Source organism: Bifidobacterium pullorum subsp. gallinarum (assembly GCF_000741215.1).
Lineage (GTDB): Bacteria > Actinomycetota > Actinomycetes > Actinomycetales > Bifidobacteriaceae > Bifidobacterium > Bifidobacterium pullorum_B.
The window spans coordinates 55,443-112,579 of the sequence record NZ_JGYX01000005.1 but is presented as its reverse complement, the minus strand read 5'-3'; the positions used below and the strand labels follow the sequence as shown (position 1 = coordinate 112,579).

The following is a 57,137-nucleotide window of genomic DNA, read 5'->3' as shown; positions in this document are numbered from 1 at the left end:
GCATTGTGCCGAGCCCCGGGGAGTTCTACGGCGCCCCGGATCATCTGCGGTTCTCCGCCACCGCCACCGATGGGGCGATCGCCGACGCCTGCCGACGGCTGGGCGCCTGACGTCGGTCCTACAATCCGATACTTGCCGCTCCTTTGCCGTAACGTTGCCGGATGGCGTCGAGGGCCTGCTCCGCGTCGCGTAGCCGTGCGGAACGCGTCTGCCCGCTCGACGCGGTATCCTGCTCCAGCAGATCGTCGATGGACATCTGAACGGGTGTGCTCTCCCGTTCCGCCAAGCCACTGGCACTGACTCCCGCCAATCGCACCTGCCGGGGCAGCGGCGTGTCCTCGCCGGCATCCGGCGGCAGCCCCAGCATCGCCTTCAGCAACGCCGTCGATTGCGGGTACAGCACGCCCGCCGTATCGGTCGGACGGTCCATCGTATGCGCTTTGGTCCGGTAACTCAGGTCGTTGAAACGGAGCTTGACCGTTACGGTTCTGGCCATGAGCCCGCGCTTGCGTAGCGTGGAGGCCACTTCGTCGCAACAGCGGCGCAGCAGGGTGTTCACGGTATGCATGTCGGTGGTGTCGGCGGCGAATGTGCGCTCCGAGCCGATTGATTTCTCCGGCGTGTATGGCGTGACCTCACGCTCATCGATGCCGTGGGACGCCAGCATCAGGCCGTGCGCCACCGTGGCCGAACCGGTCGCCTGGGCGAGCGTGGCCTCGGGCGTGGCCGCCAGATCGGCCACCGAATCGATGCCCCACGCGTTCAGCCGACGTTCCAGCGAGGGGCCGATGCCGGGGATGCCCCGCAGCGGCATGATCTGCACGAACTCGGCATGGCGGGCCTTCGGAATCAGCAGCATGCCGTCCGGCTTGGCGTTGGTGGAGGCCATCTTGGCCACCAGCTTGTTCGCGGCGATGCCCACCGAACAGGTCACATGGTAGCGGGCCGCCACCTGCCGGCGGACCCACGCGCCGATCGCGCTCGGCGACCCCCAGCGCAGCAGCGCACCGGAGACATCCATATAGCATTCATCCACCGACACCTGCTCGATGCGGTCGGTGATCTGGCTGAACACCTCGCTGAAGATGCGATGCGACATCATGCGGTAGTAGCGCATATCCACCGGCAGAAACACGCCGTCCGGGCAGAGCTGACGCGCGCGGGCGCTCGCCATCGCCGAATTGATGCCGTAGCGGCGGGCCTCGTAACTGGCGGCGGAGACCACGGAACGCGGGCCGGTGCCGATGATGACCGGCTTGCCTGCAAGCTCGGGGTGTCGGGCGATCTCCAGCGAGGCGTAGAACGCGTCCATGTCGATATGCAGCACCGTGCAGCCGGTCTCGTCATGACCCCAGTCGCGTTTCGCGGCCTCGACCCGTGGTGCTGTGCTCATAACTCCATCCTAGATGGGGACGGCGGGGTCTCTGGCAGCCCTGCTCGTTGTGACCGTTGTCATCCTCCATCCTAGAGGGGTTGGGGAAAGGCGGTAGATATCTACCGTTTGTTGCGTGGAGGCGACATTGCGACATATAGTGCGTCGAGTCCGTCCGGGGTGGTATAGTAGACTGCTGTTGCTCCATTGGAGCGGCATAATTCAAGATTGGAGTCATGCCTGAGTGGCCGATAGGGGCACCCTGCTAAGGTGTTAGTCGCTGATTGCGGCTCGAGGGTTCGAATCCCTCTGACTCCGCCATCGAGGGTTCCGGGATAATCCCGGAACCCTTTTTGTTTCCGCGAAAACGGCGGTATTTCAGCGTTTCCGAGCGTTTTCCGCGTATCCACGAACCCGCGCGACGATGCGTATGCAAGCGTTTTCCCGCATAGCTAATGGGGTACGTAATGGGGTACGGGCTTTCGGAGGCTTGGATGACGAAGACGCTGCAGACCGTCCTCGGCCACTCCAGCGCGAAGGTCACACTGGACGTCCCGTCCGTGCGGATCCGACGGCGACGCATAGACGCGGGGACGACCTCCCGCCCGTACGGCGTGTCCCCTTCCCCCACAAGGGGTTCGCATGCACCCGACGCTGGCGGCCGGACCCGCTGCGGTATGGGGGGGGGGTAGATTATTGGCAGAGTATGAGTAAGGGGGGCGTCGAAAACGGCGTCCCTATAGGGAGACGGGGCGATTGCATGGCGCACAGGATCCGGATTCGCGACATCAAGGGGGGTTCCCGTCACGGGAAGGGGATGCGGCGTCCGCTGAGGACGGCCATCGCCGTGATCGTCGCGACGGCGATGCTCACACCGACCATCGCGTCCGCGGCGCCGGTCGTCCCGGACGCCCCCTCACCCGTCCCCGGCGTGGAATCGTCATCCCCGTACGCGGATGACGGCGTCACCTACACGGCGGACGGTCGTCCGCTCTACGAGAGCGCGTCCGACACCATCTATATCTATAACGCCATCCAGACCGCCGTCGCGCGCCAGGAGGACGCGGCCGACCAGCCCGTTCTCACCGGCGACGGCGATGCGAAGACCTTTGGCACCGGTCAGCCCATCTACGACGAGGGCTCCGACGAGCCGCTCACCTACAGCCCCGAGCACACGTACGTGTACGTTGACGGCTGGGATGAGGGCCTCGAGGACGAGGGCGAGAACAACAACGTCGAGCTTCAGACGGGCGAGGGTGAAGGTAACGAGCCCGAGGCCCAGGAAGAGCCCGATGCCGAGAAGAACGTCGAGGCCGAGAAGGACGAGCAGGTCGAGAAGGACGAGCAGGTCGAGAAAAACGACGAGGCCGAGAAGAACGACGATTCCGCGACCGACCCCGCGACGACGGGGGAGTCGGGGTCTTCCGATGCCGGCGAGTCCACTGCCGCGCAGGACGCTGCCACCATCGCGGGCGCTGAGGTTCTTTCTGACGGCGAGGACGGAACGACCGGCAAGGTGCTGCTGGCAGACGAGCTCGATGGCCGCGACTACGTGGGTCAGACGGTCAAGAACATCAACGGCACGGATTACATCCTGATCGGCAACGAGCAGCAGCTGCGTGCGATCGGGTCGAATAAGCATGTGGTCGATAAGATCTGGTATCAAGCTAATGCTTTTGCAGAGTGGACCCTTGAATATGGAGGCGATGCAGATCTTGGTCCAAATGAGGATCTGCGAAATGAAGGTAATTTTCATCAACATGTTTTGGGCGTTGGGTATACAGGCTCTTCAGGTGCCGAAGGTGGACCCGATACGGGTGTGTCCCCCAACTCTGGGTTGACGTATTCCTCAGATGCCAATTACATCATCTTCCGTGACATCGAGCTGACGTACGACTGGACGCCGCTCATGTTCACGGGGACCATGTTCGGCTCGAAGAGTGCAACGGCAGCTACTGCAGGCAGCCTCTGGGGCTGTTTTGAGACCGAAGGCACGAACTCAGGCATCTCTGACATTTCCATAACGGATGGTGCCGACAGCCGTCCCAAGATTTCCAACGTGAAAATCAATCAGAACGACGCGATTTCAACCGACAAGCAATCGGGCGTGGGTTTCTTTGCCTCGCTGTACAGCGAGGCGGAAATCTCGAAGAATTCCCTCGGTAAGAGCCAAGGGAAAGTCCGAGTCAACGGAATCATCCTCGATGGGGTACGCGTTACAACTAGTACAACCGAGACCGTCGACACCGATACCCTCGTATCGATTGTTGCCGATATTTTGGGAGATCTCCTTGGCCTAGTCGGTGGCATAGTCGGCGGGATATTTGGCATATTGCTGCCGGGATTTGGAGATTTGAGTTTGGGGGACGCCCTCCACGACTTGTTCAACCTGCACAACAGCGATCCGTCGGTATTCGCGACGGGTGCGTTTGCTGGCAGGATCGTCGGTGACGTCGAGGTGGAGCACTGCACGGCCGTGGACGTGCTCGTCTCGAACGCCAATTCCATGACCGGTGGATTTGTGGGCTACATCGAGGGCCAGCCGCAGTATTCGATTCTTGGCGGCATTTCCACAATACTGATTAATACCCTCACCCAGATTCTCAATGCTATTCCCGGTTTGGGTTTGGGTGACCTCATCACCTTGCTGCTCGGTAACAATATCCTCGATCTGAAACGCTTGATTCCCATCGGATATTACCGTCCCGTCATCTCGGACTGCGATGTCGACACGTTCGTTGCCGTTGCGGAAGGGGAGACTCCCGTCATCGGTTCGGCGGAGACGAGCTTTGCGGGCGGCTTTGCCGGTGTTCAAATCGGCGCGATCATCGAGAGCTCGCGTGTGGAATCCGAGGGCGCGTTGCAGATCAATGCAAAGGAATATGCCGGCGGTTTTGTGGGCCTGATGCGCGACGGAGAGGTCCAGGGCCTGCTGGAAAACCTTGGCGTCCAGCTTGTCGATCTAACAAGGCCGCAAAGCCTGGCATATGAATCGACCGTTCATGTGGCGACGCTTTCGGTTGCCGCAAAGGATAATCATGCTGGCGGATTTACGGGAGCCACGGAGGCGAGCCATCTGGTGAACAGCTCGGTTCAGGCAAAGACATCGCTGAATGTAAAAGCTCCGCTGTACGCCGGCGGTCTTGTCGGAGAGGCCACCATGGGATGGATCACCAACCTCGGTGCCGATGAGGGCGATAAGAACCTGCTGGAAAGCCTTGCCGGCATCGTGACGGGGCTGGTTGGGCAGGACAACTCCGGACAACTGCTTGCGCTGATGGGTTTTGACCCGTCGACCATTTTGGGTGGATCCGTTATCGGCGGCAGCGTTACCGTTGCCTCCACGAGCGACTATGCCGGCGGTATGGTCGGTAAGGGCGAGGGCGTCACCATCGCCAGCTCTGCAGCAGACCAGGTCCAAAAGCTTGCGTTCTGGCAGACGGGCGAACGATATGCGGGGACGACGCCCGCTACGCGCGGAAATCTCGTGCTTGGCCTCTCGCAGGTTCAGTCGGGTGGGTCCTATGCGGGCGGCATCGCCGGTGCGATGGAGACCGCCTCCGTTGGCGGTCTGCTGAACGGCTTATTGGGCATCGGCAGCCTGAAGAATCTTGCCGGCGGCGGCTTTACCGCCTTCGAGGTATCCGACACGCGCGTGAACGACGCGTCGGCCATGCAAGAGCTTGTTGATGGCAAGGCCCCATGGATTGACTTGACGATTGCACCCAACGGGGCATATACGGTCACCGCTGAGGGCTATAGCGTCGGCGGTGCCATTGGCTGCGCTACCGGCGGCACGGTCGACAACGTCAGCGTCCACGGCTTGAGTTCGGTTAAAGCGGTGGGCGAAGTCGGAGGCTTTATCGGTCAGGCAGCAGCGGGCGATGTCCTGGGATCGGATGGCGTCAACCTGCTCAGGCTGGTCAGGCTGAGTGGTCTGTTGTCCGTTGCGACGAGCTCCCGTCTTACCGTCAACGGTTCGTCGATCGAGGGTGCCGGCGAGGGCTTTACCGTCCAGGCGACGGGGGAGGGCTCCGCATCTACGGACACGATAACGGCGGGCGGATTCTACGGTCGTGCGAGCAGTATGCTCACCACCGACTGCCACGTTAGGAACCTTGCTAGCGTGACCGCCCCCACGTCTAACGGCGCCGCCGGCGGATTTGTCGGTCTTTCCACGACGGGTGGCCTTGCGAGCGCGGCGTCGGATTCAGACGAAGGCTCCGGTCTCCTAGAGGAAATTTTGGGCCACGATGGTTTGCTGAGCATCACCGACTTGCTTGGTGCGGTGCCTTACATGGTGCCCACGTACAAGGTATCCGATGTGTCATTCTGCGAGGCGGGCGGCAGCGTGAGCGCCGACGTCGCGGGCGGCTTTGCCGGCAACTTCGAGAGCGGCAAGGTCAACGTGTTCGATGACAAGGATTCGCAGGAGCTCGTTCAGGCGGCCGCCGATGCTCCGTGGGCGGTGTACAACCTCGCATCGGTCATCGGTCGCACGTATGCTGGCGGCTATGCCGGCCGCATGATATCGGGTTCTCTGGCTGATGCCGGCGGCGGCCTGAGCCTGCTCGGCGATAGCCTGAAGGTTAATCTCACACAGCTGCTGAACGTTGTCTCCGCCTACGTACCCACGGTGCAGCAGGCGGGAGTTCGTTCCGCGGACGCGACGAAGGGGTTTGTCGTTTCTGCATCGGAACTGGATGATACCGATGCGTACTCCGGCTCGGCAGGCGGCTTTGCCGGCTATGCGAGCGGCGCCCAGATTTCCGAATGCGATGTCGACTGCCTGCGCTACACGGCCGTCACGGAGCCCGCCGATCTCGAGACGGCTGATGCGGACGAGGCACAGGTGTTTTTTGGCGTTCAGAGCTCCTATGCGGTGACCGCGCCGCGTTACGCGGGCGGCTATATGGGCTATCTGAACATCGGAAGCGCTGCCGGTGTCGGCTCCGGCCTCAAGGTGTTCAAGCTTGTTGAGCTAAGCGACCTTACGAGCGCGCTGAATGTTGTCGCCTCGACCATCGAGCATTCCGATGTGCGGGGAGCCGCAGGCGGTTTTGCCGTCCTCGCGAACGGTAGGGAGGCCGCCACAGGAGTAACCGGATATGCCGGCGGTTTTGCCGGCAAGATCTCCGGCGGCCGGATCCAGGATGCGAACTGCTACAACTTCTCCTACGTGATCGGGCAGACTGCGGCAGGCGGCTATGCAGGCGAAATCGAGCCCGGCTCGGTTGCCGATGTACTCGGCAGTGCGTCGCAGGGCGACGATGGTATTTTGACGGGCTTGCTTGGTGCCAAGGACTTGGCCACGCTCGTTCAGTCCTTCGTACCGGTCATCCGCAATAGCGAGACCACCTGTGTTCCCTGCGGCGGTGCGGTGCGAGCGCAGGCGCTGACCACCGAGGAGGGCGGTGCCGACGGCTCCGACACGAAAGTCACCGTTCAACGCGGTATGGCCGGAGGTTACGTGGGCCATAGCGTCGGCGGCCAGATTTGGGGAAACAGCTCGTCCTCGTGGAAAGACGAAGTCGACGATGGCGGCAACTACACCGGAGTAAAGCGCGAGGCCGCTGCGGTCCGCATCCGCTCCGTGTACGGCGCGGAATACGCGGGCGGATTCACCGGTCTTATGGAGTCTGGCGATACGGCGAGCGCCGGCGGGCTCAACCTGCTGTGGGGCCTCGTGACCGCCGACAATCTGCTGAGTGCCCTGTCGGTTGTCTATCCCACGGCGGAGAACACCGCGGTATACGGTCCGTTGCGCGGGCTGAACGCAGAGGAATGGAACTCCTGGGTCGACTACGTCGGCATCCACGGTGGCTACGGCTCGAGCCTTGCCGGAGCTGCGGGGAAGGTCGATCCCGATGCGACCGATGATGAGCTCGCCGCGAAGCTCTCCGAATACGTGTATGGCACCCATGTGGTCGCCGGTCGTCAGACGTACGAGAGCGTTGCCGCCGGAGGCGGTGCTGCTGGCGGATACGTGGGCTCCATGGTCACGGGAACCATCACCAACGGCAAGGCGTACGACACCAAGCTCGTGCGAGCTATGCGTGCGGCGGGCGGCTTTGCCGGTGCTGCCGAGGCGGGTGCCGCGGCGACGCTGGGGTCGGTTGGACTCCTGAATGGCGTTCTGGCAATCAATCTAAACGAGCTTCTCAGCGCGGCCCAGATCTTCGTGCCGGTAATCAAGAATTCCTCAGTCGAGGGCTACCGCCTCGGCATGACGGTAGAGTCATCTGGCTCCGGTTCCCAGTCGGACGATGCTACGAACGCCACCGGCAACGCCGGCGGGTATATCGGCTACGGTGCCGGTGCCCAGATTTGGGGAGATGGCAGCACGTCGTCGGAGGGCGCATCTGACGCTGAGGCGGCGCACGGGTGCAACGTCTCCGGTCTGCGCCGCGTGAGCGCGGCGGCATATGCCGGCGGCTTTGCCGGCAAGCTGACGGCTGGCGTGGCGGCCAAGCTGAACACGGATAACGCATCCGATGGTTTCCTTCAGCAAGTGCTCGATGCGCTCGTCGGATCGACCGGTCTTTCCGATTTGGTCAGCGTGCTCAAGCTCTCCATGTCCGTGGTTCGCGGCACCACGGTGACGGGCTTCGACGAAGCGTGGGGCTATACGGTCGAGTCTTATCGTGACGGCTCCTATCCCATCGCTGCGGGCGGCTATGCCGGTGCTGTCGAGGCGACGGTGCTCGGAAAGCTCGACAACGGTGCAGATAGCCTGGCGGCAAATCATGTTGAACGCCTTCGCGGTGTTGATGGCGGCTACTATGCAGGCGGTTTCGTCGGGTTGGCGGATGTCGGTGGCGTCGCTGATGTTGCTTCAGGCAGTACCGAAGGTAGCAACGTAAGCATTCTTGGTTTGGTTGGGCTCAACAACGTTGGTGTACTACAGGTATTCCAACCCTGCATCTACGGCGCGGGTGTTATCGGTGTTTCGGATGGCGTCACTGTCCGTGCTCATAACGCAGATAGCGGAAGCATGTTGAATAACAAGCGCTCGAGTGGCAATGCTGGCGGTTTCGCTGGCAGCGTTATGAGCGGTACGGTGCAGGACAGTAGCGTTACGAATCTCAATTCCGTAAGTGGCCCCAGCTATACGGGTGGCTTCATCGGCTATACCGGCAAGAGTGGCGTGCTCGATGCTGAAGAGGCGGACATCGCGAGCATTCTCGGTCTTTCTGCCGAAGTGATTAACCTGTTCAGCACGATTGTTAAAAACGATACGGTGACAGGCATTGCGGCTGGATATACTGTTTCATCCTCTCGTGACGCGCTGAGCGATGAAGAGGATAGCGCCAGCGACGTACAGCCTATCTCTGGCGGATTTATTGGTTTCGCCGATTTGGCCCATGTGATGGGCTGTTCTGCCATCAATCTGAAGCGTGTTGGCTCGGATGAGATTGCCGGCGGTTTTGCAGGTAAAACAACGTTTGACTATTTGGTAAAGCTGGAGACAAACTCTCCTCTTGTAGCGGGTCTGTTGGTAGCGGTGAATGCAATCGTCGAGGCTCTGCGCCTTGATGAACTGCAGAATCTCGATGTGATAAAGATTAATCTCGGTGGTGAAAAGTTCATCGAGGTCGGTGTTCTTGCCGAGGGGAACGTCGCAAAGATTTCCCTTTTTGGTCTTACCATACGCATCGCGCTGAGCAAGGAATCTGGGCCAAACAGAGAAGATGTTGTCACCATCACAATCGGAGACTCCTCAGTTGAGTTGACCTGCGATAAAGAAGGAAATATCAGCAAAGAGGATATCTCCAACCTAACGGTGAACTTGATCAAGGCGAATCGTGCGGAGATTACGGGGTCAACGGTGACCGGCATTGCCGACGGCTACGACGTCTTTGGCGGCGGTGCCTCGCAGGATGGCGAGGCCTCCCACGATGGCAGCGGCTATGCCGGCGGGTTCGTCGGCCATAACGACGAGGGCAAGCTGCAGGGTAACGAGATGGTGCTCGCAGATGTCGTCAAGGGCGCTGCAGACAAGACTGGTACGTTCACGGGCGTTACCAGCTACAGCTCCAATTGGTGGTTCAACGACGTCGCCGATGTCGAGACGGGCAACACCTATCACGTGTACCGCGATGCTGCCCTCGTTGGCGCGAGCGTCGAGAATATTACCGCCGACCTTACGGTAGGGAGTGCGGTGTCGGACAACACGTGGGCCCGATTTGACGTGACAAAACACGTGCCCAACGCCAATAGGAGCAACCTCGCCGATTGGCAGAACGCAACCGCTGCCAAGGAGGGAGCCGAGGCGCAAGCCTTGGGTGTCATGGCCTCTGCTTCCAAGGCCGTTCTTATGGCCGATGCCGAGGTAACCGACAATACCGGCGGACTCACTCCTGAGCCGGAGGATGGTCAGGATCCTTGCGAGGCCTCGATTGACCTGACTCTGCAGAAGATCTGGGACGACGGCATCTTTGGTCTCGTGCGCCCCAGCGAGGTTGAGTTCGTTTTGTATGCGACCTATACCGGCGACGATGGTGTGTTGCGCACGCGCTATTACGACCAGGATCTCGGCTACCTTGTTGATGAGAAGTCTCTCCAGGTCGATTCTGAGGGCAAGCCCATCAAGCCAACGGTGACGGTGACGAAAGAGGACGCTGAGTCGCTGTGGTCCTCAACGTGGCGAGAGGTAATAGAGAGCCTTCCTGTTGCCACGGAGGAGGGGCACTACTACACCTACTACGTTGACGAGGTCGACGTGGCTGGATACGAGACGTCTCAGGTGACCGCCGACCACGAAGAGCAGGTCTTTACTGTGACCAATAAGTTCACTGGGATGCCCTTGCTCCCCGGCACCGGAGGCATCGGAACGACGCTCATCGTCGCCGTCGGCCTCGCGACCCTGGTTCTTGGCGGCATCTGGCTCGACCAGCAGCGTCGACGCCGGAATCCGCCGCGCGCCTACGCCGGCGCTCATTTTGCGAATGCCGCGCCGAATACTCGACGCGTTTCGAAATAGGTAAGTAAGTTGCATCAGAAAGAAAGGATGAAAAGATGCACAAGGTAACTAGAAAGATGGCGGCACTGCTCGCAGCGCTCGTCCTGGCGGTGGGAGTCCTCTTCACCGCCACCCCCGCTATGGCGGCAGGGGACGGAACTCTGACGGTTACGACCACCGATGCAGCATTCAGCGGTAAGGGAGTGTCTGCATGGAGGATGTTTGACATCACCGTTCACGACAACGGCGATGATACGAAGTCGTATGGATATACGCTTTGCGATGAATGGAAGACCTTCTTCCTGGGTGACGAGGAGTCTTCCATTGATCCGATGGTCACCATTGAGGGCATCACTGAGGACAACGTTTCCCAGAAGGCTTATGAGTACGTCAATGGTCTGACCAACAATCAGGCTCAGACTAATCCTTCTGACCCGAATAACGCTGGTGAACTTGCGGACTTCGCAAAGCTCGCCGCTGCGTGGGCAAGGGGTGCCGGCGCGACGTCTGTTGCGAACGTGAAGCTTGCTGATCAGACTTTTTCGGCTGGCCTGGAGGGCAATAGCTATGTTGCGACATTTAGCGGCATTCCCTTCGGCTACTATGTCGTGAGCCCTGCCACCTCTGGTTCCACTGACGTGATCGATCCGTTCCGTGGCACTGATGCGATGCTGGTTGCGGTGGTCGACGGAACTGCGTCCCTGACTGTCAAGACCGAGTATCCCACCGTTGACAAGCAGGTCCAGAACGGCGCCGGAGATGAGGCTGACGATCATACCTCTGTGGAAATTGGTGACACGCTGACCTTCACGCTTACCGCAACGGTACCTGATGTGTCCGAGTACGAGGGTGAGAACGATTACTATCGCTTTGCTTTCGTGGATACCTTGGACGATGGTCTGACCTACACGAATAACGTTGTCGTGAAGATTGGTAATCAGACAATTACTGCTGATGACGCCAACTATAAGGTGACTGCTCCGGCAGGGAACGAGGGCGGCGAACTTCGCATCGATTTTGGTAAGACGATTGATGGAAAGAATTACCGCGATGCTCGCGCCCTGTTCAAGAATAATGCGGGCAAGACCATTACGGTGACCTACACTGCCAAGCTTAATGAAAACGCGGTTGTTAGCGAACCCGAGACGAACAGCGTTAAGGTCGAGTATTCCAACAATCCCGGTACCGACGAATTCGGCACGTCCGAGCCCAGTAAGACTTATCAGTATGATTTCGAGTTCATTCTGAACAAGGTCGATGAGGCCAATACTCCCGTAGAAAACGCAAGCTTTAAGCTCAAGGATGCCGAGGGCAACTATATCGAACTCGTTCTCGTGAGCGAAGGCGTTTATCGTAAAGCAACAGAAGACGATTCCACCAAGATTCAGGAGGTCACGACCGGATCTACTGGCAAGATTGAGTTCGAAGGACTTGCTGCTGGTACGTATTACCTCGAAGAGACCAAGACCCCGGAGGGGTATAACCCCATCGACGGTGATGTGAAGATCGTGATCGTGGACACCACTAACACCACGACTCTTCCCGTCGATCCTTCTTGGACTGTGAACGGTGATGCCAGTCATGAGATTAAGGTTGTTAACAAGAAGGGCACCCTCCTCCCCGGCACCGGCGGCATGGGCACCGTGATCTTCACGATCGTCGGCGTGGCCGTCATCGCCGGCGGAGCCATCTGGTACGTGAACCGTCGTCGCGCCACCTCCAACGGCGAGCACGTCGCGTAACGCCCCCTTTCCGGAGTCGTTGTGAGCAAGCGCGTACGCGACATACTGCCCATCCTGGTCATTCTCGCCGGTCTTCTCGTCCTGCTGTATCCCACGATCAGCAACTACCTGGTCGAGCAGAACGCAAGCCGCGCGGTCGCCTCCTATGACGCTACCGTCGTGGACATGAGCCAGGAGGACCGCGAGCGGATGCTCGCGGAGGCGCACGCCTACAACGACGCGCTTGCCGCCTCCTCGGGCGCCGGTACCCCGGCGTCCGAGGGCGGCGAGCCCGCTCAGGTGGGGGAGACCCTCGCCTACGAGGACCTTCTCAACCTGAACGGCGACGGCATGATGGGCTACATCATCATCCCCAAGATGAACGTGGAGCTCCCCATCTACCACGGCGTGGAAGAGAAGGTGCTCCAGGTGGGCGTGGGGCACATGGAGAGCTCGTCGCTGCCCGTGGGCGGAGAGTCCACGCACGCGGCGCTCTCGGGCCACCGCGGCTTGCCCTCCGCGAAGCTCTTCACCGACCTCGACCAGATGGAGGTCGGAGACCAGTTCTACATCAAGGTCCTGGGGGAGACCCTGGCCTACGAGGTCCACGAGATAGAGACGGTCCTGCCCACAGAGACCGAGTCCCTCGCCATCCAGCAGGGCCAGGACCTCGTGACCCTCATCACCTGCACGCCCTACGGCATCAACTCGCACCGCCTGCTGGTGCACGCGCACCGCATCCCGTACGAGCCGCAGATGGAGGAGGCCATCGAGCAGGTGGGCGGCTTCATCAACATTCCGCTGCCGTACCTGCTGCTCATCATCGCGCTGCTCATCCTGGCGTTGACCTTCTCCGTCGGGACCATCATGCGGCGGAGGGGAACCGTCCGCGGACAAGGAGGACGACCGCATCATGAACGTTCGTCATAACGAAGTCGCATCCCGCATCACGCGCGCGGCGCGCCCGGCGGCCCGCATCCTGGCCGCCGCTCTGGCCGCGCTCGCCATGCTGCTCGCCGTGACGGCGGGGCATGCGCTGGCGGCCGTCCCGTCCGGCACGCTGACCATCCGCGGGATCGCCGTCGACGCCGACGACAGGCCTGTCACCCTCGCCGGCGACACGTGGTCCATCGCCCGCGTCGCCGACGCCACGGCCATCGTCGCCGACCCGGCGGCGATCACGTACGCCACGACCCCGGCTTTCACGGACCCGTGCGACGGCGTGGACTGGACCACACTCACCAGCGGGGCATCGCGCGACCTGGCGTCCGTTCTCTCCGACTACGCGGCGGAACACGGTCTGTACGAACAATCCGCCACCGCGGACGCGTACGGTACGGCCCATTTCGGCGTACTGCCCGCCGGCCTGTATCTCCTGACGCGCACCGGCGTCGCGCAGGACGGCGAATCGTGCGCGACGATGCCGATGCTCGTCGGCGTGCCCGCCGTCGAGGCCGGGGGCATCGTCTACGACGTGACCGTCGACCCCAAATACGAATGCCCCGGCACGCCCACGCCGACGCCGGAACCGGAGGAGCCCGCGCCCGGCGGCGGCACGCCCGCCGGCCCGGGGGAGAGCGCCGGCGCGACGGACGACGGGAAGGACGACGCCGACGACGATCGCCGTCCGATGGCCGTCACCGGCTCCGCCATCCTCGGCGCCCTCATCCTGACCATCGGCCTGATGATGACCGGATGCATGATCGCCGCATCCCGCCGCCGACACGACGACGACACAAGATAAACGACCAGACCCGGATCCCAAGGTCCCCGCTCACCCCTCCACACGGGGGACTGGCGGGGACCTTTTCATACGGCCGTCCTGGCGGCTGGCGGACGGCCGGCTCGGCTGAAGCCTATTCCCTTCCGAATGCGATGACGTGTCGGAGCGTAACGCCGCGTCCCTAATAGGGGCGCGGACGGGGACGACGGAACGCGGGGGAGCGCGAAAACGTTGGAATACAGGGGTTTTCAGAGGGTCGAAGATGATGCCCTCTGACTCCGCCGTCAAGGGTTCCGGGAATATCCCGGGGCCCTTTGTCATATATACGGAAACGGTTCATGCCAATCGCGCATCCGTTTGCTTCGCGGTCGAGGTTGGCTGCTGTGTTGGTTGGCTCATGCGCTAAGCTGGCTGCATGATTGCCGCCGCCAGTGAATGCCGCGTATCGCTCCCGCCTGTTATCGAATACGATGCCGACCGCGCCGACCTGCCGCTCGTTGTGGTGCCCGTGAGCATCCCCTCGATGACCACGCTGCTGCGGGATCGGCTGGACGAGTTCGCCGGCCTGGCCCGCGTGCGCATCCACACCGATTGGACGGATGACGAGGATGTGCTCGCCGCCCGCATGTCGGACGCCACCGTGGTCATGTCTACGGGGTTCCGCGCTTCCGCGCGACTGTTGGAGCGGATTGCCGGGCGTGTACGGTGCATCACGTTCTGCGGCACCGGCGCCGTCAGCTTCATCGACCTGGAGGCCGCCCGCCGCCTCGGCATCACCATCTGCAACGCCGTGCATTATGGGGACAACGCGGTGGCCGAGCACGCCATCGCCCTCATGTTCGAACACACCCATCGCGTCGGCGAGCTCAACGCCCGCACCCATCAGGGCGGCTGGCCCGGCGCGGACATCACGGAACTGTCCGGCAGGACCCTCGGCATCATCGGCCTCGGCGGCATCGGACGCCGCGTGTCCCGACTCGCCCACGGAATCGGCCTGCGCCTGCTGGTCTGGGACCGCCACCCCGACGCCGCGGAACTCGCCGCCCTGAACGCCGAATCCGCCGCCACCATGGACGAGGTCTTCTCCCGCGCGGACATCGTCAGCCTGCACCTGGCCCTCAACGACGCCACGCGCGGCATCATCGGCCCAGCCCAGCTGGACCTGATGCGTCCCGGCGCACTGCTGGTCAACACGGCGCGCGCCGAACTGATCGAACCCGGCGCGATGCTGCGCCGTCTGAGTCGCGGGGACATCGCCGCCGCCATCGACGTCACCGCCCCGGAACCCCTGCCGGACGACGACCCGTTGCGCACGCTGCCGAACCTCATCATCACCCCGCATGTCGCCTGGCGGTCAGACCGCGCGCTGGCCGCGCTGGTCGAGCAGAACGTCCGCTCCGCGGTGGAATTCCTGAAGGGCGGGGCGTACAACGTCCTCGTCTGATTCCCGACGCCCCGCACCTAGGCGTCGCGCTCGCCAACGGCGTGCGGTGACCGGCATGCACGGGTAAGCTGGGGATACGGGCCGTTTGGTTGGCCCGGCTCATGAGCGGCATCGGGAGGGAAGAATGACGCAGGAACGATATGGCCGGCATGTGCGCAGGGATCCGCACGCCGCCGCACGATGGATCGCGCCGTTGGGTTTGTTGGTGGCCTGCCTGGCCTGCATCGCCGCATGGTTCGTGTTCGCCCAACCCCACGGCGCCGAACCGGCAGACCGAGGGCCGGCCACGGTGGCGCTGGAACGCGATTCGGCCGTGCCGACCCCGGTGGTCAAGCACCCCGGCAATTCCCCCGACTGCCCGGACGACGACTGCATCGCCATGCTGGTCAACGGCGATCTGCTCTTCCATCCCGAACTGTGGGTGAACTTCGAAGGCCCGGACACCACCGCCACCGACGGCACCGCCTTCAACTTCGACCCGCTGTTCGAGCCGATGCGCCGGTACATCGAGAAATCGGACATCGCCGTATGCGAGTTCGAAACCCCCATCGCCCAACGCGGCGGCCCCTACACCGGCTACCCGGTCTTCAACATCCCGCCCGAGGTCGCCGATTCCGCGGCCCGCGTCGGCTACACGGCCTGCACACACGCCACCAACCACTCCTGGGACCAGGGCGCCGAGGGCATCCAGCGGCTCACCTCCACGCTGGACAGCCTGGGCATCGCCCACACCGGCTCCTACAACACGGAGGCCGAATCCTACGAGCCGCTGCTCATCGAATCGCCCACCGGCGGCGGTACGCTCGGCCTGGTCGCCGGCACCGTGTCCCTCAACGGCTTCACCGCCGACTACGACTGGCGCGTCGACCGTCTGCGCGACTTCGGCGACCCGAACCATGACGCGGACATCCAGAAGGCCGTGGACAAGGCGAACAAAGCACGCGAACAGGGCGCCGACGTGGTGGCCATGGCCATGCACTCGGTGCAGGAGTACCTGACCGACGCGGACACCTGGCAGGTGGCCGAGGCCCACGCGCTCGCCGACACCGGCGCGTTCAACGTGATCTACGGCGCGGGCTGCCATTGCGCCCAGCCGATCGAGCAGTACAACGACACCTGGATCATCTACGGGCTGGGCAACGCGCTGACGGTGGACGCGCCGCCGGAGAACATCGTCAACAACCAGGGCGTCACCGCGCGCGTGCAGTTCGCCGGCAAGAAGGGCCGGCCGGGCACATGGCGCGTCAGCCGCATCGACTGGCTGCCGACCGCCAACAAGCGGCAGGGCGTATACCAGTGGTGCCCGTTGTCGCAGGACCATCCCGACGGCGCCTGCTGGTCGGAGGAGTACGACGCGCAGGTGCGACAACGGATCTGGGACGTGGTGTATTCCATGGGCGCGGACCAGACCGTGGTACGCGAATGGAGGATCACCGACGAGCTATGACCGAGATGTTCACCCTGCTCAACACCCCGGACGACCCCGCGCACGATGCGATGGTGGAGAAGAAATCGGAGTTCATCGGCGACGCCTGCCATGTGGATTCGCTGGATGAGGCGCTCGCGTTCGTGGAGACGATTCGCGAACGGCACCCCAAGTCGCGCCATGTGGCGTATGCGGCGATCTGCGGCGGGGCGGACGGCCGTCTGTCCGAGCGGATGAGCGACGACGGTGAGCCCTCCGGCACGGCGGGCAAGCCGATCCTCGATGTGCTGCGCGCGAACGGCCTGACCGACTGCGCGGTGGCGGTCACCCGGTATTTCGGCGGGATTCTGCTGGGATCCGGAGGGCTGATCCGCGCGTATTCGACCGGTGCGTCGCTGGCGGTCAAGGCGGCGAGACGGGCGCGCATCGTGCCGTGCCGGATGTACCGGGTGCGGTTGGAGTACGCGCAGATCGGGTCGTTCCAGCGGATCGTGTCGGCGGTCGACGGCGAACAGACCGGACAGGAGTTCACCGATCGGGTGACGGTGGAGGTGTCGGTGCCGATGGAACAGGCGGAGACGTTCGAGACCCGGTTGCGGGAGACGTTCAACGCGGCGGTGGTGCCGGAGACGATGGACGCGGTCAACCGCGCCGTGCCGCTGGCGGAGTAGATATCCGGTAGATATGTACCGTCGTTCGAAGTCCCGGCTAAGCTGGAGGGCATGACAGAGGCACCACAGACCCAGCAGCCGAAATTCGAGGCGTTGACGACCGTGTACGAACGGTTGCGGCATTCCACCGATGCGGCGGAATTGAGCGAGTTCGCCCGTCGTCCGTTGCCGGATAAATCCGATCAGGCTGGCTACTCGCGTGCGACGGCGTTGCTGGAGGCCGTGGCGGGCAATCCGCATACGCCGTTGGAGGACCGCATCGCCTTGGCCCAGACCATGCCGTTCCCGAACATCCTCGTGAAGCTGGCCCAGGATGAGTCGGTCGAGGTGCGTAAGGCCGTGGCCGCGAATGAACAGGACAAGAACTGGCTGGTCGGTCGGCTGACCAAGGACGAGTCCGCGGAGGTCCGGGAGATCGCGCTGCGCAACGCGCGTACATCGTGGAAGATGCGGCTTGAGGGGGCGCAGGATCCGCGGACCAGTCCCGAGACCCTGGCGTTCCTGGCGGGATTCGGCGTGAGCCGGGAGCCGGGAGGGCCCGCGGTGCTCACGTCGATGATCCGCCGCGCGGTGGCGCTGAACCCCAATACGCCGGACGAGGTGGTCTCGGCATTGGCGCAGGATGCGTCCGAGGAGGTGCGCAAGGCGGCCTCACGCCGGCTGTCGCAAGGCTGAAAACGTTGGTATTCTCGGCATGTCCGCCGCGTGGCGCGGTTTACGGCGTTTTACACTGGGACTATGACTGACCAGAGAGAACAAGAGGAACGTCTGTCCCGACCGCTGATTCGACTGGCAAAGATGCTGGGAATCGGAACAAGCTATGTCGGTCAGAGCAACGATTATCACGAGATCGAAGACGATGTGCTGATTGACGTGCTGGCGGCATTGGGGGTGGACGCTTCCAGTGATGAGGCCATCGAGCGGTCCATCAACGCCATTGTGCATGAGCGGTACGGCCGCCTGGTGGCGCCCACGGTGCTGCACACCGCCGGCACGACTGACCACATCCGGGTCAATACGAGCATCATGTCCGTGCCGACGGCCGGCATCACGCTGGAGAACGGCGAACCATACGAAGGCACGTTGACCGTGGTGGGCGACGGCAGCCAGCAGGCGCATATCATCGACGGCAGGTTCATCGCCTCCGCGCTGGTGGAGATCCCCGACGATGTGCCGGTCGGCTACCACACGCTGCATGTGTCGGTGGACGGCCGCACCCAGGACGCCACGCTGATCAGCGCCCCCAGCCGCGTGGAGCTGCCCGAATCGCTGAAGAGCGGCCAGCTGTGGGGCTGGATGGCCCAGCTGTATTCGATCCGTTCCGCGGGCTCGTGGGGTGTGGGCGACTTCGAGGACCTGAAGACGCTGCTGGTGGACGCCAAGCAGCGCACCGGTGCCGATTTCGTACTGATCAACCCGATGCACGCGGCCGAACCGGTCTCCCCGCTGACCCCGTCGCCGTACCTGCCGGTGTCCCGCAGGTTCGTGAACTTCACCTATATCCGCCCCGAGTCCATCGAGGAGTACCGCACCGCGGACGAATCGGTCAAGGCTCAGATCAACGATCTGCACGACGGCGTGGCCGCGTTGAACGGCGACCCGCAGATCATCGACCGGGACACGATGTGGCGCGCCAAGATGCACGCCCTGTGGATCCTGTTCAAGGTCGGACGCAACGAGGCCCGGCAGGCCGAGTTCGAGGCGTTCAAACAGTCCTGCGGCGAGGAACTGGAAGCCTACGCCACATGGTGCCTGTGCTATGACAAGTGGGGCGCGCCGAGCGCGGACCCGAACAACTGGGAGCGTTCGCTGACCAAGGACTCCCCGCAGATCGCGGACTTGCGCAACCAGTTCCCGGATACGCTCGATTTCTACCGTTGGATGGAGTGGGTCGCCACCCAGCAGTTCCGCAGCGCCCAGGAAGCAGCCAAGGAAGCTGGCATGCAGATCGGCGTCATGGCCGATATGGCCGTGGGCGTCCATCCGCTCGGCTGCGATGTCTGGTGGAATCCGGAGCGTTTCGCCAAGGGGGCGACCGTCGGCGCGCCGCCGGACTTCTTCAACCAGCAGGGGCAGAACTGGAGCCAGCCGCCGCTGAGCCCGATCGACCTGGAGAACAACGGCTACCGCACCTACCGCGACATCGTGCACGGCATGTTCGCCCAGTCCGGCGCCGTACGGATCGACCACATCCTCGGTCTGTTCCGCCTGTGGTGGATCCCGGAGGGCAAGTCCGCCACGGAGGGCGCCTACGTCTACTACGATTCGGACATCATGCTGGGCATCCTGGCCATCGAGGCCTCCCGTGTCGGCGGCGTGGTGGTCGGCGAGGACCTTGGCGTGGTGCCGGAGTACGTGGCCGATTCGCTGGCCGAACACGGGCTGTTGGGCTGCGCCGTCGAATGGTTCGAGCAGACCGACGGCGTGTTCCATGAGCCCAGGACCTGGCGCCCGTACGCGCTGGCGTCGGTGAACACCCACGACCTGCCGCCGTGCGCCGGATATCTGGATTACGAGCATGTGCGCATCCGCGAACGGCTCAACCTGCTGACCTGCTCCGCGCAGGAGTTCCAGGCGAGCGCCGTCAAGGAGCACAACGCCATGCTGATGATGCTGGTGGATAACGGCTACCTGGACCCGAAGCTGCTGGAGGACGAGCACGCCAACGAACAGCAGATCGTGGAATCGCTGTACCGTGCGCTCAAGGCCGCGCCGTCCAAGCTGCTGGCCGCCTCGCTGACCGACGCGGTCGGCGAGCATCGCGCGCAGAACCAGCCGGGCACCAACAACGAGTATCCGAACTGGCGTGTGCCGCTGGCTGATGCACAGGGGAATGTGGTCCCGCTGGAGACGCTGTTCGACAACGCCCGTCTGCAGTCCCTGACCGCCATCATGCAGTCCTGAGCCCGGCGGTCTCGAACCGTACGCGTCAAGCCCCTCCGTAAGGAGGGGCTTGCGCCGTTTACGGATCGGAACCGGTCGGCAACACGGCGGTTCCGCAAAGTCAAGGGCGCTGATATACTAGTCGATTGTTGTGTTTCCCTACGGGGTCCTTCAAAGCGCTTTCCCACTCGCCATCGAGGACTTTCAGGGAGCCCACGGATAATGAGGCCGACGGCAGGCGCGACTGCTTCACGCGACTGGCTGAGGCCCGGAACACAATATATAGAAAAGGTACATCGTGAAAACTTTCACACCGAAGCCAGCTGATCTGACTCATGACTGGTACATCGTGGACGCCACCGACGTGGTGCTCGGCCGTCTCGCCACCCATGTGGCGACCCTCCTGCGCGGCAAGAACAAGCCGACGTTCGCTCCGCATGCCGATTCCGGCAACCATGTGATCGTCATCAACGCTTCCAAGATCGCGCTGACCGGCAACAAGATGGGCAAGGAACTCTATTCTCACTCCGGTCGTCCCGGCGGTCTGCGTCGTGACAGCTACGCCGAGCTGATGCAGAATAAGCCCGAGCGCATCATCATGGCCGCGGTGAAGGGCATGATGCCGAAGAACCGTCTTTCCAAGGTGCAGCTGGATCGTTTGCACATCTTCGCCGGCGAGGAGCATCCTCACACGCCGCAGAAGCCGCAGACCTTCGAGATCACCCAGGTCTCGCAGCAGGGCAAGTGAACCGAAGGGAGATAGAACATCATGGCTGAGAACAACAACTCCGCGGTTCTTGAGACCGAAGAGCTCACCTCCTACACCACCGAGACCAACTCCGGCGCTGGCACCGGCACCTCCACCATCGCCCCGGGCTACGGCACGGGTCGTCGCAAGGAGGCCGTCGCCCGCGTGCGTCTCGTCCCCGGCACCGGCAAGTGGACCATCAACGGCCGCACCCTGGAGGAGTACTTCCCCTCCAAGCTGCTGCAGCGTGAGGTCAACTCCCCGATCGTGCTGCTGAAGCTCGAAGGCAAGTTCGACTGCATCGTCCTCGTCGACGGTGGCGGCACCACCGGCCAGGCCGGCGCCATCCGCCTCGGCGTGGCCCGTGCGCTCAACGCCATCGATCGTGATGCGAATCGCGCCGCCCTGAAGAAGGCCGGCTTCCTGACCCGCGACGCCCGCGTCGTGGAGCGCAAGAAGGCTGGTCTGCACAAGGCTCGTCGCGCTCCGCAGTTCTCGAAGCGCTAAGCCTTACCGGCTATACGAAGCAGGGGGCCAATCCTCACGGGTTGGACCCCTGCTTCGTATTCACGGACTGTGATACAAGTCGGTGCGTTACCAGTCGATCTGTTGGATCAGGCTGATGCTTAGCGCGGGCACGCGCCACACGTTGTCTTCGGGCGTGGGCGGTACAGTTGCGGCCGCGGCGCCCGCAGTCTTGCGCACGCGAACCGTCTTGCGCTTCGGCTCGTCGCCGCTGGTCACCGCCGAACTCCACAGGCACTTCCACATGCTGTCCGCGGGCAGGTGGAAATCCATCGCCTTATCGATACCGTTGATCACGATCAGCACATCCACTTCCTCGTTGGACGTCAGCCGCATCGTGAAGCTGCGGATCGAGGTGTCGAACCAGTCGCCCTCCATCGGCGTGGTGCCGTCCGGCAGGAACCACTGCACCCGGCTGGACGGTTTGAGCAGTCCGAGCTGGGTCAGCCGTGTGAAGAAGTCCTCGTGGTGGAACAGCTCCAGCGATTTGCGGATGGCGATGAGCTCCGACACCGCATCGATGCGCCGGCGTTCGGGGGAATCGCTGTTCTTGCGCATCCAATCCCAGTTCAGCCAGGTGATGGCGTTGTCCTGGCAGTAGGCGTTGTTGTTGCCCTCCTGCGTGTTGCGGAACTCGTCACCGGCCAGCAGCATCGGCGTGCCGAGCGAGAGCAGCAGCATGCCGAACATGTTCATGGCCGCCCGCTCGCGCTTGGCCTCCACCCTGGCGTCCACGCTCGGGCCCTCCACGCCGAAGTTCGCCGAATGGTTCGTGTTCGAGCCGTCGATGTTGTTCTCCCCGTTGGCCTCGTTGTGCTTGACTGCGTACCGGGTCAGATCGGTGAGCGTGAACCCGTCGTGGCAGGACACGAAGTTGATCGATGCTGTCGCGCCGCGACCGGGGTCGGTGGCGAACAGGTCGGCCGAGCCGCATAGTCGCGTGGCGATCTCCTGCATGCCGATGCTGCCGGACTTGGTGCCGGCGGCCACGTCGGAGAGCCAGAACGTGCGCGTCGTATCGCGGAAGCGATCGTTCCACTCGCCGAACGGAAGTCCGAACTGGCCGGTGCGCCAGCCCTGATTGCCCAGATCCCACGGCTCCATGATGATCTTGAGGTTGCCGAGCAGCAGGTCGCTGCGCAGCGCGTACAGGAACGGGTGGTGTTTGGTGAATTCGCCGTCCAGACGCGCCAGCGAGGCGGCTAGGTCGAATCGGAAGCCGTCGATGCCGATACGCTTGGCCCAGTACCGCAGCGAGTCGATGGCGAACGCTACCACCGGCGTATTCGTGAAGTCCAGCGTGTTGCCGCAGCCGGTCGTATCCTCCAGCCGACCGGGATTGCCCTTCTGCTGGCGGTAGTAGGTGAGCGTGTCCAGTCCGCGCCAACAGACGGTCGGTCCCTCCACACCGCCCTCGCAGGTGTGGTTGTACACCACGTCCATGATGACCTCGAAGCCCGCCTCGTGCAGGGCGCGCACCATGTCGATGACCTCCTTGCGCACGGCCGCCGCACCCTTGCGTTGCGCGTTGCGGGTGGCGTAGGAGGGCTCCGGCGCGAAATAGCTCAGCGTGGAGTATCCCCAGTAGTTGGTGCCGCCGCGCTCCTGCAGGAACAGTTCGTCCTGCTTGGCCTGGATCGGCAGCAGCTCGATGGAGGTCACGCCCAGCCGTTGGAGATAGGAGAGCGTGGTGGGGTGCGCCAGACCGGCGTAGGTGCCGCGCAGCTCCGCCGGCAGCCACGGGGCGTCGGCGGTGAACCCCTTGACGTGCAGCTCGTAGATCACGGTTTTGCTCCACGGGACGTGCGGGTGGTCGGGCTCGCCCTCGTGCTTGGACTCGTCGCGGTCGTCGATCGCCACCGACATCGGCACCTTGCCTAGTGAGTCGATGGTGCTCATCGCACCCCACGCCGATCCCTTGACCTTGCCGTCCACAATGTCGCACTGGTAGGAGAACGCCGCCGGGTCCAGCTCCATGCGCCCGTCGATGCCTTTGCCGTGCGGGTCGATGAGGAACTTGTACGGGTTGAACCGCACGCCGTGCTTGGGGTCCCAGGTGCCGTCCACGCGGAAGCCGTAGCGCATGCCATCCCAGGCCTTGGGCAGGTGCACGTACCACAGGCCGTAGTTCGGGCCGCTCATGCGGAACAGCGTCTCGCGCAGATTCAGGGATTCGATGATGCGTGTGGACACGGGGTAGTTGCGGATCTGCGCCACGAACGGCGTGCTCGGGTCGTCCACCAGGCGGATCGCCTCATTGAAGAAAGCCGTGGGGCGTCCCAGTGGTTCGATGACGCTCATCCATACCTGATCGGCGTTCTCGGATCGGACCACAACGTCGGCTCCACCATCGTCGGTGAAGTAGAATCCCGGACGCGTGGCATAGCGGTGCAGTGTCGGGTTCTTCATACGACCATTGTACGGAGTGCCGCCCGGGGTTGCCGATGCCGGAGGATGAACTGGCGTTTCCGCTGCATCGACTGTTCTCCGGGGTGCCGTGGTCCGGCTGCGGCCGGCGCATGCCGTCTGTTCCACTTGATGAGGCCCCAGTGAACTGGTAGCGATAACATGAAACGAAAGAAACAACAGAGAACATTCAATGAGCGTTTCAGCGGGAAAGCGAACAAAAAGCTACCGTAATCGAACGTTTCCGGTCAGTCTTCAATCATGACACGCTCAATTCGAACCACCCGGCAAAAAGTAGGGTTTATCGGCTAGATTGTGATGCAGGTCACAGATTTTCGTGACGGTTCCGCCTTGACGTTCGAGGCGGGAGAGAGACACCTTTGCATCTATCAAGATCGAGGAGGACCGAAGTGGCAGAAGCAAAGAAGAATGCGGCACCGGCCAAGCCGACCCCCGAGGAGAAGCTCGCGGCGGCTGAGGCCGAGGTCGACGCCCTGGTCAAGAAGGGTCTCAAGGCCCTTGAGGAGTTCGAGAAGCTCGACCAGAAGCAGATCGACCACATCGTCGCCAAGGCGTCCATCGCGGCGCTGAACAAGCATCTCGTGCTGGCCAAGATGGCCGTCGAGGAGACCGGCCGTGGCCTGGTGGAGGACAAGGCCACCAAGAACATCTTCGCCTGCGAGCATGTGACCAACTACCTGGCTGGCCAGCGCACCGTCGGCATCATCCGCGAGGACGACGTCATGGGCATCGACGAGGTCGCCGAGCCGGTCGGCGTCGTCGCCGGCGTGACCCCGGTCACCAACCCGACCTCCACCGCGATCTTCAAGTCGCTGATCGCGCTGAAGACCCGCTGCCCGATCGTCTTCGGCTTCCACCCGTTCGCCCAGAAGTGCTCCGCTGAAGCCGCCCGCATCGTGCGTGACGCCGCCATCGAGGCCGGCGCCCCGGAGAACTGCATTCAGTGGATCGAGCACCCGTCCATCGAGGCCACCGGCGCGCTGATGAAGCACCCCGGCATCGCCACGATCCTGGCCACCGGCGGCCCGGGCATGGTCACCGCCGCGTACTCCTCCGGCAAGCCCGCCCTCGGCGTGGGCGCCGGCAACGCCCCGGCCTATGTGGACAAGGACGTGGACATCGTCCGCGCCGCCAACGACCTGGTGCTCTCCAAGCACTTCGACTACGGCATGATCTGCGCCACCGAGCAGGCCATCATCGCCGACAAGGACGTGTACGACCCGCTGGTCCAGGAGCTCAAGCGCCGCAAGGCCTACTTCGTCACCGACGAGGAGAAGGCCAAGCTCGAGCAGTACATGTTCGGCTGCACCGCCTACTCGGGCCAGACCCCGAAGCTCAACAGCGTGGTTCCGGGCAAGTCCCCGCACTTCATCGCGAACGCCGCCGGCTTCTCGATCCCCGAGGACACCACCATCATCTGCGCCGAGTGCAAGGAAGTCGGCGAGAACGAGCCGCTGACCATGGAGAAGCTGTGCCCGGTCCAGGCCGTGCTCAAGTCCCCGGACAAGGAAACCGGCTTCAAGATGTGCGAGCAGATGCTCGTGCACGGCGCCGGCCACACCGCCGTCATCCACACCAACAACCAGGATCTCGTGCGTGAGTACGGCGTGCGCATGCATGCCTGCCGCGTGATCTGGAACTCCCCGAGCTCGCTCGGCGGCGTCGGCGACATCTACAACGCCATCGCCCCGTCGCTGACCCTGGGCTGCGGCTCCTACGGCGGCAACTCCGTCTCCGGCAACGTCCAGGCCGTGAACCTCATCAACATCAAGCGCATCGCTCGGAGGAACAACAACATGCAGTGGTTCAAGATCCCGGCCAAGACCTACTTCGAGCCGAACGCGATCAAGTACCTGCGTGACATGTACGGCATCGAGAAGGCCGTCATCGTCTGCGACAAGGTCATGGAGCAGCTGGGCATCGTGGACAAGGTCATCGACCAGCTGCGCGCCCGTTCCAACCGCGTCACCTTCCGCATCATCGACTACGTCGAGCCGGAGCCTTCGGTCGAGACCGTCGAGAAGGGCGCCGGGATGATGCGCGAGGAGTTCGAGCCCGACACCATCATCGCGGTCGGCGGCGGTTCCCCGATGGATGCGGCCAAGATCATGTGGCTGCTGTACGAGCACCCGGAAATCTCCTTCTCCGACGTGCGTGAGAAGTTCTTCGATATCCGCAAGCGCGCCTTCAAGATCCCGCCGCTGGGCAAGAAGGCTAAGCTCGTGTGCATCCCGACCTCGTCCGGCACCGGCTCCGAAGTCACGCCGTTCGCCGTGATCACCGATCACAAGACCGGCTACAAGTACCCGATCACCGATTACGCGCTGACCCCGTCGGTCGCCATCGTGGATCCGGTCCTGGCCCGCACCCAGCCGCGCAAGCTGGCCTGCGACGCCGGCTTCGACGCCCTGACCCACTCCTTCGAGGCCTACGCCTCCGTGTACGCCAACGACTTCACCGACGGCATGGCGCTGCACGCGGCCAAGCTGATCTGGGACAACCTGGCTACCTCGGTCAACGCCGAGCCCGGCGAGGAGAAGATCAAGGCCCAGGAGAAGATGCACAACGCCGCCACCATGGCCGGCATGGCCTTCGGCTCCGCCTTCCTCGGCATGTGCCACGCCATGGCCCACACCATCGGCGCGCTGTGCCACGTGGCCCACGGCCGCACCAACTCCATCCTGCTGCCGTATGTGATCCGCTACAACGGCCAGATCCCGCTGGAGCCCACCAGCTGGCCGAAGTACAACAAGTACATCGCGCCGGAGCGCTATCAGGAGATCGCCAAGAACCTTGGCATCAACCCGGGCAACACCCCGGCCGAGGGCGTCGAGAACCTGGCCCGCGCCGTGGAGGATTACCGCGACAACAAGCTGCAGATGAACAAGTCCTTCCAGGACTGCGGCGTTGATGAGGACTACTACTGGTCCATCATCGACGAGATCGGCATGCGCGCCTACGAGGACCAGTGCGCCCCCGCGAACCCGCGCATCCCGATGATCGAGGACATGAAGGACATCGCCATCGCCGCCTACTACGGCGTCTCCCAGGCCGAGGGCCATCGCCTGCGCGTCGAGCGTCAGGGCGAGGCCGCGACCGAAGAGGCTTCGGAGCGCGCCTGAGCGTAACCGCCGATCATTGATCGGCTGATATGTGGGCCCCGGACGGATACCAGTTATCCGTCCGGGGCCATGTATATGTGCGCAGTGTCCCCACACTCGTCGTACTTGTTGCTTGCACCAACCCTGATGGTTCTTCCGGTGCAGCCCCGTGGTGCTTGCACCGTTTGGACTAGAACGTTAAGGCCATCGAAATCCATGGCGCGCAGAACGGCGCGTACGCGCATACTGCCACACTGAGCACCATCTCCAGCATCCCGACAGCAATCGGCTTGATGCGGATCCTGCGCCCCAACAACGGCATCACAACCGCTCTGAGCAGAAGGATTGCGGCAATGATCATCATCGGCACCGTGCGGCCCGGAACCGCGCAGGCCAACGCCAGCAACGCCGCATGCCAGATCCATGACGCCGCAAGGTATCGATTGTTGCGACGTTCCCGGATCATCGTCTTGACATACAGCACCGATCCGAACTGCGTCAGCATGAAGATGCCGGCGAGCGCGAGCCCCATGCCGGTCCGCTCCAACAGATCGGGGGCGTCGAAGGCATATACCACGTATGCCATCATCGACGTGGCAATCACCGCCGCCGCATTGGCCCACAGCGACCGTTCTCTGCGCAGCCACGCCCCCAGGAACGAAACGCCGGCGCATACCGCATACAGCGGTGCCCACACCAGAATCAGCGGATGCATCGCCAACAGCGGCACGCCCGCAACCGCTAACAGCGCGGCGTAGGTCAGCACCGGCGGCAGGTATCGACGCTGGAATCGTGACCGTAGCCATCTCGCCGCCGTGAACTGCACGCAGTAGCACAGCAGCCATGCGCCCGTCAGCCACAGTCGGCCGACGTCGAACCCTCCAATCACCATGCCGGCCAAGGCGGGTAGCAGCGCCAAGGCCCATGCTCCGGGCTGATCCGGAACCCAGTCCTTCGTGGACAATGGTCGGGACGGTTCGCTTCGTTTCACGTTCATGCTCTCCAGTTAATCAGCGTGCTCCGCCCCTGTCCAGACTATTTTTCTGCGCACTTTTCCCGGACTCTGATCTATCGTGACTCTGATTCGTCATGCTAACCCCGGAATCTCAGCGTTTCCGGGATAAGCGAACAGGCCGAATAGATCAGAGTCACGGTGGCTGCGGTAGAGTGTGCGAAGAAACTGCCGACGATGGAGGAACGCAATGCCGACGCGCGAGGCACGCTACGACCTGATCGACACGATTCGTGGGATCGCCATCATCAGCATGGTGATCTTCCATTGCTGCTACGACGTGTTCATGGTCTACGGGCGTGACCCGTCCTGGTACTCGCAACCCGCCGTGCATATCTGGCAGCAGTCGATCTGCTGGACGTTCATCCTGGTCTCCGGATTCGTGTGGGCGTGGGGGAGAAGCGGCAACGTGAAACGCGGCGTCATGCTGAATGTCTGGGGACTGGTGATCAGTGGGGTGACGGTGCTGGCCATGCCCGCCGAAGCGGTGTGGTTCGGGATCCTCAACTGCATCGGCTGCGCCGTGCTGCTGATGCTGCCGCTGGAGCCGGTGTTGCGGCGGATCCCCGCGGCGATCGGACTGGTTGCGGCCTTTGCGCTGTTCGTGGTGTTCAAGGATGTGCAGCTGGGGTATCTGGGCGTGCCGGGCGTGTTCCGGTTGGAGTTGCCCGATTGGCTGTATGACTGCCGCGTGCTGACCCCGTTCGGCTTTCCGTTCCCGGGATTCCGCTCCAGCGACTACTTCCCGATTCTGCCGTGGCTGTTCCTGTATATCTGCGGGTATTTCCTGAATCGGCTCGTGATGGCAATCCGCCCGTTGCAGTCTGTGGCGCGGCATGGACTGGCGCCGCTGTCGACGGTCGGTAGGTACAGCATCTGGATCTACCTCATCCACCAGCCCGTCTGCATGCTCATCTGTATGCTCGTGTTCGGCTACGTCTGACGCATAGGCGTGAGGGCGACACGCCTGCGGAGCCGTGAAGGCGGCAGTCCGGTGGACTGCCGGTAGGCGACGCCGAGGCGACACCAAGGAGCCGAGGAGATGTGACAGTGTGAGGGCGACACGCCTGCGGAGCCGTTAGGGCGGCAGTCCGGTGGACTGCCGGTAGGCGACGCCGAGGCGACACCAAGGAGCCGAGGGGATATGACAGTGTGAGGGCGACACGCCCGAACTCCTTAAGGCCACCCCAGGTGGTTTAATAAACAAGTTGCCTGTTTCGGGCTCGCAAATTGAATCAAAAAAAGCGAGCGCAGGACGAGCACCTTTCACCAGTGGGATGCTCGTGGGCCTGCGCACTGATGTGGACCGCCATGGGAGGCTGTGCCTTCCGCGGTGTGGCTGCCGGTGCCCTGGAACAGGATGGTAAACAGTAAACGAATCGCTAGAAAGGGCGGACGGCAATGGCGGGACAGAAAATCCGCATCAGGCTTAAGTCCTATGACCATGAGGTCATCGACCAATCGGCGAAGAAGATCGTCGAAACGGTGACGAACGCGGGTGCCACGGTGGTGGGCCCGGTTCCGCTCCCGACCGAGAAGAACGTGTTCTGTGTCATTCGTTCTCCTCACAAGTACAAGGATTCGCGCGAGCATTTCGAGATGCGCACTCATAAGCGTCTTATCGACATCGTGGACCCCACCCCGAAGGCTGTGGACTCCCTGATGCACATTGATCTGCCCGCCGATGTGAACATCGAGATCAAGCTGTAAGGGAGGAGGGAACCGTCATGTCGTATCAAGGTAATCGCACCGCGTTGCTGGGCAAGAAGCTCGGCATGTCGCAGGTCTGGGACGAAAACGGCTTCTTCGTGCCCGTGACGCTCGTGGATGTGTCCACCAACGTGGTCACCGCCGTGAAGACCGAGGAGACCGACGGCTACAAGGCCGTCCAGCTCGGCTACGGCCAGATCGACCCGACGAAGGTCACCAAGCCGCTGGCTGGTCACTTCGCCAAGGCCGGTGTGACCCCGCGCCGTCACCTCGTTGAGGTGCGCACGGACAATGTGGACGAGTTCGAGCCCGGCCAGGAGCTGACCGCCGAGCTGTTCGCCGAGGGCGTGCAGGTCGACGTGACCGGCACCACCAAGGGCAAGGGCTTCGCCGGCACCATCAAGCGTTGGGGCTTCGCCTCCTACCGTCGTTCCCACGGCTCGCACAAGAACGAGCGTCGTCCGGGTTCGGTCGGTGCTTGCGCCACCCCGAGCCGCATTCTCAAGGGCAAGCGCATGGCCGGTCGTATGGGCCATGTGACCTCCACCGTGCAGAATCTCACCGTCGTCTCGTCGGATGTCGAGAACGGCATTCTCGCCATCAAGGGCGCCATCCCGGGCCCCAAGGGCAGCATCGTTCTCGTCCGTTCGGCAGTGAAGGGAGCCTGATAAATCATGGCAAACGTTACTCTGAACGTCACTGACGCCAAGGGCCAGGCCACCGGCACCGTCGAAGCGCCGGCCGAGCTGTTCGGCATCTCCAACGAGGAGATCATGGCCCACGTGCCGCTGGTGCACCAGGTCGTCGTCGCCCAGCTCGCCGCCGCCCGCCAGGGCACCCACGCCGTGAAGAACCGCGGCGCGGTCTCCGGTGGCGGCAAGAAGCCGTGGAAGCAGAAGGGCACCGGTCGCGCCCGTCAGGGCTCGACCCGCGCTCCGCAGTGGTACCACGGTGGCGTCGTCCACGGTCCGGTTCCGCGCAAGTATGACCAGCGCACCCCCAAGAAGATGAAGGCCGCCGCCCTGCGCTACGTGCTTTCCGATCGTGCGAACGCCGGTCGCGTCGCCGTCGTCGACTTCGGCATCGGCGAGACCCCGTCCACCAAGGCCGCGGTCGCCGCCCTGTCGCTGACCGAGAACAAGTTCACCACCGTCGTGCTCTCCCGCGACAACGTGAACGAGTGGCTCTCCGTCCGTAACATCCCCACCGTTCACCCGATCTTCGCCGATCAGCTGAACACGTACGATGTGGTCACCGCCCAGTACGTCGTCTTCTCGAAGGAAGGCTTCGAAGCGTTCCTCGAGGCGAAGGGCGAGTCCAAGGCTAAGGAGGCCTGATCACCATGGTCGCTATTCACAAGCCCGCCCACGACGTCATCCTCAAGCCCGTCGTCTCCGAGAAGAGCTATGCCCTGTCCGATCGCGGCCAGTACACCTTCGTGGTGGCCCCGAACGCGAACAAGGTGCAGATCAAGCAGGCTATCGAAGAGATCTTCAAGGTCAAGGTGACGAACGTCAACACCCTCAACCGCGCCGGCAAGCGTCAGCGCACCCGCACCGGTTTCGGCCAGCGCGTCAATGAGAAGCGCGCCGTCGTGACCGTGGCCGAGGGCCAGACGATCGACATCTTTGGTAACTGAAGGCTAGCCGACAAAGTCAAAGGAAGAACTACATTATGGCTATCCGCGTTTATAAGCCGACGACTGCGGGCCGCCGCAACGCTTCGGTCTCGGATTTCTCCGAGATCACGCGCTCGACGCCTGAGAAGTCGCTGGTTCGCAAGCTCAGCAAGACTGGCGGCCGCAACTCTTACGGCCGTATGACCTCCCGCCATCGCGGCGGCGGCCACAAGCGCCAGTACCGTCTCATCGACTTCCGTCGCTGGGACAAGGACGGCGTGCCGGCCAAGGTCGCCCACATCGAGTACGACCCGAACCGTTCCGCCCGCATCGCGCTGCTGCACTATGCCGACGGCGAGAAGCGCTACATCATCGCGCCGGAGGGCATCAAGCAGGGCGACGTCATCGAGACCGGCGCCCAGGCCGACATCAAGCCGGGCAACAACCTGCCGCTGCGCAACATCCCGACCGGTACCGTGGTGCACGCGATCGAGCTCCGCCCGCTGGGTGGCGCCAAGATCGCCCGCTCCGCCGGTGCCGCCGTCCAGCTCGTCGCCAAGGATGGCGCCTACGCCCAGCTGCGTATGCCGTCCGGCGAAATCCGCAATGTGGACGCCCGCTGTCGCGCCACCGTCGGTGAGGTCGGCAACTCCGACCACGCCAACATTCAGCTCGGCAAGGCCGGCCGCGCCCGCTGGATGGGCAAGCGCCCGATCACCCGTGGTGAGTCCATGAACCCGGTCGACCACCCGCACGGCGGTCGTACCCGCGGTGGTAAGCCGCCGGTTTCCCCGTGGGGCAAGGGCGAAGTTCGTACCCGTCGTCCGAAGAAGGCTTCGAACAAGATGATTGTTCGTCGTCGTCCGAATGGTAAGAACCGCAAGTAAGGGAGTGTCGAGAAGATGACTCGTAGCATCAAGAAGGGGCCCTTCGTCGACGCCCACCTGCAGAAGAAAGTCGACGAGCAGAACGAGAAGGGCACGCACAACGTCATCAAGACGTGGTCGCGCCGTTCGATGATCACCCCGGACTTCATCGGCCACACCTTCGCCGTGCATGACGGCCGCAAGCATGTGCCGGTGTTCGTCACTGAGGCGATGGTCGGTCATAAGCTCGGTGAGTTCGCCCCCACGAAGACCTTCAAGGGTCACGTGAAGGACGACAAGAAGGCCCGCCGCTAAAGGAGAGTAAAGACTTATGGAAGCTAAAGCAATCGCCCGTCACGTCCGCGTGACGCCGCGCAAGGCTCGCCGCATGGTCAACCTCATCCGAGGCAAGCAGGCGACCGAAGCCATCACCATCCTCAAGTTCGCCCCCCAGTCCGCCGCTCTGCCGGTGCTCAAGACGCTGGAGAGCGCCATCGCCAACGCTCGCGTGAAGGCCGACAAGGCCGGCGAGCCGTTCCGCGAGAACGATCTGGTCATCAAGGAGACCTACGTGGACGAAGGCGTGACGCTCAAGCGTTTCCGCGCCCGCGCCCAGGGTCGTGCCGCTCGTATCAACAAGCGCACGAGCCACATCACGGTCGTCGTCGCTAGCAAGGAAGGAGCCCGCTAAAGATGGGTCAGAAGATCAATCCCTTTGGCTATCGCCTGGGCATCACTGAGAACCATCGTTCGCGCTGGTTCTCCGACTCCAACAAGGTCGGCGAGCGCTACCGTGACTTCGTCCTCGAGGACGATCAGATCCGCAAGGCCATGAGCAAGGACCTCGAGCGTGCGGGCGTGTCCCGCATCGTCATCGAGCGCACCCGCGACCGTGTGCGTGTGGACATCCACACCGCCCGTCCGGGCATCGTGATCGGCCGTCGCGGCGCCGAGGCTGAGCGCGTGCGCGCCAAGCTCGAGAAGCTCACCGGCAAGCAGGTCCAGCTCAACATCTTCGAGGTGAAGAACGCTGCGCTGGACGCCCAGCTGGTGGCCCAGGGCATCGCCGAGCAGCTGAGCAACCGCGTGACCTTCCGTCGCGCGATGCGCAAGGCCCAGCAGGATGCGATGCGCGCCGGCGCCAAGGGCATCCGTATCAAGCTCTCCGGCCGCCTCGGCGGTGCGGAAATGAGCCGTTCCGAGTTCTACCGTGAGGGCCGCGTTCCGCTGCAGACCCTCCGCGCCCTGATCGATTACGGCTTCTTCGAGGCCAAGACCACCTACGGCCGCATCGGCGTGAAGGTGTGGATCTACAAGGGCGACATGACCGAGCGTGAGTTCGAAGAGCAGCAGGCGCAGCAGGGCAACAACCGCTCCGGCCGTCGCGGCGATCGCCGCCCGCGCCGTGGCAACCGTCCGGCCCAGCGTCAGAACGCCGCCGTCGAGGCCGCCCCCGCGGCTGAGGCTCCGGCCGCCGCCGAGGCACCTGCCGCAACGGAAACGAAGGAGTGAGCTGATGCTTATCCCGAAGAGGACCAAGTACCGCAAGCAGCACCGTCCTACCCGTAGTGGTATGTCCAAGGGCGGCAACGAGATCGCGTTCGGCGATTTCGGCATCCAGGCGCTGGCTCCGGCCTATGTGACCAACCGTCAGATCGAGGCCGCCCGTATCGCCATGACCCGTTACATCAAGCGTGGCGGTCGTGTGTGGATCACCGTGTTCCCGGATCGTCCGCTCACGAAGAAGCCGCTGGGCACCCGAATGGGTTCCGGTAAGGGTACGCCTGAGTTCTGGATCGCCAACATCCACCCCGGTCGCGTGATGTTCGAGATCGGTGGTGTCTCGGAGGAAGTCGCTCGCGAGGCCCTGCGCCGCGCCATCGACAAGCTCCCCATGAAGTGCCGTGTTATTGCTCGCGAAGGCGGTGACATCTGATGTCGGTCGGAACTGCAGACTACACCATCCAGAATCTCAACGAGAAGACCAATGCCGAGATCGAGGGCTTCCTGAAGAAGTCCAAGGAAGAGCTGTTCAACCTGCGCTTCCAGTCGGCCACCGGTCAGCTCGAGAACACCGCCCGCCTCAAGGCGGTCAAGCACGACATCGCCAGGATGTACACCGTCCTGCGCGAGCGTGAGCTCGGCATCAGCCAGGCGCCCGAGGCGACCGAAACGAAGACTGAGGAGAAGTAAGCATGGCTGAAGAGCGCAACTTCCGCAAGGTTCGTCGCGGTTACGTCGTGTCCGACGCGATGGACAAGACGATCACCGTCGAGCTCGAGCAGCGTTCGACCCACCCGCTGTACGGCAAGGTCGTCCGCTCCACCCGCAAGGTCAAGGCCCATGATGAACACGGCGAAGCCCACGTTGGCGACCTCGTGAGTATTATGGAGACTCGGCCCCTGAGCAAGACCAAGCGTTGGCGTCTCGTCTCGATCATCGAGCGCGCCAAGTAAATAAGTTCGGCAAGGCTCCGCGAGTCACCCCGCCCGCTTTTCGCGAGCGGGCGGGGTGCTCGGGGAGAACCAGCTCGGCTAAGGAGAATCAATGATTCAGCAGGAAACGCGGCTTCATGTCGCCGACAACACGGGTGCCAAGGAACTCTTGGCCATCCGAGTGCTCGGCGGATCGAAGCGACGCTATGCCGGCATCGGCGACGTGATCGTCGCCTCCGTCAAGGACGCGATCCCTGGCGGGTCGGTCAAGAAGGGCGACGTGGTCAAGGCCGTCGTCGTCCGCACCGTCAAGGAGCATCGCCGTGTCGATGGCTCTTACATCAAGTTCGACGAGAACGCCGCCGTCATTCTCGGCTCCGGCCGTGAACCGAAGGGCACTCGTATCTTCGGACCGGTCGGTCGTGAGCTGCGCGACAAGCGCTTCATGAAGATCGTGTCCCTCGCCCCGGAGGTGATCTGAGCATGGTAGCCAAGATCAAGACCGGCGACCTGGTCAAGGTCATCCGCGGCAAGGACCGCGGCAAGGAAGGCACCGTCACCCGCGTGCTGCCCAACGACCGCCTGATCGTCGAAGGCGTGCAGATTGTCAAGAAGCACGTTCGCGCCACCCAGCAGGGTCAGCAGTCCGGCATCGTCTCCGTCGAGGCCCCGATCCATCGCTCCAACGTGATGCTGATCGACCCGGAGACCAAGCAGCCGACCCGCGTGGGCGTGATCGTGAAGGAAGAGGCTCGCGACGGCAAGGTCAAGACCGTGCGCGTGCGTGTTGCCAAGAAGTCCGGAAAGGAGCTGGCATGACCGATACCACTATCGAAGCGCCGGCCACCCCGCGCCTGAAGCAGCAGTACAAGGACCAGATCGTGCCGGAGCTCGAGAAGGAGTTCAAGTACTCCAACCCGATGCAGGTGGCGCGTGTCGAGAAGGTCGTCGTCTCCATGGGCGTCGGCGCCGCGGCTCGCGACTCCAAGCTCATCGAAGGCGCGGTCAAGGACCTCACCCTGATCACCGGCCAGAAGCCGAAGATCACCAAGGCCAAGAAGTCCGTCGCGCAGTTCCACCTGCGTGAGGGCCAGGCCATCGGTGCCTATGTGACGCTCCGCGGCGATCGCATGTGGGAGTTCCTCGACCGTCTGCTGACCCTGGCCCTGCCGCGTATCCGCGATTTCCGCGGCATCAACGGCAACCAGTTCGACGGCAACGGCAACTACAACTTCGGCCTCACGGAGCAGTCCATGTTCCACGAGATCGATCCGGATGCGATCGATCACCAGCGTGGTATGGACATCACCGTGGTGACCAGCACCAAGGACGACACCGAGGCCCGCGCGCTGCTCAAGCACCTGGGCTTCCCCTTCAAGGAGAACTGATATGGCAAAAACCGCTCTGAAGAACAAGGCGGCCGCCAAGCCGAAGTTCAAGGTGCGCGCGTACACGCGCTGCCAGGTGTGCGGTCGTCCCCACTCCGTCTACCGCAAGTTCGGCCTGTGCCGCGTCTGCCTTCGTGAGAAGGCCCACCGTGGCGAGCTGCCCGGAGTTACGAAGTCCAGTTGGTAAACATCGACGCTGAAGGTCCGCGGCCCGAATCCCCGGCATGGGGTAAGGGCGGCGGAAACCACGGCGAGAAAGGGCGCTAGCCCACATGACAATGACAGATCCGATCGCAGACATGCTTACGCGTCTGCGTAATGCGAGCGCGGCGAAGCACGAGACCGTGGATATGCCGTACTCGAAGTTCAAGGCGAACATCGCCGAGATCCTCAAGCGTGAAGGTTTCATCCAGGACTTCACCGCCAAGGAGGCCCGCGTCGGCCAGACTCTTGAGATCACGCTCAAGTACGGTCCGAACGGTGAGCGCTCGATCCAGGGCATCAAGCGCATCTCGAAGCCCGGCCTGCGTCGTTACGCGAAGTCCGACGCGCTGCCCATGCCGTTGGGCGGCCTCGGCATCGCGATCATCTCGACGAGCTCGGGACTGCTGACCCAGAAGGAATGCCTCGACCGGGGCATCGGCGGCGAGATCGTCGCCTATGTGTGGTGAGAAAGGAGAGCTGACACATGGCATCGCATATTGGTAAGCTCCCCGTCGCCATCCCGGCCGGCGTGGAAGTCACTATCGACGGTCAGAACTTCTCGGCCAAGGGCCCGAAGGGTTCCGACTCCTACGTTATCCCGCAGGGCATCTCCGCCGCCGTCGAAGGCAACGAGATCGTCCTCACCCCGGCTGATGACACCCGTCCGACCCGCGCCATGCATGGCCTGAGCCGTTCGATCATCGCCGGTATGGTCAAGGGTGTGCACGAAGGCTACGCCAAGACCCTGGAGATCATCGGCACCGGTTACCGTGCCGCGATGAAGGGCAAGGGCATCGAGTTCTCGCTCGGCTATTCGCACACCATCACCGTCGAACCGCCGGAAGGCATCGAGTTCGAGCTGCCGAACCCCAACCAGGTGATCGTCAAGGGCACCGACAAGCAGGCTGTGGGTCAGGTGGCCGCGAACATCCGTAAGCTGCGCGCTCCGGAACCCTACAAGGGCAAGGGCATCAAGTACGCCGACGAGCGTATCCTGCGCAAGGCTGGAAAGGCTGGTAAGTGATATGACCGTGCAGATTATCGGTAAGGGCAAGAAGGTCGCTCGTCTGCGCCGTCACGCCCGTCTTCGCAAGCGCATCACCGGCACCCCGGAGCGTCCGCGTCTGGTGGTCACCCGCTCGAACCGCCACATGGTCGCCCAGGTCGTCGACGACACCAAGGGCATCACCCTGGTCAGCGCTTCGACGATCGCCGACCTGGCCGATTTCCAGGGCACCAAGGTCGAGGCCGCCAAGCAGGTTGGCGCGCTCGTCGCCAAGAAGGCCCAGGACGCCGGCATCACCAAGGTGGTGTTCGATCGTGGTGGCAACAAGTATCATGGCCGCGTCGCAGCTGTTGCTGAAGGCGCCCGCGAGGGAGGTCTGGAGCTGTGAGCGACAACGAGAAGGAAACCCAAGTGGCTGAAGAAACTCAGAACACTCAGGCGCCCGCCGAGGAGCGCAACGACGATCGTCGTTCGCGTCGTGGCCAGCGTGGTGAGGGTCGTCGTGGTGAGCGCCGCAACCGTCGCGAGGAGAACCGCGGCGACGAGCTGCTCGACCGCGTGGTGACCATCAACCGCGTCTCCAAGACCCACAAGGGTGGCCGTACGTTCAGCTTCGCCGCCCTCGTGGTGGTCGGCGACGGCAACGGCACCGTCGGTGTCGGCTACGGCAAGTCCCGTGAGGTTCCGGCCGCTATCGCCAAGGGCCAGCTGGACGCCAAGAAGCACATGTTCACCGTGCCGCGCGTGCGTGGCACGGTCGTCCACCCGGTGATCGGCCATGACGCCGCGGGCACCGTCCTGCTGCGCCCGGCCGCCCCCGGTACCGGCGTTATCGCCGGCGGCGCCGTCCGCGCCGTCATGGAGTGCGCCGGCATCACTGACGTGTTGACCAAGTCGATGGGTTCCGCCACCGCGGTCAACGTCGTGCGTGCCACCGTGGACGCCCTGAAGCAGCTCGAAGAGCCGGAGGAGATCGCGGCCCGCCGTGGTCTGGCCCTCAACGAGGTCGCTCCGGATGCGCTGCTGCGCTCCCGCGCTCAGGGCATCGCCGAGGCCCGCAAGGCCCGTGAAGAGGCTCAGGCCGCCAACGCTAAGGATGGTGAGTGATGGCTAAGAACTTGAAGATCACTCTGGTGCACAGCACCATCGGTTCCAAGCCGGCCCATCGCGCCACCGTCCAGACCCTCGGCCTGCGTAAGATCGGCCAGAGCGTGGTCCGTGAGGACACCCCGGGCAACCGTGGTCTGGTCAACGCGGTGCGCCATCTGGTGACCGTCGAGGAGGTTGACTGATTATGGCTACTGAGAACACCGAGATCCTGCAGATGCATGACCTCAAGCCGGCTCCGGGTGCCAAGAAGGACCGCATCCGCGTCGGCCGTGGTGAAGGCTCCAAGGGTAAGACCTCGGGCCGTGGCGACAAGGGCACCAAGAAGCGTTACCAGGTTCGTCCTGGCTTCGAGGGTGGCCAGCTGCCGCTGTACATGCGCCTGCCGAAGCTTCGCGGCTTCAAGAGCCCCTTCAAGAAGGAGTTCCAGGTCGTGAACATCGCCGCTCTGAACGAGCTGTATCCCAACGGTGGCGAGATCACCGCCGAGGATCTGGCCGTCAAAGGCGCCGTGCGCAAAGGCTACCCGGTCAAGGTCCTGGGCGACGGCGAGGCGACCGCTGCCTTCACCCTCAAGGGCGTGAAGGTCTCCGCCTCCGCCAAGGCCAAGATCGAGGCCGCCGGTGGCTCCGTCTCCGAGGACTGATTCTTCGGGGAATAAAGCCGATGGCTTGATATGACGTGGCCCTCCCCGCATGACGCGGGGAGGGCCACGTTGTGTTCAGTGGACCGGCGCAGGCCCGGCAAAAGTCGAACACGGCCGGAACGGATGTCTGGTCGGTAGGTACTTTGCGCTAGACTCGACCGTTAGAGTCTGTTTTGCATGCGTGCGTGCGGCGCACGACAAGGGAAGGAATCCAAGGTGAGGACGTTAATCCAGGCCTTTCGAACGAAGGAATTGAGGAACAAGATCCTCTTCGTTCTCGGTATGATCATCATCTACCGCATCGGCTCGTTCATCCCGCTTCCGGGTGTGGACTACACCGTGGTGCAGCAGTGCGCCAACGACATGACGAACAATCAGGAGAACTTCATCGGCCTGGTGAACCTGTTCTCCGGCGGCGCCATGCTGCAGCTGTCGATCTTCGCGCTGGGCGTCATGCCGTACATCACCGCGTCGATCGTCATCCAGCTGCTGCGTGTGGTGATCCCGCGGTTCGAGGCCCTGCACAAGGAGGGGCAGTCCGGCGAGGCCAAACTCACCCAGTACACCCGTTATCTGACCATCGGCCTGGCCGTCCTGCAGTCCACCACCATCGTGGTGACCGCGAATTCCGGCGCGCTGTTCAACTACCAGTGCTCGGACGTGATCCCGAACGACACCCCGTGGTCGCTGATCGTCATGGTGCTCGTGCTCACGGGCGGCACCGGTCTGATCATGTGGATGGCCGAGCTCATCACCGAGAAGGGCATCGGCCAGGGCATGTCCGTGCTCATCTTCATGTCCATCTGCTCCGGCTTCCTGCCGCAGCTGTGGGAGATCGGCTGGGGCACCAACGGCACCGACGGCGATTGGCTCAAGTTCGGCATCGTCGTGGGCGTGCTGCTCGTCATCCTGGTCTTCGTCGTCTTCGTCGAGCTCTCCCAGCGCCGCATCCCGGTGCAGTACACGCGCCGTATGATCGGCCGTAAGATGTACGGCGGATCGTCCACCTACCTGCCGCTGAAGATCAACATGTCGGGCGTGATCCCGCCGATCTTCGCCTCGTCGATCCTGGCCATCCCGACGCTGATCGCGCAGTTCGCCTCGGACACCGACTGGGCCAAGTGGATCAACGACAACCTGGCCGACACCACGTCGGTGTGGTACATCGCGCTGTACGCGCTCATGATCGTGTTCTTCTGCTTCTTCTACACCTCGATCACGTTCAACCCGGACGAGACCGCGGACAATATGAAGCAGTACGGTGGCTTCATCCCCGGCATCCGCGCCGGCAACGCCACCAGCCGCTACCTGAGCTATGTCATGAACCGCCTGAACACGGTGGGCGCCGTCTACCTGCTGTTCGTGGCGCTGATCCCGACCGTGCTCATCATGGCCCTGGACCTGAACACCCAGCTGCCGTTCGGCGGCACCACCATCCTGATCATCGCGGGCGTCGGCCTGGACTCCCTGCGTCAGGCCAAGGCTCAGACCGAACAGTTCCAGTACGCCGGCTTCCTGTTCGAGGACACCGACCACGTCGAGGGCAAGTAACCAGGCCGCCCGTAACCGCAACAACAAGGAGACAACATACCAATGCGACTGCTGATCATGGGACCGCAGGGCGTGGGCAAGGGCACCCAGGCCGCGCTGCTGAGCGAACACTACGGCATCCCGGCCATCTCGACCGGCGACATCTTCCGCTATAACCTCAAGAACCAGACCGAGCTCGGCAAGGAGGCCCAGGCCTATATGGACCGCGGCGAGCTAGTGCCGGACGAGCTGACCAACAAGATCGTCAAGGATCGTCTGGCCATGGACGACGCCAAGAACGGCTGGATCCTGGACGGCTACCCGCGCAACGCTGCCCAGGTGCAGGCCCTGGACGAGATGCTGGCCGATCTGGGCACCCCGCTGGACAACGCCGTGGCGCTGGAGGCTGCCCGCGACGTGCTGCTGGAGCGCATGGCCAAGCGCGCCGCCGAGCAGGGCCGCTCCGACGACACCCCGGAGGCCATCGCCAAGCGTCTGGAGACCTACGAACGCGAGACCGCGCCGTTGCTAGACATCTACGAGAACCGCGGCATGCTGGTCGTGGTCAACGGCGTCGGCGAGATCGCCGAGATCAACGCCCGCATCATCGAACAGCTCGGCGAGTGAAACGCTAGCTTGCCGGCATAGGCATCAGGAGGGAGTGGCACGACACGCCGTGTGTCGCACCACTCCCTTTTGCTGTATTATTGCAAGTTGGTGTGTCTTCGGATGCACTGCAAGTAATCAGCCAAGGAACGGAACGAGGCTCATGGCAAAAGACGGTGTGATCGAAGTCGAAGGTCGGGTGGTGGAAGCCCTCCCGAACGCGATGTTCCGCGTCGAGCTTGAGAACAAGCACGTCGTGCTGGCCACCATCTCCGGCAAGATGCGCAAGAACTATATCCGCATCCTGCCCCAGGATCGCGTGGTGCTCGAGATGAGCCCCTACGATCTGAACCGAGGCCGTATTACGTACCGTTACAAGTAAGGTACAAGCAAAGGAAAACCATGAAGGTCAGCCCTAGTGTGAAGAGGATCTGCGAGAACTGCCGCGTGATCCGTCGTCACGGCCGCGTCATGGTGATCTGCATCAACCCGCGCCACAAGCAGCGTCAGGGCTGAGTCGCAGATTCCAGCGGCATAACAGTAGAGGCGCTAAGTCACAGCGAACAGCTGAACCCCGGGTACGCAGGCCCGGGCCGGGAAACCGGACGACTCGGCGCAAGACCTGCGGAACATGAGAAGGAATCGCAATGGCACGTCTTGCCGGAGTCGACATCCCCAATGAGAAGCGCATTGAGATCGCCCTCACCTACATCTTCGGTGTGGGTCGTACTCGTGCGAAGGAAACGCTTGCCGCGACCGGTATCAATCCGGACACCCGCGTCAAGGATCTGACGGATGAGCAGCTGATCACGCTGCGTGACTATCTTGAAGGCAACTACAAGATTGAAGGCGATCTGCGTCGTGAGATCGACGCGGACATCCGTCGCAAGATCCAGATCAACTGCTACCAAGGCCAGCGTCACCGTAAGGGACTTCCTGTGCGCGGTCAGCGCACCAAGACCAACGCCCGTACCCGCAAGGGCCCGAAGCGCACGGTTGCCGGAAAGAAGAAGGCCACCAAGTAGTCGGTGGCAGGTTCTAGGCCACGGGGCGCAGGCTCCATCGCCTGGAACGGTCAAAACAATTCGTTATTAGGAAACGAGGGTCAATGGCAGCGAACAAGCAAGCTGCGCGCAAGCCGCGTCGCCGGGACCGCAAGTCGGTGCCGGTCGGGCAGGCGCACATCAAGTCCACTTTCAACAACACCATCATCTCGATCACCGACCCGTCCGGCGCTGTGCTGTCCTGGGCGTCCGGTGGCGATGTCGGCTTCAAGGGCTCCCGCAAGTCCACGCCGTACGCCGCTGGTATGGCCGCTGAATCCGCCGCCCGCAAGGCGATGGAGCACGGCCTGAAGAAGGTCGACGTGTTCGTCAAGGGCCCGGGTTCCGGTCGTGAGACCGCCATCCGCTCCCTGCAGTCCGCCGGACTCGAGGTCGGTTCCATCACCGACGTCACCCCGCAAGCGCATAACGGCGTTCGTCCTCCGAAGCGCCGCCGCGTCTGAGCACTACCACCAACCATCCATCCAACCCGCTTTGGCTGGCGAGTGCACCACCGGCCGAAAGCTGAAAGGATACCACAGTGCTTATCGCACAGCGTCCGACACTTACCGAGGAATCCCTCAACCCCCAGCGCTCCCGCTTCACCATCGAGCCGCTTGAACCGGGCTTCGGCTATACGCTTGGCAACTCGCTGCGCCGTACGCTCCTGAGCTCGATTCCGGGTGCGGCTGTGACGTCGGTGCGTATTTCCGGTGCCCTGCACGAGTTCACCACTCTGCCGGGCGTTGAGGAGGACGTCACCGAGATCCTGCTGAACATCAAGGGCATCGTGCTCACCAGCGAGTACGATGAGCCGGTTGTCATGTACCTGCGCAAGAGCGGCGAGGGCGAGGCGACCGCGGGCGACATCACCCCGCCGGCCGGTGTGACCATTGCCAACCCGGACAAGCACATCGCCACCCTGGCCGAGGACGGCGAGCTCGAGATCGAGTTCACCGTGGAGCGCGGCCGCGGCTATGTGCCTGCGCAGATGAACAAGCAGGAGAATGACGAGATCGGCCGTATCCCGGTCGACTCGATCTACTCCCCGGTGCTCAAGGTGAGCTACAAGGTCGAGGCCACCCGTGTGGAACAGCGCACGGACTTCGACAAGCTCATTCTGGACGTGGAGACCAAGCCCGCCATCTCGCCGCGCGACGCGGTGGCTTCCGCCGGTTCCACACTGGTCGAGCTGTTCGGCCTGTGCCGCGAACTCAATGTCCAGGCGGAAGGCGTCGAAGTTGGTCCGGCCCCTGTGGTCGAGGAGACCAACCCCGAGATGGCCGTGCCGATCGAGGATCTGAACCTGACCCAGCGCAGCTACAACTGCCTGAAGCGTGAGGGCATCCACACCATCGGCGAGCTCGTCTCCCACACTGAGCAGGACCTGCTCGACATCCGCAATTTCGGCATGAAGTCGATCGATGAGGTCAAGGAGAAGCTGCAGTCCCTCGGGTTGCAGCTGAAGGCCTCGCCGCTGGGCTTCGACGCCAACAACCTTGAAGGTGGCACGTTCTTCTCGCCCGACGACGAGTGAACCCACACCTTTGACCAACCGCTTCGGAGTCCGGATGCTCGGGCAGATGCCCACCTGGGCTCCGGGGCAATAAGGAGTAACTAACTATGCCTACCCCGAAGAAGGGCCCGCGCCTGGCGTCCAGCCCCGCGCATGAGCGCCTGATGCTCGCGAACATGGCCACCAGCCTGTTCCAGTACGGCCGCATCACCACCACCCTGCAGCGTGCCAAGCGTCTGCGCCCGCTCGCCGAGCGTCTGATCACGTTCGCCAAGCGTGGCGACCTGCACTCCCGTCGTCGTGTGATGCGCGTCATCCGCAACAAGTCGGTCGTGCACGTGCTGTTCACCCAGATCGCCGAGCAGATGGAGCAGCGTGAGGGCGGCTACACCCGCATCATCAAGATCGCTCCGCGCAAGGGCGACGCTTCGCCGGCCGCCATCATCGAGCTGGTCACCGAGCCGGTGAGCCCGAAGAAGGCCGTGGTGAAGGAAGCCGAAGCCGCCGCCAAGGTTGCCGCCGAGGAGGAGACCCCGGCTGTGGCCGAGGAGACCACCGAGGCTCCGGTCGAGCAGTCCGCTGAGACCGAGGCTTCGGTCGAGACCGAGGCTCCGGCTGAGGAGACCGCCGAGGCCGAGCAGGCCGAGTGATTGTAGCCTGATAGGCTGATGGGTCGGGAACCACCTGGTTCCCGACCTTTTTCGTTGTATCGCCGGTATCGGCACTGGTACCGGACTCTGATACATTGTGACTGTGATCCAAGGCGGCAGAACGTCGGTATTCCGGGGTCCGCGGTGACGGTTCACGGTCATGATGGATCACGGTCCGCAAAGAGACCGGAACCGGAGCGGGCGGCGCGAAAGGATGGACATGGTGAGACTGCGACTCGATCTGGCCTACGATGGTGGGGCGTTCTACGGTTGGGCCAAACAGCCGACGCTGCGCACCGTGCAGGGCGAGCTGGAGCAGGCGCTGCACACGATCCTGCGCGTGCCGGCTGACGACCCGGACGAACCGCTGCGCCTGACCGTGGCCGGTCGCACCGACACCGGCGTGCACGCCCTGCACCAGGTCTGCCATCTGGACGTGGGGGAGGCGACCCTGGAACGCTGCGTGGGCCATATGGGCGTCCCCGCGCCGGAGGCGCTGTTCCGGAGGCTGTCCCGCATGGTGCCGGATGATATCGCCATCCACGCGTTGAGCGTGGCGCCGGAGGGGTTCGACGCCCGGTTCTCGGCGTTGGAGCGCACGTATGTGTACCGCATCTGCGACGATGCGCGTCCGGTGGATCCCCGGATGCGCGGCTTCGTGCTGCCCCTCGATGACCGGCTGGATCTGGACGCGATGAACGCGGCGGCGGCGATGACGATCGGACTGCACGATTTCGGCTCGTTCGCAACCCCCAATCCGGGCGGCACCACGATCCGCGAGGTCAAGCGGGCCCACTGGTCGCGCATCCCCGTATCCCCCTTGGTTCCGGGACTGTCCGACTGCGACCGTGCCGCCGGCGATACGGTGCACGGCCGGCAGGGGATCTCCGGCGGGTACACCGTCCCCGCGGCCGAATCCGGACTGGTGTGCTTCACAATCGTGGCCGACGCCTTCGCTCGCAACATGGTGCGTTCCCTGGTCAACGCCTGCGTCAAGGTGGGACAGGGCAGGAAGGACCTGGACTGGTTCGCGGAGAAGATGGCGACCCCGCTGCGTGAGGGGTCGACCGGGCCGATCGCGCCGCAGGGTCTGACCCTGGAACATGTGGCGTATCCTCCGGACGACCATCTGGCGGCGCGCGCCGAAGCGATCCGCGCCAAGCGGACGCTGTAAGGCGTGACATGGTTGTGAATCCGGTAAGGGTTCCAGATGCGAAAAAGCCCTTACCGAGGATTCTCGGTAAGGGCGATGGCGGATGAGGCGAGATTCGAACTCGCGGAGGGGGTTGCCCTCACACGCTTTCGAGGCGTGCTCCTTAGACCGCTCGGACACTCATCCAGATGCTGCATCAAGCAACTTGTCTATTATGCCATAGCCTCGCGACGCGTCAAATCGGCGTGGCGCATAACCGGACCGCGTCTGTCCGGAGAGATGCGGATCGACGGTTCAGGGGAGGGCACACCGAGGCGTATACGCCGGGCGTGTCACCCGGAGTTGCGATTGGTCGTGGCTTCGGCGTCAAACAGCGCCTCATCGATCATGGAGTACCCCAGCCGGAACGCCTGCAGCGCATGGTTCGCGGCCTGCACGGCGTAGGCACGCCACGCCTCGTCGGTCGGCGTCGGTTCTGCCTGGCTGGTCTGGTCGGCGCGGGCGTCATGGGCGGCGGCTATAAGCGAGCGGGCGCAATCCATCAGCACGACGGCCGTCGTCGGTGCGCTCAGTCCGGTGGCGGCATCCGTCATCCGGCCGGGATGGTCGAGCAGCGGGGTCGGATCGTACACACCCTGCCGGGCATCGTCCTGCCCCAGCGACGCCAGCATCTGCGCGGCGGCCTTGCACCGGTCGCTCTGGCTCAACGTGGCGCCGGCGACCTGCCGTGCCGCCAGCACCTCGAACGCGAATCCCGCAGTATCCTCCGCGTCCGCGGCAGCGGCCGTGTCGACCAGATCGTCGAGCGCGGAGCGGTGACGGTCGATATCCAGGGAGGTTACGCCGGCCTCATCCCATCCCGCATCGTCCTGGGTAAGGCCGAAGTATGCGGCCATCGTGTCGGCTCGGGCCGCGGATTGCGCTGCGCGCATAACGCCCTCGCCGAATCGCGCCGGACAGGAGACCGCCGCATCCAGCCAGGAGTCCCGGGCTCTTCGGGCCGCGTCATACCGCATCGGCAGCGGCAGCGGGGAACGCATCGTCTCATCGGCATCCATGGCGGTATACAGGGCCTGTTCGCATGCGCTGGGCTCGTATTCGGACTCGGCCCGGCCCTGGATGCGAGGCATCGTGCAGGCACCCGCCGTCAGGGTCAGCGCCAGCACGGCCGCAGCCGAAGCCCAGCGGCGGATATGCGTGAAGACCCGATGATTCTCGACGCGAAGTGTCTGCATAAACCACTAGACTAACGTTTGACTGTGACCAGTGGGCCAAGCGCTCGGATATAACTTCATAGGAGGTCTTGAAGATGGAACTGGACCTGAATGCCATGCATCGGCTCGCCGCCGAACAGGGCATTGACGCTGAAACGTTGGACAACGCACTGACCGAGGCGCTGCGGCTCGCATATATGAAAACCCCGCATGCCGCCAAGCATGCGCGCATCGAACTGGACGACCGCGCCGGCACCTTCACCGTGTGGGCGCAGGACGAGATCCCCGTGGAACCCACCGAGGACGATCCGCACCCCGCCCCGAAGCTGGGCGAGGAGTACGACGATACCCCGCGCGACTTCGGCCGCCTGGCCGCGGCCACCGCGCGCCAGGTGATCTCCCAGCTGTTCCGCAAGGCCGAGGACGACAAGATCTTCGGCGCGTTCTCCGGACAGCGCGGCAAGCTGATCACCGGCGTGGTGCAGCAGGACGCCAAGGACACCGCGAACGTGCATATCGCCGTGGGTGATGTGGAGGCCATCCTGCCGCGCCGCGAGCAGGTGCCCGGGGAGCGCTACCGCCACGGCGAGCGTCTGCGCGTGTACGTGGTCAACGTGGCGCGCGGGCTGAAGGGACCGGAGATCATCGTCTCCCGCTCCCACCCGGAGCTGGTGCGCCGCCTGTTCGAACGCGAGGTGCCGGAGCTCAACTCCGGAGCCGTGTCGATCATGGCGATCGCCCGTGAGGCGGGCGCCCGCACGAAGATCGCGGTGCGCGCCAACACCGAGGGCGTCAACCCGAAGGGCGCGCTGATCGGCCCCGGCGGCGCCCGTGTGCGCGCCGTCATGGAGAACCTCGGCCCGGAGAAGATCGACATCGTGGACTGGTCGAACGACCCGGCCAAGTTCGTGGCCGCGGCGCTGTCCCCGGCGGTCGCCACCGGCGTCAAGGTCATCAGCGAGAAGAACAAGACCGCCATCGCGTTCATCCACGACGACCAGCTCTCGCTGGCCATCGGCAAGGAGGGGCAGAACGCGCGTCTGGCCGCCAAGCTCACCGGTTGGAAGATCGGCATCGAATCCGCCGAGGCCCATCAGGGCGCACCGGCGGAACACGAATCCTGACCCGGGATTCCCCGCGCTCGCCACGCCCGGATTCTCCACAGCCACGAGTATGCTTGGGCTGCGGTAATCCGGGCGTTGAACTGCGGTTCGGCGAGCGGTACGAAAACGAGGTATAACGACCATGGTTGCACGATGAGACAGGGTAAGCTCGCCGTCATCGAAGCGTGACCGCCGGCATACGCGCGGTCGCAGAATAGGAGAATTGAGTGCCGAAAGCACGCGTGTATGATTTGGCCAAGGAACTTGGCGTCGACAGCAAGACCGTCCTTGAGAAACTCAAGGAGATGGGTGAATTCGTCAAGTCCGCATCATCGACCGTGGAGCCGCCGGTCGTCCGTCGCCTGAAGGCGGCGTTCCCCAAGGACGGCGGCGCACCCCAGCAGAACGCAGGTGCCAAGGATCATAAGCCCGCGGCCCCGAAGCCGGCCGCGGCCAAACCCATGCCTGCCGCCAAGCCGATGCCGGCGGCCAAGCCCGCGGCCCCCGCCGCCCATGCGGAGAAGCTGCATGCGGCCCCGAAGCCGGCCGCGCCCGGCCCGAAGCCCGCTCCCGCCGCCAAACAGTCCGGCGAGTCGGGGCATCATGGCCCGGCCCCGAAGCCCGGCCAGCGCCAGGGCGGGCATCAGCAGTCCCGCCAGCAGAACAACGGTCGTCCCTCCGCGCAGGGCAACCGCCAGCAGTCGCAGGACGGCGCCCGCCAGAGCGGTCCCCGTCCGGGCAACAATCCGTTCAGCCGCAAGCAGGGGATGCATACCCCTACGCCGAGCGACATCCCGCGTCCTCATCCGATGGCTCGCCCGACCGTCGAGAACGGCCGTGGCGGCCGCGGCAATGGCCGCCCGGGTCAGGGCGGCGGCCGTGGAGGCTTCCGTGGCCGTCCGGGCCAGGGCTCGCAGGCCAAGCCCGGGCAGTGGGGTCAGCATCGTCCCGGTCAGGGCGGTGCCGGCAACCGTCCGGCCGGCGGCAACCGTTTCGGCGGCAATACGGCCGGTGGCCATCAGGGCGGTGCCCCGAACAACGGTCCCGCACGCGGCGGCGGCCGCGGTCGCGGTGGCGCGGCCGGCGCATTCGGCCGTCAGGGCGGCAAGTCCTCGAAGGCGCGTAAGAACAGGCTCGCGAAACGCCAGGAGTTCCAGGAGCTGAAGGCCCCGACCATCGGCGGCGTGCGCATCCCCGCCGGCAACGGCCAGACCATCCGTCTGCGCCAGGGCGCCTCGCTGGCCGACCTGGCCGAGAAGATCAACGTCAACCCGGCCGCGCTGGTGACCGTGCTGTTCCATCTCGGCGAGATGGCCACGGCCACGCAGTCCCTGGACGAGTCGACGTTCCAGATCCTCGGCGAGGAGATCGGCTGGAACATCAAGATCGTGTCCGCCGAGGAGGAGGACAAGGAGCTGCTGCAGCAGTTCGACATCGACCTGGACGAGGAGGAGCTGCAGGAGGACGAGGATCTGAAGCCGCGTCCGCCGGTGGTCACCGTCATGGGCCATGTCGATCACGGCAAGACCCGACTGCTCGACACCATCCGCCGCACCAACGTCATCGCGGGCGAGGCCGGCGGCATCACCCAGCGCATCGGCGCCTACCAGGTCACCGTGTCGCTGGAGGGCGAGCAGCGCAAGATCACGTTCCTCGACACCCCTGGCCACGAGGCGTTCACCGCCATGCGTGCCCGCGGCGCCGAGCTGACCGACGTGGCGATCCTGGTGGTCGCCGCCGACGACGGCGTCATGCCGCAGACCGTCGAGGCCATCAACCACGCCCAGGCGGCGCATGTGCCGATCGTCGTGGCCGTGAACAAGATCGATGTGCCCGGCGCGAACCCGGAGAAGGTCCGCGGCCAGCTCACCGAGTTCGGCCTGGTGCCGGAGGAGTACGGCGGCGACACGATGTTCGTCGACATCTCCGCCAAGCAGGGCACGAATGTGGACAAGCTGCTGGAGGCCGTGCTGCTGACGGCCGACGCCGAGCTCGACCTGCGCGCCAACCCCGACATGGACGCCCGCGGCGCCACCGTCGAGGCCCGACTGGACAAGGGCCGCGGCGCCGTGGCCACCGTGCTGGTGCAGCAGGGCACCCTGCATGTCGGCGACGCCATCGTGGCCGGCACCTCGTACGGCCGCGTCCGCGCGATGCTCGACGAGAACGGCAACCAGATGAAGGAGGCCGTGCCCTCCACCCCGGTGCAGGTGCTCGGTCTGACCTCGGTGCCGACCGCCGGCGACCTGTTCCTGGTGGCCCCGGACGACCGTACCGCCCGTCAGATCGCCGAGAAGCGTCAGGCCACCGAACGCGCCGCGCAGCTGGCCAAGCGCCGCAAGATCGTCTCGCTTGAGAGCCTCAAGGAGCAGTTCGCCAAGTCCGAGGTGGATATGCTCAACATCGTCATCAAGGGCGATTCGTCCGGCTCGGTCGAGGCGCTTGAGGATTCGCTGATGAAGATCGAGGTCTCCGACGAGGTCGGGATCCAGGTCATCCACCGCGGCGTCGGCGCGATCACGCAGAACGACGTCAACCTGGCCACGGTCGACAAGGCCGTCATCATCGGCTTCAACGTGCGCCCGAACCGTCAGGTGGCGGAGCTTGCCGAGCGCGAAGGCGTGGAGATCAAGTACTACTCGATCATCTACAAGGCCATCGAGGACATCGAGGCGTCGCTCAAGGGCATGCTCAAGCCCGAGTACGAGGAGGTCGTCACCTCCCACTCGGAGATCCGCGAGATCTTCCGTTCCTCCAAGTTCGGCAACATCGCCGGCGTCATGGTGCAGGACGGCGAGGTCAAGCGCGGCACCAAGTGCCGTATCCTGCGCAACGGCGTGGCCACGGTCAACGACCTGGAGATCTCCTCGCTGCGCCGGTTCAAGGACGACGTCACCTCCGTCAAGGAAGGATACGAGGCTGGTATCAACCTCGGCTCCTTCAACGACATCGAGATCGGCGACATCATCGAGACCTTCGAGATGCAGGAGGTCGAACGCAAGTAGCCGTTCGCACCAACGCATATGTTGACGGGCGTCCGCAGGCCGGTTTCCGGCGGCGGGCGCCCGCCGCGTTTTCCCCGGGCGTACGGGCCGCCGTGGGCGGGGCCAATGACCGTGGGATGTGCGACGATGGAACATCGGAACACACGACCGGCCACGGGACGACGCCGGCCGGGCCGGATTGACGGACGAGAACAACGAGGAACACCATGCCTTCAGGAACCAACCCCCGCGCCGCACGCATCGCGGCGCTGATCCAGCGCGTCATCGCCTCCTCGATGGAGGCCCAGCTGCATGACAAGCGCCTGGCGAACGTGACGATCACCGAGGTCCGCGTGACCAACGATCTGCAGCTGGCCAAGGTCTACTGGACCCAGCTCGGCCACGCCGGCAAGGAACAGGGCGAACGCAAACGCGCCCAGGAGGCGCTGAACCAAGCCAAGGGCCGCCTGCGCTCGCTGGTCGGCACCAAGGCCGGCCTGCGCCTGACCCCGCAGTTGCAGTTCATCTTCGACGAGGTGCCGGGCGAGGCCCACGAGATCGAGGACATCCTGGCCATGGCCCGCAAGCGCGACGAGGAGCTGGCCAAGGCCCGCGAGACCGCCCAGTACGCCGGCGACGCCGACCCGTACAAGCACCCCGAACCCCGTGACGAGGACGCCGATCTGGATGAGGATGCAGACTGGGACGACGAGTCCGAGGATGACGACTGGGACGATCTCGACGACATCGACCTGGGCGGCGCGGTGTCCGGCGACTCCGACGTATCGGACGAGGCGTGACCTTGACGGATTCGGGTCTGCTGATCGTCGACAAACCGCAGGGCGTCACCAGCCATGACATCGTGGCCGCCGTGCGCGGCGCCCTGCATATGAAACGTGTCGGGCACGCCGGCACGCTCGACCCGATGGCCACCGGCGTGCTCGTTGTCGGATTCGGCAACGCCACGCGGTTGCTGAACGTCATCGTCGAGCATGACAAGACCTACGAGGCCACGATCCGGCTCGGCCAGCGCACCACCACCGATGACGCCGACGGCGAGATCGTCTCGACGCGCCCGGCTCCGGCCATGTCCCGTGAGGCGCTGCAGGCGGTGGTCGACGCGCGATTCACCGGAACGATCGAACAGGTGCCGAACGCGTATTCGGCCATCAAGATTAACGGCCAGCGCGCCTACGACCTGGCCCGTGACGGCCAGGAGGTGCGGCTCAAGGCCCGCCCGGTCACCATCCACGAGTTCGCGGTGCTCGACGCCCGGCCGGTGCTGGTTGCGTCCGGCGAAGACCGGTCCGGCGATGCTCTGGAGGGACGTACGCCGGGGGACGACGAATCCCGCGACGGTTCGGTGCCCGTGTTGGATGTGGATGTGCGCGTCGCCTGCTCGGCCGGCACCTACATCCGCGCCCTCGCCCGCGATCTGGGTGAGGCGCTGGGCGTCGGCGGGCACCTGACCCGTCTGCGCCGCACCCGAGTCGGTCGGTATCGTGCCGATGATCCGCGTACGGTGACGGCGCACACCGAACAGCGCACGTTCACCACCCGCGACGGGCAGACCGTGACCCGCAGCCGAGCCGTGCTCGACGTCTCCGGCGACGAACTGGCCGCCCGTGCGCTGCCGATGGTCGAGGCGGCCTCCGCTGCGATGCCGGTGATCGAGGTATCCGACGCCCAGGCCGCCGACCTGCGGTTCGGACGCCGCATCCGTGTTGCGGGGACGACGCCCCGTGGCGGGCGGCTGGCCGCGGTGATGCCGGAGCGCCACGACCTCGTGGCCATTGTGGAGCCGTGCGGCCGAGGCATGGCCAAACCCGTCACCGTATTCCCGGTAGAGTAGGGTGCCGAGCCGGTACCGCGCTTGAACAGCAAAGGACGATTATGGACATCAAGACGTTGACCCCCGATGACAACGGGCAGGTCGATTGGCCCGCACTCAGCCCCGACCGCAAGGCCGTGGTGACCGTCGGCGTGTTCGACGGCATGCACCAGGGGCATTGCGCGGTGATCGGCAAGGTGGTGGAACTGGCGCGGCAGACCGATTCGTTTGCCGTGGTGGTGCTGTTCGATCCGCGCCCCGGACTGGTGCATCGCTATGCGGCCGAGCACGATGGCGCCGAGCTGCCGGCGGACGCCGTGGATGTGGAGGCGCTGACTGGCACGGATCAGCGGCTGCGCATCATGCGGGACCTGGGCGTGGACGTGGTGCTGCAGGTCCGGTATTCGCTGGCGTTCGCGGCGAAGTCCTACCGGTTCTTCCTGGGGCAGATGGTCGGCCGCGTGGGCATGCGCACGCTGGTGCTGGGCGCCGACGCCGCGATGGGCAACAACCGCGAGGGCACGATCAAGGCGATCGACACGCTGGCGCAGGCCACCGGCGTATTCGAGCTGGTGGTGGTGGACGACCGCGGACCCGGCGAGGTGCGTATCCCGGCCGATGCGCGGCCGGAGGCGCCCACGGAGCCGGGGGAGCCGCAGGACCCGACCTCCGGCATGACCAAGGCGCAGCTGCGCGCGTGGAGCAAGCGGCATCAGGGGCGCAGGACCCGCGCCTGGAGCTCCACAAATGTGCGGTATCTGCTCGGGCACGGCCGCATCAAGGATGCGAATGCGATCCTGGGGCGTCCGCATGCCGTCGAGGGCGTGGTGGTGCACGGCGAGGAGCGGGGCCGTACGCTCGGATTCCCGACCGCGAATCTGGGGGAGCGGCTGGACGGCTATCTGCCGGTGGATGGCGTGTATGCCGGATGGCTGGTCGATCTGGGGCCTGGGGAATCCTTCGGATTGGCATCGGACCAGGCTGGCCCGGATGCCGCGGGCGCCGAGGAACCCGCGGCCAAGCTGCACCCGTATGACGACCGTGGCGTGAGCGCGCGATGCGCCGCCGATTCCCCGTACCGTTGGCCCGCGGCGATCTCGATCGGCACCAAGCCGACGTTCAGCGAGCAGACCGGCCTGCACGAGCGTGTGGCCGAGGCCTATGCAATCACCGAGGACGGTTCCTGGCTGGACCTGTATGGGCACCTCGTGCGCGTCGAATTCGCGGGGTTCCTGCACCCGATGGTCCGCTACGACGGCGTCGACCAGCTGATCGACGCCCTGAACTCCTACGTGGACCAGACCAGGCGTCTAACCGCGTAGGAGTTCAGCTGCGGAAGTGGCTGAAGAACTCCCGGGTTTCCGGATTCCGGGATTCGTCCATAACCTCCCTCGGGGTGCCGTTCTCGGCGATCACGCCGCGGCGCAGCAACACGATGCGGTCCGCCGCATCATGGGCGAAGCTCATCTCGTGCGTGGCCATCAGGATGGTGGTGCCCTGCTCCTTCAACTCGGAGACCATGTCCAGCACCTCGCCGACCAGCATCGGGTCCAGCGCGGAGGTGATCTCGTCCAGCAGCAGCAGCTCGGGATTGGTCATCAGCGCACGGGCGATGGCCACACGCTGCTGCTGGCCGCCGGAGAGCTGGTCGGGGTAGGCGCCGGCCTTGGCCCGCATGCCGATGCGGTCGAGCAGTTCCAACGCGCGCGCCTCGGCGCGGTCCTTGCTCCAATGGTGCACCTTGCGGGCGGCCAGGGTCACGTTCCTGATCACCGACATATGCGGGAACAGGTTGAACTGCTGGAACACCACGCCGATGCGGGCGCGGATGGCATCCTGGTCCGCGCGGGGATCGGTGATGTCGGTGCCGTTCAGCCAGATCTGCCCGTCATCCACCTGTTCGAGCAGGTTCACGCATTTCATCAGCGTGGACTTGCCGGAACCGGACGGGCCCAGCAGCGCCACCACCTCATGCTGATGGATGTCGAAGGAGATGCCGTTCAGCACATGGGCGTCGCCGAAGGATTTGCGGATGTTGTCCAGCCGCAGCACCACCGGCGCCTCGTCGAAGGCCTGCCTGGTTTCGGAAACGGTAGCCGTCATGCTCACACCACACCTCCGCTCTGTTCGCGCCTGCGCAGACGCTCGGAATACCAGTCGCTCAGCAGGATGAACGGCACGCTCATCAGGATGAACAGCAGGCTGGCCACCACATACGGGGTGAAGTTGTACGAGCTGGCCACCTCGATCTGCGCGGCGCGCACGGCGTCCACCGCGCCCAGCACGGAGATCAGGCCCACATCCTTCTGCATCGAGATGAAATCGTTCATCAGCGCCGGCGTCACCTTGCGCAGCGCCTGCGGGATCACCACCAGCCAGGTGGTCTGCCCGGCGGTCAGGCCCAGGGAGCGGGCGGAGGCGCGCTGCGAGGGATGCACGTCGTTGAAGCCGGCGCGCAGCACCTCGGCCACATAGGCCGCATACCCGAGCACGATCGCGATCGTGCCCAGGATGGCCGGATCGATGCGCCCGAACAACCCCAGGCCGGGGATGCCGAAGCCGATCAGGTACAGCAGCACGATCATCGGGATGCCGCGCATCACGGTGGTGTAGACGGCGGCGATGACGCGCAACGGGAACATTACCGGGTTGCGGCTGGTACGGATCAGCGCAATCAGCGTGGCCAGGATTGCCACACCGATTACGGCCACGATCAGGATCCGCAGATTCAGCCACAGGCCGTCCAGCACTTCGGGAAAGCATTTGGCGAAGTATTCGGCGGAGAAGAACGTCTCCTTGACATGCGGCCATCCGGGGGACATCTGCAGACCCACCACAACCACCAGGGCCAACACCACCGTGCTGAGCATGCTGATCGCCACGGACCGCAACTGCCGTTTGCGCCGCCAGGCGCGGCGGTCCAGTTCGACGTCGCTGACCGACGCCGCCCCGGCAACGGGGGAAGGGGAGGGAAGACTCATGGTTCCTACTCTAATTCGTTGGCGTAACAAGTATGCGGGGGGACGATACGCAACGGCCGGGCGCACCGAAGGCGTCCGGCCGTTGCATCAGGTCCCGGGTGCGTCGAACTGGGCCGTCAGGCGAGTTCGGGCAGGTCGGAGGTGTACTCGGCGAGCCACTGGTCCTGCAGCTTCTGCAGCGTGCCGTCGGCCTCCAGATCGTCCACGGCCTTGGTGGTGGCCTCGGTCAGCGGCGAATCCTTCGGCAGCACGATGCCCATGCCGTCCTTGTCCTCGGAGCCGGCGATGCGGCCGATCACCACGCCGTCCGCCACCTGGCCGGACTGCACCATGTACACGCACACGGTGGTGTCGGCCACCAGCGCGTCGATCTGTCCGGCGTCCAGCGCCTGGGCCAGCGAGGCGTCGTCGTTGAAGGTCTGCACGTTGTCGTTGATCTTCTCCTTGGCGTAGGTGTAGCCCTGCGTGCCCACGGTGGCGCCGACCACGGCATCCTTCAGGTCGGCGAGCGAGGTCGCGTTCGCGAACTTGCCGTCCTTCTTGACGATCACGGCGCGGGTGTCCTTGTAGTAGCCGGAGGAGAAGTCGACGGCCTGCTTGCGCTCGTCGGTGATGCCGAACTGCTGGATGTTCATATCCCAGTCCTTCGGGCCGGGGGCGATGGCCGCGTCGAAGGTCGTGCGGGTCCACACCACGTCGTCGGCGTCGAAGCCGAGCTGCTCGGCCACCGCGTACGCCACGGCCGCCTCATAGCCTTCGCCGGACTCCGGATCGTCGTTGAGCACCCACGGCTCATACGCCGGATCGCCGGTGGCGATGGTCAGCTTGCCCGGGGTCACGGTCTGCTGCGTCAGATCGCCGCTGTTCGCCTGGGTGTTGTCGGCGGCGTCCTGCGCGGTGTCGGAGCCGCACGCGGCGGTCAGCGCGAGCGCGGCGATGCTGAGCGTCGCGGCGGCGCCGCGGATGAACTGCTTGCCGGAAATGGTCATGTCACTCTCCTGAACTCGATATGGTTGTGAACTCGATATGGTTGGCAATGCCTGCGTCCTTACGTATACTAGGACGCCGTTTGGCCAGAGGGAACCGTCCGGTCATCGGTTTTGCCGATAGCCGGTTATCAGCGCGATGTCTGCGGCTACTGCAGGGTGAACCCGGCGAATTCGAAACCGGGGCTGACCACGCAGGAGACGAGCGCGTCGCCGGCACCCGGCACGGTGCGCTGCCAGACGCCCGCGGGGATGACCAGATGGCCGACGGGTGCGGCGTCGCCGTCCTCGGACGCGGCGATGCCGGTGCCGAGCACGACGGTGCGGACGGCGGTCTCGTCCGGGGCCTCGCCGCTGCCGGCCATCTCGATGGTGACCGGCGCGGGGCCGTGCCACAGCCAGATCTCGTCGGCGTCGACCTTGTGCCAGGCGCTGGCGTCGCCTTCGGCCAGCAGGAAGTAGATCAGCGACGACAGCGGCCTGCGTCCGGACTGGTCGTTGATCGGCGACTGCCAGTCGCGCACGTACCAGCCGCCTTCAGGATG

The 57,137-nt window shown here is 64.1% G+C and carries 57 protein-coding genes and 2 tRNA genes (2 of these 59 cut by a window edge); 50 read left to right on the top strand and 9 right to left on the bottom strand.

From position 1 onward, the window contains the following. Positions 1–110: the 3' end of a succinyldiaminopimelate transaminase gene (gene dapC / locus BIGA_RS06245; protein WP_033505280.1), read on the top strand. Its footprint begins 1,018 nt before the window's first position; 110 of the gene's 1,128 nt are visible here — the last part of the coding sequence; its start codon lies off the left edge, out of view; its stop codon occupies positions 108–110. 8 nt (positions 111–118) lie between these two features. Here the strand turns inward: dapC and dinB are convergent, their stop codons facing one another. Continuing rightward, positions 119–1,393: a DNA polymerase IV gene (gene dinB, locus BIGA_RS06240; RefSeq protein ID WP_033505279.1), complete on the bottom strand. Its 1,275-nt coding sequence runs from the start codon at positions 1,391–1,393 to the stop codon at positions 119–121. 209 nt (positions 1,394–1,602) lie between these two features. Here dinB and BIGA_RS06235 point away from each other — a divergent pair. The 12 genes from BIGA_RS06235 (at position 1,603) to rpsI (ending at position 21,457) form a co-directional block, all read left to right on the top strand. Next, a tRNA-Ser gene (locus BIGA_RS06235) sits at positions 1,603–1,693 on the top strand. A gap of 439 nt (positions 1,694–2,132) precedes the next feature. Continuing rightward, on the top strand, positions 2,133–10,355 hold the full coding sequence (locus BIGA_RS06230; protein ID WP_051917139.1) for a Cna B-type domain-containing protein: 8,223 nt from the start codon (positions 2,133–2,135) through the stop codon (positions 10,353–10,355). A 56-nt stretch (positions 10,356–10,411) separates the two neighbouring features. Next, on the top strand, positions 10,412–12,076 hold the full coding sequence (locus BIGA_RS06225; protein WP_161786250.1) for a SpaH/EbpB family LPXTG-anchored major pilin: 1,665 nt from the start codon (positions 10,412–10,414) through the stop codon (positions 12,074–12,076). Between the two features lie 21 nt (positions 12,077–12,097). Beyond that, entirely contained in the window at positions 12,098–12,985 is an 888-nt protein-coding gene (locus BIGA_RS06220) for a class C sortase (protein ID WP_033505275.1), read from the top strand. After that, the gene (locus BIGA_RS06215) at positions 12,969–13,799 is read left to right on the top strand and encodes a hypothetical protein (RefSeq protein ID WP_033505273.1); all 831 of its coding nucleotides are present in this window, start codon (positions 12,969–12,971) and stop codon (positions 13,797–13,799) included. The genes BIGA_RS06220 and BIGA_RS06215 overlap by 17 nt, the downstream gene beginning before the upstream one ends. A gap of 394 nt (positions 13,800–14,193) precedes the next feature. After that, positions 14,194–15,222 carry an NAD(P)-dependent oxidoreductase gene (locus BIGA_RS06210; RefSeq protein WP_051917138.1) on the top strand — a complete coding sequence of 343 codons (1,029 nt, stop codon included), beginning with the start codon at positions 14,194–14,196 and terminating at the stop codon, positions 15,220–15,222. A gap of 124 nt (positions 15,223–15,346) precedes the next feature. After that, complete coding sequence (locus BIGA_RS06205) at positions 15,347–16,669, top strand: CapA family protein (RefSeq protein ID WP_033505272.1); 1,323 nt, start codon at positions 15,347–15,349, stop codon at positions 16,667–16,669. Positions 16,670–16,674: 5 nt separating this feature from the next. Then, the gene (locus BIGA_RS06200) at positions 16,675–17,319 is read left to right on the top strand and encodes an IMPACT family protein (protein ID WP_033505490.1); all 645 of its coding nucleotides are present in this window, start codon (positions 16,675–16,677) and stop codon (positions 17,317–17,319) included. A 51-nt stretch (positions 17,320–17,370) separates the two neighbouring features. Further along, positions 17,371–17,994, top strand: a complete 624-nt coding sequence (locus tag BIGA_RS06195) for an AbrB family transcriptional regulator (RefSeq protein ID WP_051917137.1) — start codon at positions 17,371–17,373, stop codon at positions 17,992–17,994. Positions 17,995–18,057: 63 nt separating this feature from the next. Continuing rightward, a complete protein-coding gene (gene malQ, locus BIGA_RS06190; RefSeq protein ID WP_033505269.1) occupies positions 18,058–20,223 on the top strand; it encodes a 4-alpha-glucanotransferase in 2,166 nt (721 codons plus the stop codon). 277 nt (positions 20,224–20,500) lie between these two features. Then, positions 20,501–20,950, top strand: a complete 450-nt coding sequence (gene rplM, locus BIGA_RS06185; RefSeq protein ID WP_033505267.1) for a 50S ribosomal protein L13 — start codon at positions 20,501–20,503, stop codon at positions 20,948–20,950. A gap of 21 nt (positions 20,951–20,971) precedes the next feature. Then, positions 20,972–21,457 (top strand): 30S ribosomal protein S9, encoded by a 486-nt coding sequence (rpsI, locus tag BIGA_RS06180; protein WP_033505266.1) that lies wholly within the window; start codon positions 20,972–20,974, stop codon positions 21,455–21,457. 87 nt (positions 21,458–21,544) lie between these two features. On the opposite strand, the gene glgX is transcribed toward rpsI, so the two are convergent. Further along, positions 21,545–23,884, bottom strand: coding sequence for a glycogen debranching protein GlgX (gene glgX / locus BIGA_RS06175; protein WP_081929539.1), 2,340 nt, complete (start codon positions 23,882–23,884; stop codon positions 21,545–21,547). A 407-nt stretch (positions 23,885–24,291) separates the two neighbouring features. Here glgX and adhE point away from each other — a divergent pair, with 407 nt between their 5' ends. Continuing rightward, the gene (gene adhE, locus BIGA_RS06170) at positions 24,292–27,024 is read left to right on the top strand and encodes a bifunctional acetaldehyde-CoA/alcohol dehydrogenase (RefSeq protein WP_033505265.1); all 2,733 of its coding nucleotides are present in this window, start codon (positions 24,292–24,294) and stop codon (positions 27,022–27,024) included. A 169-nt stretch (positions 27,025–27,193) separates the two neighbouring features. Here adhE and BIGA_RS06165 read toward each other — a convergent pair whose 3' ends face one another. Continuing rightward, complete coding sequence (locus BIGA_RS06165) at positions 27,194–28,000, bottom strand: YwiC-like family protein (protein WP_081929537.1); 807 nt, start codon at positions 27,998–28,000, stop codon at positions 27,194–27,196. Positions 28,001–28,205: 205 nt separating this feature from the next. Here BIGA_RS06165 and BIGA_RS06160 point away from each other — a divergent pair, with 205 nt between their 5' ends. From BIGA_RS06160 to BIGA_RS06010, 31 genes are all read left to right on the top strand, one after another. After that, on the top strand, positions 28,206–28,958 hold the full coding sequence (locus tag BIGA_RS06160) for a heparan-alpha-glucosaminide N-acetyltransferase (protein ID WP_033505262.1): 753 nt from the start codon (positions 28,206–28,208) through the stop codon (positions 28,956–28,958). A gap of 458 nt (positions 28,959–29,416) precedes the next feature. Next, on the top strand, positions 29,417–29,725 hold the full coding sequence (rpsJ, locus tag BIGA_RS06155) for a 30S ribosomal protein S10 (protein ID WP_003827292.1): 309 nt from the start codon (positions 29,417–29,419) through the stop codon (positions 29,723–29,725). A 17-nt stretch (positions 29,726–29,742) separates the two neighbouring features. Then, positions 29,743–30,393 (top strand): 50S ribosomal protein L3, encoded by a 651-nt coding sequence (gene rplC / locus BIGA_RS06150; RefSeq protein ID WP_033505260.1) that lies wholly within the window; start codon positions 29,743–29,745, stop codon positions 30,391–30,393. A 6-nt stretch (positions 30,394–30,399) separates the two neighbouring features. After that, positions 30,400–31,062 carry a 50S ribosomal protein L4 gene (gene rplD / locus BIGA_RS06145; protein WP_033505257.1) on the top strand — a complete coding sequence of 221 codons (663 nt, stop codon included), beginning with the start codon at positions 30,400–30,402 and terminating at the stop codon, positions 31,060–31,062. 5 nt (positions 31,063–31,067) lie between these two features. Beyond that, positions 31,068–31,364: a 50S ribosomal protein L23 gene (gene rplW / locus BIGA_RS06140; RefSeq protein WP_033505255.1), complete on the top strand. Its 297-nt coding sequence runs from the start codon at positions 31,068–31,070 to the stop codon at positions 31,362–31,364. A 35-nt stretch (positions 31,365–31,399) separates the two neighbouring features. After that, entirely contained in the window at positions 31,400–32,230 is an 831-nt protein-coding gene (gene rplB, locus BIGA_RS06135) for a 50S ribosomal protein L2 (protein WP_033505254.1), read from the top strand. A 15-nt stretch (positions 32,231–32,245) separates the two neighbouring features. Then, a complete protein-coding gene (gene rpsS / locus BIGA_RS06130) occupies positions 32,246–32,524 on the top strand; it encodes a 30S ribosomal protein S19 (protein ID WP_015450968.1) in 279 nt (92 codons plus the stop codon). A gap of 16 nt (positions 32,525–32,540) precedes the next feature. Further along, the gene (rplV, locus tag BIGA_RS06125; protein WP_033505252.1) at positions 32,541–32,900 is read left to right on the top strand and encodes a 50S ribosomal protein L22; all 360 of its coding nucleotides are present in this window, start codon (positions 32,541–32,543) and stop codon (positions 32,898–32,900) included. 2 nt (positions 32,901–32,902) lie between these two features. Then, on the top strand, positions 32,903–33,721 hold the full coding sequence (rpsC, locus tag BIGA_RS06120) for a 30S ribosomal protein S3 (RefSeq protein WP_033505251.1): 819 nt from the start codon (positions 32,903–32,905) through the stop codon (positions 33,719–33,721). 4 nt (positions 33,722–33,725) lie between these two features. Continuing rightward, complete coding sequence (gene rplP, locus BIGA_RS06115) at positions 33,726–34,145, top strand: 50S ribosomal protein L16 (protein ID WP_033505249.1); 420 nt, start codon at positions 33,726–33,728, stop codon at positions 34,143–34,145. After that, positions 34,145–34,402 carry a 50S ribosomal protein L29 gene (gene rpmC, locus BIGA_RS06110; RefSeq protein WP_033505247.1) on the top strand — a complete coding sequence of 86 codons (258 nt, stop codon included), beginning with the start codon at positions 34,145–34,147 and terminating at the stop codon, positions 34,400–34,402. The genes rplP and rpmC overlap by 1 nt, the downstream gene beginning before the upstream one ends. 2 nt (positions 34,403–34,404) lie before the next feature. Then, complete coding sequence (gene rpsQ / locus BIGA_RS06105; protein ID WP_033505245.1) at positions 34,405–34,665, top strand: 30S ribosomal protein S17; 261 nt, start codon at positions 34,405–34,407, stop codon at positions 34,663–34,665. Positions 34,666–34,756: 91 nt separating this feature from the next. Then, positions 34,757–35,125, top strand: a complete 369-nt coding sequence (gene rplN, locus BIGA_RS06100) for a 50S ribosomal protein L14 (RefSeq protein ID WP_003808038.1) — start codon at positions 34,757–34,759, stop codon at positions 35,123–35,125. Between the two features lie 2 nt (positions 35,126–35,127). Then, positions 35,128–35,463, top strand: coding sequence for a 50S ribosomal protein L24 (rplX, locus tag BIGA_RS06095; RefSeq protein ID WP_033505243.1), 336 nt, complete (start codon positions 35,128–35,130; stop codon positions 35,461–35,463). Next, positions 35,460–36,032: a 50S ribosomal protein L5 gene (gene rplE / locus BIGA_RS06090; protein ID WP_033505242.1), complete on the top strand. Its 573-nt coding sequence runs from the start codon at positions 35,460–35,462 to the stop codon at positions 36,030–36,032. The genes rplX and rplE overlap by 4 nt, the downstream gene beginning before the upstream one ends. Before the next feature lies 1 nt (position 36,033). Next, a complete protein-coding gene (locus BIGA_RS06085) occupies positions 36,034–36,219 on the top strand; it encodes a type Z 30S ribosomal protein S14 (protein ID WP_004114370.1) in 186 nt (61 codons plus the stop codon). 85 nt (positions 36,220–36,304) lie between these two features. Beyond that, positions 36,305–36,703, top strand: coding sequence for a 30S ribosomal protein S8 (gene rpsH / locus BIGA_RS06080; RefSeq protein ID WP_033505239.1), 399 nt, complete (start codon positions 36,305–36,307; stop codon positions 36,701–36,703). A 17-nt stretch (positions 36,704–36,720) separates the two neighbouring features. Then, positions 36,721–37,260, top strand: coding sequence for a 50S ribosomal protein L6 (gene rplF, locus BIGA_RS06075; RefSeq protein WP_033505237.1), 540 nt, complete (start codon positions 36,721–36,723; stop codon positions 37,258–37,260). 1 nt (position 37,261) lies between these two features. After that, a complete protein-coding gene (rplR, locus tag BIGA_RS06070; RefSeq protein ID WP_033505235.1) occupies positions 37,262–37,630 on the top strand; it encodes a 50S ribosomal protein L18 in 369 nt (122 codons plus the stop codon). Then, positions 37,627–38,349, top strand: coding sequence for a 30S ribosomal protein S5 (rpsE, locus tag BIGA_RS06065; RefSeq protein ID WP_033505233.1), 723 nt, complete (start codon positions 37,627–37,629; stop codon positions 38,347–38,349). Before rplR ends, rpsE begins: the two co-directional genes overlap by 4 nt. Further along, a complete protein-coding gene (gene rpmD / locus BIGA_RS06060) occupies positions 38,349–38,534 on the top strand; it encodes a 50S ribosomal protein L30 (RefSeq protein ID WP_033505231.1) in 186 nt (61 codons plus the stop codon). The genes rpsE and rpmD overlap by 1 nt, the downstream gene beginning before the upstream one ends. Before the next feature lie 2 nt (positions 38,535–38,536). Next, on the top strand, positions 38,537–38,995 hold the full coding sequence (gene rplO, locus BIGA_RS06055) for a 50S ribosomal protein L15 (protein ID WP_033505229.1): 459 nt from the start codon (positions 38,537–38,539) through the stop codon (positions 38,993–38,995). Between the two features lie 216 nt (positions 38,996–39,211). After that, positions 39,212–40,546: a preprotein translocase subunit SecY gene (secY, locus tag BIGA_RS06050; RefSeq protein WP_033505227.1), complete on the top strand. Its 1,335-nt coding sequence runs from the start codon at positions 39,212–39,214 to the stop codon at positions 40,544–40,546. 42 nt (positions 40,547–40,588) lie between these two features. After that, complete coding sequence (locus tag BIGA_RS06045; protein ID WP_033505225.1) at positions 40,589–41,152, top strand: adenylate kinase; 564 nt, start codon at positions 40,589–40,591, stop codon at positions 41,150–41,152. 142 nt (positions 41,153–41,294) lie between these two features. Then, positions 41,295–41,513, top strand: coding sequence for a translation initiation factor IF-1 (gene infA / locus BIGA_RS06040; RefSeq protein WP_033505224.1), 219 nt, complete (start codon positions 41,295–41,297; stop codon positions 41,511–41,513). A gap of 20 nt (positions 41,514–41,533) precedes the next feature. Further along, positions 41,534–41,647: a 50S ribosomal protein L36 gene (rpmJ, locus tag BIGA_RS06035; RefSeq protein ID WP_003842636.1), complete on the top strand. Its 114-nt coding sequence runs from the start codon at positions 41,534–41,536 to the stop codon at positions 41,645–41,647. Positions 41,648–41,778: 131 nt separating this feature from the next. Beyond that, positions 41,779–42,156 (top strand): 30S ribosomal protein S13, encoded by a 378-nt coding sequence (gene rpsM, locus BIGA_RS06030; protein WP_026641530.1) that lies wholly within the window; start codon positions 41,779–41,781, stop codon positions 42,154–42,156. 83 nt (positions 42,157–42,239) lie between these two features. Beyond that, complete coding sequence (rpsK, locus tag BIGA_RS06025) at positions 42,240–42,638, top strand: 30S ribosomal protein S11 (RefSeq protein ID WP_033505222.1); 399 nt, start codon at positions 42,240–42,242, stop codon at positions 42,636–42,638. A 77-nt stretch (positions 42,639–42,715) separates the two neighbouring features. Next, positions 42,716–43,711, top strand: a complete 996-nt coding sequence (locus BIGA_RS06020; protein WP_033505220.1) for a DNA-directed RNA polymerase subunit alpha — start codon at positions 42,716–42,718, stop codon at positions 43,709–43,711. Between the two features lie 86 nt (positions 43,712–43,797). Beyond that, positions 43,798–44,340, top strand: coding sequence for a 50S ribosomal protein L17 (gene rplQ, locus BIGA_RS06015; RefSeq protein WP_033505219.1), 543 nt, complete (start codon positions 43,798–43,800; stop codon positions 44,338–44,340). A gap of 214 nt (positions 44,341–44,554) precedes the next feature. Continuing rightward, the gene (locus tag BIGA_RS06010; RefSeq protein WP_033505217.1) at positions 44,555–45,514 is read left to right on the top strand and encodes a tRNA pseudouridine synthase A; all 960 of its coding nucleotides are present in this window, start codon (positions 44,555–44,557) and stop codon (positions 45,512–45,514) included. A 76-nt stretch (positions 45,515–45,590) separates the two neighbouring features. On the opposite strand, the gene BIGA_RS06005 is transcribed toward BIGA_RS06010, so the two are convergent. Continuing rightward, positions 45,591–45,679 (bottom strand) — tRNA-Ser (locus tag BIGA_RS06005). A gap of 146 nt (positions 45,680–45,825) precedes the next feature. Continuing rightward, complete coding sequence (locus tag BIGA_RS06000; RefSeq protein ID WP_051917135.1) at positions 45,826–46,728, bottom strand: hypothetical protein; 903 nt, start codon at positions 46,726–46,728, stop codon at positions 45,826–45,828. A 74-nt stretch (positions 46,729–46,802) separates the two neighbouring features. Here BIGA_RS06000 and nusA point away from each other — a divergent pair, with 74 nt between their 5' ends. From nusA to BIGA_RS05975, 5 genes are all read left to right on the top strand, one after another. Next, positions 46,803–47,831: a transcription termination factor NusA gene (gene nusA, locus BIGA_RS05995; RefSeq protein ID WP_033505215.1), complete on the top strand. Its 1,029-nt coding sequence runs from the start codon at positions 46,803–46,805 to the stop codon at positions 47,829–47,831. 206 nt (positions 47,832–48,037) lie between these two features. Continuing rightward, complete coding sequence (gene infB, locus BIGA_RS05990) at positions 48,038–50,815, top strand: translation initiation factor IF-2 (protein WP_033505214.1); 2,778 nt, start codon at positions 48,038–48,040, stop codon at positions 50,813–50,815. Between the two features lie 206 nt (positions 50,816–51,021). After that, complete coding sequence (rbfA, locus tag BIGA_RS05985; protein WP_033505212.1) at positions 51,022–51,594, top strand: 30S ribosome-binding factor RbfA; 573 nt, start codon at positions 51,022–51,024, stop codon at positions 51,592–51,594. Beyond that, positions 51,591–52,646, top strand: coding sequence for a tRNA pseudouridine(55) synthase TruB (gene truB / locus BIGA_RS05980; RefSeq protein WP_033505211.1), 1,056 nt, complete (start codon positions 51,591–51,593; stop codon positions 52,644–52,646). The genes rbfA and truB overlap by 4 nt, the downstream gene beginning before the upstream one ends. A gap of 41 nt (positions 52,647–52,687) precedes the next feature. Continuing rightward, on the top strand, positions 52,688–53,947 hold the full coding sequence (locus BIGA_RS05975; RefSeq protein WP_033505209.1) for a riboflavin kinase: 1,260 nt from the start codon (positions 52,688–52,690) through the stop codon (positions 53,945–53,947). A gap of 4 nt (positions 53,948–53,951) precedes the next feature. Here the strand turns inward: BIGA_RS05975 and BIGA_RS05970 are convergent, their stop codons facing one another. The 4 genes from BIGA_RS05970 to BIGA_RS05955 form a co-directional block, all read right to left on the bottom strand. Then, positions 53,952–54,728, bottom strand: a complete 777-nt coding sequence (locus BIGA_RS05970) for an amino acid ABC transporter ATP-binding protein (RefSeq protein ID WP_033505207.1) — start codon at positions 54,726–54,728, stop codon at positions 53,952–53,954. Positions 54,729–54,730: 2 nt separating this feature from the next. Further along, positions 54,731–55,606, bottom strand: coding sequence for an amino acid ABC transporter permease (locus tag BIGA_RS05965; protein WP_033505205.1), 876 nt, complete (start codon positions 55,604–55,606; stop codon positions 54,731–54,733). Positions 55,607–55,722: 116 nt separating this feature from the next. Beyond that, positions 55,723–56,595: an ABC transporter substrate-binding protein gene (locus tag BIGA_RS05960; protein ID WP_033505204.1), complete on the bottom strand. Its 873-nt coding sequence runs from the start codon at positions 56,593–56,595 to the stop codon at positions 55,723–55,725. A 146-nt stretch (positions 56,596–56,741) separates the two neighbouring features. Next, on the bottom strand, positions 56,742–57,137 hold the 3' portion of the coding sequence (locus BIGA_RS05955; protein ID WP_033505202.1) for a cupin domain-containing protein. The gene runs 69 nt beyond the window's last position; the window shows 396 of its 465 coding nt (coding positions 70–465); its start codon lies beyond the right edge, outside the window; its stop codon occupies positions 56,742–56,744.

Excerpts from the sequence above, each read along its gene's own strand:
- BIGA_RS06215 (WP_033505273.1), top strand. The coding sequence starts at position 12,969 with ATGAACGTTCGTCATAACGAAGTCGCATCCCGCATCACGCGCGCGGCG.
- BIGA_RS06000 (WP_051917135.1), bottom strand. The coding sequence starts at position 46,728 with ATGCAGACACTTCGCGTCGAGAATCATCGGGTCTTCACGCATATCCGC.
- rplF (WP_033505237.1), top strand. The coding sequence starts at position 36,721 with ATGGCATCGCATATTGGTAAGCTCCCCGTCGCCATCCCGGCCGGCGTG.
- rplW (WP_033505255.1), top strand. The coding sequence starts at position 31,068 with ATGGTCGCTATTCACAAGCCCGCCCACGACGTCATCCTCAAGCCCGTC.
- BIGA_RS06210 (WP_051917138.1), top strand. The coding sequence starts at position 14,194 with ATGATTGCCGCCGCCAGTGAATGCCGCGTATCGCTCCCGCCTGTTATC.
- BIGA_RS06085 (WP_004114370.1), top strand. The coding sequence starts at position 36,034 with ATGGCAAAAACCGCTCTGAAGAACAAGGCGGCCGCCAAGCCGAAGTTC.
- rplD (WP_033505257.1), top strand. The coding sequence starts at position 30,400 with ATGGCAAACGTTACTCTGAACGTCACTGACGCCAAGGGCCAGGCCACC.
- BIGA_RS06230 (WP_051917139.1), top strand. The coding sequence starts at position 2,133 with ATGGCGCACAGGATCCGGATTCGCGACATCAAGGGGGGTTCCCGTCAC.
- rplN (WP_003808038.1), top strand. The coding sequence starts at position 34,757 with ATGATTCAGCAGGAAACGCGGCTTCATGTCGCCGACAACACGGGTGCC.
- BIGA_RS06205 (WP_033505272.1), top strand. The coding sequence starts at position 15,347 with ATGACGCAGGAACGATATGGCCGGCATGTGCGCAGGGATCCGCACGCC.
- BIGA_RS05960 (WP_033505204.1), bottom strand. The coding sequence starts at position 56,595 with ATGACCATTTCCGGCAAGCAGTTCATCCGCGGCGCCGCCGCGACGCTC.
- dinB (WP_033505279.1), bottom strand. The coding sequence starts at position 1,393 with ATGAGCACAGCACCACGGGTCGAGGCCGCGAAACGCGACTGGGGTCAT.
- rpsQ (WP_033505245.1), top strand. The coding sequence starts at position 34,405 with ATGGCTGAAGAGCGCAACTTCCGCAAGGTTCGTCGCGGTTACGTCGTG.
- BIGA_RS06195 (WP_051917137.1), top strand. The coding sequence starts at position 17,371 with ATGACAGAGGCACCACAGACCCAGCAGCCGAAATTCGAGGCGTTGACG.
- rpsC (WP_033505251.1), top strand. The coding sequence starts at position 32,903 with ATGGGTCAGAAGATCAATCCCTTTGGCTATCGCCTGGGCATCACTGAG.
- nusA (WP_033505215.1), top strand. The coding sequence starts at position 46,803 with ATGGAACTGGACCTGAATGCCATGCATCGGCTCGCCGCCGAACAGGGC.
- rpmJ (WP_003842636.1), top strand. The coding sequence starts at position 41,534 with ATGAAGGTCAGCCCTAGTGTGAAGAGGATCTGCGAGAACTGCCGCGTG.
- BIGA_RS05965 (WP_033505205.1), bottom strand. The coding sequence starts at position 55,606 with ATGAGTCTTCCCTCCCCTTCCCCCGTTGCCGGGGCGGCGTCGGTCAGC.
- rpsK (WP_033505222.1), top strand. The coding sequence starts at position 42,240 with ATGGCAGCGAACAAGCAAGCTGCGCGCAAGCCGCGTCGCCGGGACCGC.
- rpsS (WP_015450968.1), top strand. The coding sequence starts at position 32,246 with ATGACTCGTAGCATCAAGAAGGGGCCCTTCGTCGACGCCCACCTGCAG.
- rplV (WP_033505252.1), top strand. The coding sequence starts at position 32,541 with ATGGAAGCTAAAGCAATCGCCCGTCACGTCCGCGTGACGCCGCGCAAG.
- rplR (WP_033505235.1), top strand. The coding sequence starts at position 37,262 with ATGACCGTGCAGATTATCGGTAAGGGCAAGAAGGTCGCTCGTCTGCGC.
- rplB (WP_033505254.1), top strand. The coding sequence starts at position 31,400 with ATGGCTATCCGCGTTTATAAGCCGACGACTGCGGGCCGCCGCAACGCT.
- rpmC (WP_033505247.1), top strand. The coding sequence starts at position 34,145 with ATGTCGGTCGGAACTGCAGACTACACCATCCAGAATCTCAACGAGAAG.
- rplQ (WP_033505219.1), top strand. The coding sequence starts at position 43,798 with ATGCCTACCCCGAAGAAGGGCCCGCGCCTGGCGTCCAGCCCCGCGCAT.
- BIGA_RS06010 (WP_033505217.1), top strand. The coding sequence starts at position 44,555 with ATGGACATGGTGAGACTGCGACTCGATCTGGCCTACGATGGTGGGGCG.
- rplP (WP_033505249.1), top strand. The coding sequence starts at position 33,726 with ATGCTTATCCCGAAGAGGACCAAGTACCGCAAGCAGCACCGTCCTACC.
- BIGA_RS05970 (WP_033505207.1), bottom strand. The coding sequence starts at position 54,728 with ATGACGGCTACCGTTTCCGAAACCAGGCAGGCCTTCGACGAGGCGCCG.
- BIGA_RS06045 (WP_033505225.1), top strand. The coding sequence starts at position 40,589 with ATGCGACTGCTGATCATGGGACCGCAGGGCGTGGGCAAGGGCACCCAG.
- rplO (WP_033505229.1), top strand. The coding sequence starts at position 38,537 with ATGGCTACTGAGAACACCGAGATCCTGCAGATGCATGACCTCAAGCCG.
- malQ (WP_033505269.1), top strand. The coding sequence starts at position 18,058 with ATGACTGACCAGAGAGAACAAGAGGAACGTCTGTCCCGACCGCTGATT.
- rpsI (WP_033505266.1), top strand. The coding sequence starts at position 20,972 with ATGGCTGAGAACAACAACTCCGCGGTTCTTGAGACCGAAGAGCTCACC.
- glgX (WP_081929539.1), bottom strand. The coding sequence starts at position 23,884 with ATGAAGAACCCGACACTGCACCGCTATGCCACGCGTCCGGGATTCTAC.
- BIGA_RS06225 (WP_161786250.1), top strand. The coding sequence starts at position 10,412 with ATGGCGGCACTGCTCGCAGCGCTCGTCCTGGCGGTGGGAGTCCTCTTC.
- rplC (WP_033505260.1), top strand. The coding sequence starts at position 29,743 with ATGTCGTATCAAGGTAATCGCACCGCGTTGCTGGGCAAGAAGCTCGGC.
- rpsM (WP_026641530.1), top strand. The coding sequence starts at position 41,779 with ATGGCACGTCTTGCCGGAGTCGACATCCCCAATGAGAAGCGCATTGAG.
- rpsJ (WP_003827292.1), top strand. The coding sequence starts at position 29,417 with ATGGCGGGACAGAAAATCCGCATCAGGCTTAAGTCCTATGACCATGAG.
- BIGA_RS06200 (WP_033505490.1), top strand. The coding sequence starts at position 16,675 with ATGTTCACCCTGCTCAACACCCCGGACGACCCCGCGCACGATGCGATG.
- rpsH (WP_033505239.1), top strand. The coding sequence starts at position 36,305 with ATGACAATGACAGATCCGATCGCAGACATGCTTACGCGTCTGCGTAAT.
- rbfA (WP_033505212.1), top strand. The coding sequence starts at position 51,022 with ATGCCTTCAGGAACCAACCCCCGCGCCGCACGCATCGCGGCGCTGATC.
- BIGA_RS06160 (WP_033505262.1), top strand. The coding sequence starts at position 28,206 with ATGCCGACGCGCGAGGCACGCTACGACCTGATCGACACGATTCGTGGG.
- rplX (WP_033505243.1), top strand. The coding sequence starts at position 35,128 with ATGGTAGCCAAGATCAAGACCGGCGACCTGGTCAAGGTCATCCGCGGC.
- infA (WP_033505224.1), top strand. The coding sequence starts at position 41,295 with ATGGCAAAAGACGGTGTGATCGAAGTCGAAGGTCGGGTGGTGGAAGCC.
- BIGA_RS06165 (WP_081929537.1), bottom strand. The coding sequence starts at position 28,000 with ATGAACGTGAAACGAAGCGAACCGTCCCGACCATTGTCCACGAAGGAC.
- rplE (WP_033505242.1), top strand. The coding sequence starts at position 35,460 with ATGACCGATACCACTATCGAAGCGCCGGCCACCCCGCGCCTGAAGCAG.
- rpmD (WP_033505231.1), top strand. The coding sequence starts at position 38,349 with ATGGCTAAGAACTTGAAGATCACTCTGGTGCACAGCACCATCGGTTCC.
- BIGA_RS05975 (WP_033505209.1), top strand. The coding sequence starts at position 52,688 with ATGGACATCAAGACGTTGACCCCCGATGACAACGGGCAGGTCGATTGG.